At 58.7% G+C, this 57,671-nt stretch carries 53 protein-coding genes (1 of these 53 running past the window's edge); 40 read left to right on the top strand and 13 right to left on the bottom strand.

Annotation, left to right across the window (positions count from 1 at the left end; translation table 11 throughout):
• The 12 genes from IDH41_RS04390 to IDH41_RS04340 form a co-directional block, all read left to right on the top strand.
• Window positions 1-9 carry the final stretch of a carbohydrate ABC transporter permease gene (locus tag IDH41_RS04390; RefSeq protein ID WP_190858635.1) on the top strand. It extends 969 nt beyond the left edge of the window, so the window shows 9 of its 978 coding nt (coding positions 970-978); its start codon lies beyond the left edge, outside the window; its stop codon occupies window positions 7-9.
• A gap of 5 nt (window positions 10-14) precedes the next feature.
• Window positions 15-878: a carbohydrate ABC transporter permease gene (locus IDH41_RS04385; protein WP_190858633.1), complete on the top strand. Its 864-nt coding sequence runs from the start codon at window positions 15-17 to the stop codon at window positions 876-878.
• 12 nt (window positions 879-890) lie between these two features.
• Complete coding sequence (locus tag IDH41_RS04380) at window positions 891-2,372, top strand: hypothetical protein (protein ID WP_190858632.1); 1,482 nt, start codon at window positions 891-893, stop codon at window positions 2,370-2,372.
• A complete protein-coding gene (locus IDH41_RS04375; protein ID WP_190858631.1) occupies window positions 2,369-2,983 on the top strand; it encodes a YIP1 family protein in 615 nt (204 codons plus the stop codon). Before IDH41_RS04380 ends, IDH41_RS04375 begins: the two co-directional genes overlap by 4 nt.
• Window positions 2,984-2,998: 15 nt before the next feature.
• Window positions 2,999-5,404, top strand: coding sequence for a DUF5696 domain-containing protein (locus tag IDH41_RS04370; RefSeq protein ID WP_190858630.1), 2,406 nt, complete (start codon window positions 2,999-3,001; stop codon window positions 5,402-5,404).
• Window positions 5,401-6,252, top strand: coding sequence for a carbohydrate ABC transporter permease (locus IDH41_RS04365; RefSeq protein ID WP_190858629.1), 852 nt, complete (start codon window positions 5,401-5,403; stop codon window positions 6,250-6,252). The genes IDH41_RS04370 and IDH41_RS04365 overlap by 4 nt, the downstream gene beginning before the upstream one ends.
• Before the next feature lie 21 nt (window positions 6,253-6,273).
• Window positions 6,274-7,254, top strand: a complete 981-nt coding sequence (locus IDH41_RS04360; RefSeq protein ID WP_223829445.1) for a carbohydrate ABC transporter permease — start codon at window positions 6,274-6,276, stop codon at window positions 7,252-7,254.
• Between the two features lie 188 nt (window positions 7,255-7,442).
• A complete protein-coding gene (locus IDH41_RS04355; RefSeq protein WP_190858624.1) occupies window positions 7,443-8,891 on the top strand; it encodes an extracellular solute-binding protein in 1,449 nt (482 codons plus the stop codon).
• A 121-nt stretch (window positions 8,892-9,012) separates the two neighbouring features.
• Window positions 9,013-9,138: a hypothetical protein gene (locus IDH41_RS31735; RefSeq protein WP_263364555.1), complete on the top strand. Its 126-nt coding sequence runs from the start codon at window positions 9,013-9,015 to the stop codon at window positions 9,136-9,138.
• A gap of 67 nt (window positions 9,139-9,205) precedes the next feature.
• Window positions 9,206-9,982 carry a Cof-type HAD-IIB family hydrolase gene (locus tag IDH41_RS04350; protein WP_190858623.1) on the top strand — a complete coding sequence of 259 codons (777 nt, stop codon included), beginning with the start codon at window positions 9,206-9,208 and terminating at the stop codon, window positions 9,980-9,982.
• A gap of 1,215 nt (window positions 9,983-11,197) precedes the next feature.
• Complete coding sequence (locus tag IDH41_RS04345; protein ID WP_223829441.1) at window positions 11,198-12,436, top strand: asparaginase; 1,239 nt, start codon at window positions 11,198-11,200, stop codon at window positions 12,434-12,436.
• A 19-nt stretch (window positions 12,437-12,455) separates the two neighbouring features.
• Window positions 12,456-14,186 carry an asparaginase domain-containing protein gene (locus IDH41_RS04340; protein ID WP_190858619.1) on the top strand — a complete coding sequence of 577 codons (1,731 nt, stop codon included), beginning with the start codon at window positions 12,456-12,458 and terminating at the stop codon, window positions 14,184-14,186.
• A gap of 173 nt (window positions 14,187-14,359) precedes the next feature.
• On the opposite strand, the gene IDH41_RS04335 is transcribed toward IDH41_RS04340, so the two are convergent.
• A complete protein-coding gene (locus IDH41_RS04335; RefSeq protein WP_190858617.1) occupies window positions 14,360-14,575 on the bottom strand; it encodes a hypothetical protein in 216 nt (71 codons plus the stop codon).
• Between the two features lie 181 nt (window positions 14,576-14,756).
• On the opposite strand from IDH41_RS04335, the gene IDH41_RS04330 reads away from it, so the two are divergent.
• Complete coding sequence (locus IDH41_RS04330) at window positions 14,757-15,641, top strand: sugar phosphate isomerase/epimerase family protein (protein WP_190858615.1); 885 nt, start codon at window positions 14,757-14,759, stop codon at window positions 15,639-15,641.
• Window positions 15,642-15,723: 82 nt separating this feature from the next.
• On the opposite strand, the gene IDH41_RS04325 is transcribed toward IDH41_RS04330, so the two are convergent.
• Window positions 15,724-16,665 (bottom strand): hypothetical protein, encoded by a 942-nt coding sequence (locus tag IDH41_RS04325; protein WP_190858613.1) that lies wholly within the window; start codon window positions 16,663-16,665, stop codon window positions 15,724-15,726.
• A gap of 165 nt (window positions 16,666-16,830) precedes the next feature.
• Between IDH41_RS04325 and yunB the strand changes: the two genes are divergently transcribed.
• On the top strand, window positions 16,831-17,988 hold the full coding sequence (gene yunB, locus IDH41_RS04320) for a sporulation protein YunB (RefSeq protein ID WP_223829440.1): 1,158 nt from the start codon (window positions 16,831-16,833) through the stop codon (window positions 17,986-17,988).
• Between the two features lie 142 nt (window positions 17,989-18,130).
• Here the strand turns inward: yunB and IDH41_RS04315 are convergent, their stop codons facing one another.
• Window positions 18,131-23,983 (bottom strand): S-layer homology domain-containing protein, encoded by a 5,853-nt coding sequence (locus tag IDH41_RS04315; protein ID WP_190858612.1) that lies wholly within the window; start codon window positions 23,981-23,983, stop codon window positions 18,131-18,133.
• Between the two features lie 193 nt (window positions 23,984-24,176).
• Window positions 24,177-25,229 (bottom strand): M23 family metallopeptidase, encoded by a 1,053-nt coding sequence (locus IDH41_RS04310; protein WP_190858732.1) that lies wholly within the window; start codon window positions 25,227-25,229, stop codon window positions 24,177-24,179.
• Window positions 25,230-25,405: 176 nt separating this feature from the next.
• Between IDH41_RS04310 and lipA the strand changes: the two genes are divergently transcribed.
• Both lipA and IDH41_RS31180 read left to right on the top strand, forming a co-directional pair.
• On the top strand, window positions 25,406-26,335 hold the full coding sequence (gene lipA, locus IDH41_RS04305) for a lipoyl synthase (RefSeq protein WP_190858610.1): 930 nt from the start codon (window positions 25,406-25,408) through the stop codon (window positions 26,333-26,335).
• Window positions 26,336-26,362: 27 nt separating this feature from the next.
• Window positions 26,363-27,085: a YutD family protein gene (locus tag IDH41_RS31180; protein ID WP_223829439.1), complete on the top strand. Its 723-nt coding sequence runs from the start codon at window positions 26,363-26,365 to the stop codon at window positions 27,083-27,085.
• Between the two features lie 23 nt (window positions 27,086-27,108).
• Here the strand turns inward: IDH41_RS31180 and IDH41_RS04295 are convergent, their stop codons facing one another.
• Both IDH41_RS04295 and ylbJ read right to left on the bottom strand, forming a co-directional pair.
• Window positions 27,109-27,906: an NAD kinase gene (locus IDH41_RS04295; protein WP_190858609.1), complete on the bottom strand. Its 798-nt coding sequence runs from the start codon at window positions 27,904-27,906 to the stop codon at window positions 27,109-27,111.
• A 97-nt stretch (window positions 27,907-28,003) separates the two neighbouring features.
• Complete coding sequence (gene ylbJ, locus IDH41_RS04290; protein WP_397327454.1) at window positions 28,004-29,017, bottom strand: sporulation integral membrane protein YlbJ; 1,014 nt, start codon at window positions 29,015-29,017, stop codon at window positions 28,004-28,006.
• Between the two features lie 496 nt (window positions 29,018-29,513).
• Between ylbJ and IDH41_RS04285 the strand changes: the two genes are divergently transcribed.
• Entirely contained in the window at window positions 29,514-29,903 is a 390-nt protein-coding gene (locus tag IDH41_RS04285) for a globin domain-containing protein (RefSeq protein WP_190858605.1), read from the top strand.
• 5 nt (window positions 29,904-29,908) lie between these two features.
• Entirely contained in the window at window positions 29,909-30,646 is a 738-nt protein-coding gene (locus IDH41_RS04280) for a DUF2225 domain-containing protein (protein WP_190858603.1), read from the top strand.
• Here IDH41_RS04280 and IDH41_RS04275 read toward each other — a convergent pair.
• Entirely contained in the window at window positions 30,643-30,885 is a 243-nt protein-coding gene (locus IDH41_RS04275) for a hypothetical protein (protein ID WP_190858602.1), read from the bottom strand. The genes IDH41_RS04280 and IDH41_RS04275 overlap by 4 nt on opposite strands.
• A complete protein-coding gene (locus tag IDH41_RS04270; protein ID WP_190858601.1) occupies window positions 30,882-31,052 on the bottom strand; it encodes a YycC family protein in 171 nt (56 codons plus the stop codon). The genes IDH41_RS04275 and IDH41_RS04270 overlap by 4 nt, the downstream gene beginning before the upstream one ends.
• A 128-nt stretch (window positions 31,053-31,180) precedes the next feature.
• Here IDH41_RS04270 and IDH41_RS04265 point away from each other — a divergent pair, with 128 nt between their 5' ends.
• From IDH41_RS04265 to IDH41_RS04200, 14 genes are all read left to right on the top strand, one after another.
• Window positions 31,181-32,965: a M3 family oligoendopeptidase gene (locus IDH41_RS04265; RefSeq protein ID WP_190858600.1), complete on the top strand. Its 1,785-nt coding sequence runs from the start codon at window positions 31,181-31,183 to the stop codon at window positions 32,963-32,965.
• 259 nt (window positions 32,966-33,224) lie between these two features.
• Complete coding sequence (locus tag IDH41_RS04260) at window positions 33,225-33,893, top strand: CBS domain-containing protein (RefSeq protein ID WP_190858599.1); 669 nt, start codon at window positions 33,225-33,227, stop codon at window positions 33,891-33,893.
• Window positions 33,890-34,690, top strand: coding sequence for a pyruvate, water dikinase regulatory protein (locus IDH41_RS04255; protein WP_190858598.1), 801 nt, complete (start codon window positions 33,890-33,892; stop codon window positions 34,688-34,690). Before IDH41_RS04260 ends, IDH41_RS04255 begins: the two co-directional genes overlap by 4 nt.
• Before the next feature lie 33 nt (window positions 34,691-34,723).
• A complete protein-coding gene (gene ndk, locus IDH41_RS04250; RefSeq protein ID WP_190858597.1) occupies window positions 34,724-35,122 on the top strand; it encodes a nucleoside-diphosphate kinase in 399 nt (132 codons plus the stop codon).
• Window positions 35,123-35,308: 186 nt separating this feature from the next.
• On the top strand, window positions 35,309-36,496 hold the full coding sequence (locus IDH41_RS04245) for a P-loop NTPase family protein (RefSeq protein WP_190858596.1): 1,188 nt from the start codon (window positions 35,309-35,311) through the stop codon (window positions 36,494-36,496).
• Complete coding sequence (locus IDH41_RS04240) at window positions 36,459-37,697, top strand: CpaF family protein (protein WP_190858594.1); 1,239 nt, start codon at window positions 36,459-36,461, stop codon at window positions 37,695-37,697. Before IDH41_RS04245 ends, IDH41_RS04240 begins: the two co-directional genes overlap by 38 nt.
• A 14-nt stretch (window positions 37,698-37,711) precedes the next feature.
• Complete coding sequence (locus IDH41_RS04235; protein ID WP_223829438.1) at window positions 37,712-38,560, top strand: type II secretion system F family protein; 849 nt, start codon at window positions 37,712-37,714, stop codon at window positions 38,558-38,560.
• Between the two features lie 13 nt (window positions 38,561-38,573).
• Complete coding sequence (locus IDH41_RS04230) at window positions 38,574-39,443, top strand: type II secretion system F family protein (protein WP_190858593.1); 870 nt, start codon at window positions 38,574-38,576, stop codon at window positions 39,441-39,443.
• Between the two features lie 27 nt (window positions 39,444-39,470).
• Entirely contained in the window at window positions 39,471-39,656 is a 186-nt protein-coding gene (locus IDH41_RS04225; protein WP_190858591.1) for a Flp1 family type IVb pilin, read from the top strand.
• A 13-nt stretch (window positions 39,657-39,669) separates the two neighbouring features.
• Complete coding sequence (locus IDH41_RS04220) at window positions 39,670-40,401, top strand: TadE/TadG family type IV pilus assembly protein (protein WP_190858590.1); 732 nt, start codon at window positions 39,670-39,672, stop codon at window positions 40,399-40,401.
• 93 nt (window positions 40,402-40,494) lie between these two features.
• On the top strand, window positions 40,495-42,705 hold the full coding sequence (locus tag IDH41_RS04215; RefSeq protein WP_190858588.1) for a hypothetical protein: 2,211 nt from the start codon (window positions 40,495-40,497) through the stop codon (window positions 42,703-42,705).
• Window positions 42,671-43,657 carry a TadE/TadG family type IV pilus assembly protein gene (locus IDH41_RS04210; protein ID WP_190858586.1) on the top strand — a complete coding sequence of 329 codons (987 nt, stop codon included), beginning with the start codon at window positions 42,671-42,673 and terminating at the stop codon, window positions 43,655-43,657. Before IDH41_RS04215 ends, IDH41_RS04210 begins: the two co-directional genes overlap by 35 nt.
• Window positions 43,658-43,690: 33 nt before the next feature.
• Window positions 43,691-44,203: an A24 family peptidase gene (locus IDH41_RS04205; RefSeq protein WP_190858585.1), complete on the top strand. Its 513-nt coding sequence runs from the start codon at window positions 43,691-43,693 to the stop codon at window positions 44,201-44,203.
• A 29-nt stretch (window positions 44,204-44,232) separates the two neighbouring features.
• Window positions 44,233-45,843 carry a DUF6382 domain-containing protein gene (locus IDH41_RS04200; protein ID WP_190858583.1) on the top strand — a complete coding sequence of 537 codons (1,611 nt, stop codon included), beginning with the start codon at window positions 44,233-44,235 and terminating at the stop codon, window positions 45,841-45,843.
• 9 nt (window positions 45,844-45,852) lie between these two features.
• Here IDH41_RS04200 and IDH41_RS04195 read toward each other — a convergent pair whose 3' ends face one another.
• The 3 genes from IDH41_RS04195 to IDH41_RS04185 all read right to left on the bottom strand — a co-directional run bounded on the left by IDH41_RS04195 (window position 45,853) and on the right by IDH41_RS04185 (window position 47,868).
• Window positions 45,853-46,776 carry a TIGR01777 family oxidoreductase gene (locus tag IDH41_RS04195; protein ID WP_190858581.1) on the bottom strand — a complete coding sequence of 308 codons (924 nt, stop codon included), beginning with the start codon at window positions 46,774-46,776 and terminating at the stop codon, window positions 45,853-45,855.
• Between the two features lie 25 nt (window positions 46,777-46,801).
• Window positions 46,802-47,293: a hypothetical protein gene (locus IDH41_RS04190; RefSeq protein WP_190858580.1), complete on the bottom strand. Its 492-nt coding sequence runs from the start codon at window positions 47,291-47,293 to the stop codon at window positions 46,802-46,804.
• 137 nt (window positions 47,294-47,430) lie between these two features.
• The gene (locus IDH41_RS04185) at window positions 47,431-47,868 is read right to left on the bottom strand and encodes a DUF2621 domain-containing protein (protein WP_190858579.1); all 438 of its coding nucleotides are present in this window, start codon (window positions 47,866-47,868) and stop codon (window positions 47,431-47,433) included.
• A 101-nt stretch (window positions 47,869-47,969) separates the two neighbouring features.
• Here IDH41_RS04185 and IDH41_RS04180 point away from each other — a divergent pair, with 101 nt between their 5' ends.
• From IDH41_RS04180 to IDH41_RS04160, 5 genes are all read left to right on the top strand, one after another.
• On the top strand, window positions 47,970-49,100 hold the full coding sequence (locus tag IDH41_RS04180) for a deoxyribonuclease IV (protein WP_190858577.1): 1,131 nt from the start codon (window positions 47,970-47,972) through the stop codon (window positions 49,098-49,100).
• A 62-nt stretch (window positions 49,101-49,162) separates the two neighbouring features.
• Window positions 49,163-50,065, top strand: coding sequence for a formyltetrahydrofolate deformylase (purU, locus tag IDH41_RS04175; protein ID WP_190858576.1), 903 nt, complete (start codon window positions 49,163-49,165; stop codon window positions 50,063-50,065).
• Between the two features lie 123 nt (window positions 50,066-50,188).
• Window positions 50,189-52,207, top strand: coding sequence for a transketolase (gene tkt / locus IDH41_RS04170; protein WP_190858575.1), 2,019 nt, complete (start codon window positions 50,189-50,191; stop codon window positions 52,205-52,207).
• A 51-nt stretch (window positions 52,208-52,258) separates the two neighbouring features.
• Window positions 52,259-52,576, top strand: coding sequence for a pyrimidine/purine nucleoside phosphorylase (ppnP, locus tag IDH41_RS04165; RefSeq protein WP_190858574.1), 318 nt, complete (start codon window positions 52,259-52,261; stop codon window positions 52,574-52,576).
• Window positions 52,577-52,753: 177 nt separating this feature from the next.
• On the top strand, window positions 52,754-53,275 hold the full coding sequence (locus IDH41_RS04160; protein WP_223829436.1) for a DUF420 domain-containing protein: 522 nt from the start codon (window positions 52,754-52,756) through the stop codon (window positions 53,273-53,275).
• A gap of 75 nt (window positions 53,276-53,350) precedes the next feature.
• On the opposite strand, the gene tatC is transcribed toward IDH41_RS04160, so the two are convergent.
• Both tatC and IDH41_RS04150 read right to left on the bottom strand, forming a co-directional pair.
• The gene (tatC, locus tag IDH41_RS04155; protein ID WP_190858570.1) at window positions 53,351-54,100 is read right to left on the bottom strand and encodes a twin-arginine translocase subunit TatC; all 750 of its coding nucleotides are present in this window, start codon (window positions 54,098-54,100) and stop codon (window positions 53,351-53,353) included.
• A gap of 23 nt (window positions 54,101-54,123) precedes the next feature.
• The gene (locus IDH41_RS04150; protein WP_190858569.1) at window positions 54,124-54,360 is read right to left on the bottom strand and encodes a MerR family transcriptional regulator; all 237 of its coding nucleotides are present in this window, start codon (window positions 54,358-54,360) and stop codon (window positions 54,124-54,126) included.
• Window positions 54,361-54,714: 354 nt separating this feature from the next.
• On the opposite strand from IDH41_RS04150, the gene IDH41_RS04145 reads away from it, so the two are divergent.
• From IDH41_RS04145 to IDH41_RS04135, 3 genes are read left to right on the top strand one after another with little or no spacing between them, the layout of a single operon-like run.
• Entirely contained in the window at window positions 54,715-56,319 is a 1,605-nt protein-coding gene (locus IDH41_RS04145; protein WP_190858567.1) for a flavin monoamine oxidase family protein, read from the top strand.
• A 40-nt stretch (window positions 56,320-56,359) separates the two neighbouring features.
• Window positions 56,360-56,917 carry a RidA family protein gene (locus IDH41_RS04140; RefSeq protein WP_190858565.1) on the top strand — a complete coding sequence of 186 codons (558 nt, stop codon included), beginning with the start codon at window positions 56,360-56,362 and terminating at the stop codon, window positions 56,915-56,917.
• Between the two features lie 16 nt (window positions 56,918-56,933).
• On the top strand, window positions 56,934-57,152 hold the full coding sequence (locus IDH41_RS04135; protein WP_190858563.1) for a twin-arginine translocase TatA/TatE family subunit: 219 nt from the start codon (window positions 56,934-56,936) through the stop codon (window positions 57,150-57,152).
• The last annotated feature ends 519 nt before the right edge of the window (window positions 57,153-57,671 follow it).

The raw sequence follows: 57,671 nt of genomic DNA, 5'->3' as shown, positions 1-57,671 counted from the left end.
AGGGATTGATAAGAATGAGAACCGGTGTGACCGGAAGAAGGATCGATTGGGGCGGGCTGCTTCTTTATCTGGTGCTGACGGTGCTGGGCCTGTTCATGCTCGCGCCGCTGGTGTACATGGCTTCCACGGCGGTTAAGCCGGTCAGCGAGCTGTTCCTGTTCCCGCCCCGATTTTTCCCGATCAATCCGACCTTGATCAATTACAGGGATCTGTTCTTTATTACGGGAACGACGTTCGTGCCGTTCTCGCGCTACATTTTCAACAGTGTGTTCATTACGTCGGCGATCGTGCTGCTGGGCATCGTCGTCTCGATGATGGCCTCGTACCCGCTGGCCAAACACCAAATGCCGTTCAAGAGCACCATTTTCAGCCTGATCGTGACCGCCCTTATGTTCTCGCCCGCCGTCCTGCAAATCCCTCAATATTTGATAATTAGCAAAACGGGATTGATGAACACGTATTGGGCGATGATTCTGCCGAGTCTCGCGGCGCCGGTCGGCATCTTCCTCATGATTCAATTTTTGAAGCAGCTGCCGGACTCGCTGCTGGAGTCGGCGAGGATCGAAGGGGCGTCCGAGTGGAAAATATTATGGGCGGTCGTCCTGCCGCTGCTGAAGCCGGCCATCTCTACGCTCGCGCTGTTCAGCTTCGTGCAGGCATGGAACGATCCTTACGCCTCGATCATGTATACGACGATGGAGCAGATGAAAACGCTTCCGTTCGCGATCACCTCGATCAGCGGAGGGGCCGGCGTCATCGCCCGCGTCGGCACGTTCGCGGCGGCCAGCTTCCTCATGATCGTTCCGACGATCGCCGTGTTCGTTCTGACGCAGCGGATGGTATTGCAAACGATGGCTCATTCAGGACTGAAGGAGTAAGAGGTGGATACGTTGATAACAAGATGTCGGAAGTGGCTGCTTGCGCCGGCGATCGTCTGCCTGTTCGTCATGCTGCCGCAGCAAGGCTACGCCAGTACGCCCTATGAAGGCTATATTTGGAACACGGAAGGCAGGGACGTCCGATCGATTAACGGGTACGTGCACGATCGTGCCATAGACGGCGCTTATTTGCCATCGGGCCCGTTCAATGGCGCCGAGGATCTGTTCATCGGCCCGGACGACACCGTCTACGTGACGGATACGGGCAATAATCGCATCGTTCATCTGAGCGCGGACGACGAGCTGATCAAGGTCATCGGCGATACGGAAGGTCCCGGCAAGCTGAACGGGCCCAAAGGCGTATTCGTCAAGGAGGACGGGTCCGTCTACGTGGCCGACACGAAGAACCAGCGGATCGCGCTGTTCGATCGGGAGGGAGCGTTCCTGAAGGAATTGACCGCTCCCGACAGTCCGCTGCTCGGCCCGGGCTTCTCCTATTCGCCTTCCAAGCTGGTCGTGGACAATCGCGATTATTTATACGTCGTAAGCGAAGGCAATACGAAGGGGCTGATGCAAATCGACGGCAACGGCGATTTCAAAGGCTTCTTCGGCTCGAACGACGTGCCGTTCAATCTGCGCGACTTTCTCGTCCGGCTGATCGCGACGGAGGAGCAGAAGGCGAAGCTGCCGACGGTGCAGGCGCTTGCGTTCTCCAATCTGGCGCAGGACGGCAAGGGCTTTATCTATACGACGACGCTCGGGACGGACGTGAATCAGATCAAGCGGCTGTCTCCCGTCGGGGTGGATACGCTCAACCGCGGCGCGAACAAATACGGAGATCTGATCAGCTACGGCGGCCCCTTCCAGGTCGCCTCCTTCGAGGATATTTCAATCAATCCCGACGGGCTGATCACCGCGCTCAACGTAACGACGAGCCGCGTGTACCAGTACGACAAGCTGGGCAACCTGCTCTTCGTCTTCGGCGGCAACGGGGATCAGGACGGCGTGTTCACGACCCCTTCCAGCCTGGCCGAGAACGCCGAGGGAACGATCTACGTGCTGGACAAAGCGAGGAACCGGATCGATCTGTTCAGGACGACGCCGTTCGCCGATCAGGTTCACGAAGCCTCGCGGCTGTACGTGAACGGCCGCTACGACGAGGCGAAAGCGATATGGGACGAGGTCATTCAGCTGAACGGCAATTACGATATCGCCTATCATGCGATCGGGAAGGCGCTTTATAAGGCGGAGCAATACAAGGACGCTATGGATTACTACAGGTCGGCCAATGCCAGGGGGGATTATTCCGAGGCGTTCCGCCAATACCGGATCGAATTCGTCCGGGAGCACTTCGCCTGGTTTTTCTCGGGAGCGATCGTGCTGTTTCTCGGCTTGCGCTATGGCTTGCCTTTCCTGTTCAGGCGAATCCGGAGAGCGAAAGCAATCGGCGGGCGGGAAGGAAACCCGCTGAAAGGGGAGGTGGAAGCGTCATGACTCTCGTCTACATGATCCGGCAAGTGCTGGCTCACCCGCTGGACTATTTCCAAGACATCCAACAGCCGAACCGGTTGAAATGGTCCTACGGCTTCCTGCTTGTTTTCATCGCGTTCCTTGCCCGGATGGGGTCGCTCCTCCTGCTCGGCTACCATTACGAAACGAGGGAAGCCTACGAAATTTCCTATGCGTACGAATTCGTTTGGATTCTCGTGCCGTGGCTGACGTGGAGCGCGGCCAACTGGAGCGTCAGCACGATACTCGAAGGAGAAGGGAAGTTCAAGGAAATATTGGTAGGCAGCGCGTTCTGCCTCGTTCCTTATATCGTGCTGATCATTCCCGTCACCCTGCTTACGAACGTGCTGTCGCTAAGCGAAGGCAATCTGTATTCGCTCATGACGACGCTCATCTTCGGCTGGGTCGCCCTGCTGCTGCTCATCAAGCTGAAGGTGCTGCACGATTTCGAGCTCGGGAAGCTCGTTTTCATTACGCTGCTGACGCTGCTGGCGATGGCCGTCATCTGGTTTATCGGCATTCTGCTGTACGGGCTGCTCAGCCAGTTTTTAAGCTTCTTCTTCGACGTGTTCAAAGAAATTCGATTCAGGCTGTAGGGGGGGTAGGACCTATTGATTCGCGAGCGGAAACAAAACCGAAGGCGGCGCGGAGCCGTCATTCTTCTGGGCATCGCGCTTGCCGTCAGCGCGCTTCCCTTCACGAATTACGCGGAGGAAGCGGAGGAGCAGACGGAGACGGCGGAGCGGGAAGTGCAGGTCGAGCCGGCGGGCGCCGGGGAGCAGGCGAATGCCGGGGATGCGGATCCGGCGGCCGCGGGCAAGCCGGACGATGCCGCGGCGGGAAGCGGAGCTTCGCCGCGGCTGCAGCCGCAGCGGCAGGCCGGGGAAGCTGCGGAAGTCGAGCTGCTTCCGGTCGCGGCGACGAAGAAGGCGGCGGAGAACGACGCCTTCGAGCTGTATATCGATGAAGCGTCGGGGAACGTCCGGGTCGTCGATAAACGGTCGGGCAACGAATGGCTCGGCTCGCCGCAGGCGGACAAATTGACGCTGCCGAACAACAAGAAGTTCATGGATTCGCCGCTCCACATTACGTATACCGACGGATCCAGCATTTCCGAGACGTATACGCTCAAGGACAAGGCGAACACGCTTGCGTTCGCTCCGATCGAGAACGGCGTGCGCGTCACGTTCGGCATCGAGGAGATCAAGCTGACGGTCGCCGTGGAGTATACGCTGACGGACGACGGCTTCGAGGCGCTCGTCCCCGACGATTCGATCAAGGAGGAAGGCGCCGTCAGGCTGACCAAGCTGGAGGTGCTGCCGTTCTTCCATGCCGCTCACGAGCGGCTCGACGAAGGAGCGGTCTTTCTCCCGGACGGCTCGGGCGCTTTAATGACGGTCAAGGCCAAGCATCCGCAATATTTCAACGGCTACTCCGAGCCCGTCTACGGTCCCGATCACGCGTTCAGGGACGAGCTCGGCGAAGTGCTGGCGGAAGGGCTTATCGTCGGCGACGCGCCGAAGGAGCGGATCGCGCTGCCGGTGTTCGGCATCTATCGGTCGGGCACCGGGTTTCTGGCCATATTGACGGAAGGCGAGGAGACCGCCTATATCAACGCGACGCCCGCGGGCGTCCGCAACATTCCCTTCTACCGGGCCGGCGCGGAGTTCGTGTACCGGAGCCAGGACGTGATTTTTATCGGATCCTCCGGCCAGATCCCGCTGTTCCAGGCGAAGAGAACGAATGCCGACCGCCGGGTGAAGTACGTCCTCCTGGAAGGGGAGAAGGCGCATTACGTCGGCATGGCCGAGGCGTACCGCCGTTATTTGCAGGATCATGCCGGCCTCGTCAGGCAGGAGGCAGCGGCCGTTCCGCTGCATATCCGGCTGATGGGCGGGATTATGCGGGACGAGATCGTCGGCTCGACCTTCATCGCGATGACGACGTTCGAGGAAGCAAGCGTGATCATCGACGATTATGCCGAGCGAGGCATTGAAGCCTTGAAAATCACGTTCGCCGGCTGGTCGGAGAACGGGCTGTACGGCCGTCAACCGGATCACTTCCCGGTCGAAGGGAAATTGGGCGGAAGGAAGGAGCTTGAAGAGCTGATCGCCCATGCGAAGGCCAAAGGCGTCGAGCTGTACCTGGACGTCAATTATGTCCGGCCGTTCCAAGGCAGCGGCGGTTCGTCTTCGCCGAAGGACGCGATCAAGGGGATCGACCGCGAGGCGATGGACAGTCCCAATTACCACGTGTCCAGCCGGCTCGGCGATCAGGAGCAGCTCTTCCATCTGCTGAAGCCCGGACGCGCGGCGCAATTCGCCGGGAACGAGCTCGACGATTTCAAAAAGCTGGGCGTCTCCGGCCTGCATGCGAGCCAAATGGGCGAGCTGCTCTACTCCGATCAGGACGCGAAGCATCCCGCCAGCCGCAAGCAGACCAAGGAAGCTTGGGTAAGCAGCCTCGACCGGCTTCGGGAGGCGGCCGGCCGCGTCTCCGTCGATTACGGCTACGCTTACGCGCTCGGGCACGTCGACTCCATCGTCCGCATGCCGATGGATTCCAGCCATTTCGTCTATTTGGACGAAACGGTGCCGTTCTACCAAATCGTCGTTCACGGGATGGTTCCTTATGCGGGAGCGCCCGCCAACCTGCGCAACGATGCCGGCGTCGAGCTGCTTCGCGCGATCGAATACGGGGCGTCGCCTAGCTTCGAGCTGACGTACGAACCGACCGAGCTCTTGAAGCGGACGATGGAGGACCGGCTGTTCAGCTCAAGCTACCGCTTCTGGTTCGAGCGGTCCATCGAGGAGTACGAACGGTTCCGGCAAGTGCAGCGGCATACGCTCGGGCAGCCGATCGTCGGCCATGAGCGGGTGCAGCCCAAGGTGTACCGGACGACCTACGGGAACGGAACGGAAGTGATCGTCAATTACGGCAGGAAGCCGGCAGTCGTGGACGGCACGAGGGTCGAAGGGCTCGGCTACGCCGTACGCGAAGGAGGGACAACACCGTGAAGCTGTCGATGAAAAAACGCCATATCGCGGAAGGCTACGCGTTCATTTCCATTTGGATCGTCGGCTTCTTCCTCTTCATGGCCGTTCCGCTCGGACGGTCGCTCTACTACACGTTCAACGAGCTGAAGCCGACGAAGGACGGACTGGCCGCCACGTTCGTCGGTCTGCGCAACTACCGGCAGGCGTTTACGACCGATATCCATTTCGTGCCGCTGCTCACCGACACGATGAAGGATCTGATCGTGAACGTGCCGCTCATTCTCATCTTCGCCATGTTCAGCGCGATATTGCTGAACCGCCAGTCGTTCGGCAAAACGTTTTTTAGAGGCGTGTTCTTCCTGCCCGTCATCATCGCCTCGGGCATCGCGCTGCGCAAGCTGCTGCAGCAAGGGGCGGCGAGGCTGCCGATTTTTAACGACTGGAACCTGTATCAGCAGCTAAGGGCGTTCATTCCCGGCGATTTGCTGGAGCCGCTGCTCGAATACGCGGATTCGCTCACGCTCGTCATGTGGGATTCAGGCGTGCAAATATTGATCTTCCTCGCCGCGCTCCAGACGATTTCGCCGGCTTTGTACGAAGCGGCCAAGATGGACGGCGCGACCGGGTGGGAAATTTTTTGGAAAATCACGTTTCCGATGCTCATTCCGATCGTTTTCGTCAACACGCTGTTCACGATCGTCAATTCGTTCACGAATCCGGACAACGGCATTATGAACCATCTGCTGCATACCGTGTTCGTTTCCAACAATTACGCATACGGCTCCACGATCGGGTGGCTGTATTTCATCTTTATTTTTATGGTGCTCGGCATCGTGTTCCTGGCGTTCCGCAGAAGAATGGCCTACTAGAGAGGGGGAAGCAAGGTGAATATGCCTGCCATGCGGTCCGTTCAAACCGCCGTGCAGAAGAAGCTGACGGTCGACAGAAGGTTTCTATACATGCGGCGGACCCGGTCCATCGCGGAAAATACGTTCTACTACTTGCTGCTGTTCACGCTGTCGTTCGTCTTTGTGTACCCGCTGCTGTACATGATCTCCCAGTCGCTCATGCGGCCGTCGGATATCGCCGACGCCACGATCAGGTGGATTCCCAAGTCGTTCGAGCTGAACAACTACGCGGAGGCGTTCAAGTCGATCAATTATTTCAACGGCTTGATCAACAGCGCGTGGATATCGCTCGGCAGCGCCGTGCTGCAAATTATTAGCTGCTCCTTTATCGGCTACGGGTTCGCCCGGTATCAATTCCCGGGCAAAGGGCTGTGGATGGCGCTGCTCATTTTCACGTTTCTCGTGCCGCCGACGACGATCGTGGTCCCGCTTTACATTTTTTACAGCGATTTGGGCTGGATAAATACGCTGTTTCCGTTCATTTTCCCGTCGGCGATGGGCTTCGGCTTGAAAGGGGCGCTGTTCGTGCTCATCTTCATCCAATTTTACCGGGGGCTGCCCAAGGTCATGGAGGAAGCGGCCAGAATCGACGGCGCCGGCGCGTTCCGCACGTACTGGACCATCATGTTCCCGCTGGCGAAGCCGGCCATGATCGTCGTCTTCCTGTTCTCGGTCGTCTGGCATTGGAACGACGTGTTCCAGCCGAATATGTACCTGCTCATTCCGGATTATTTCAACCTGGCGCAAAATTTGGCCACGTTCCACGGAAACGCGAATGCCGACAGCCTCCAGCAGCTCGGGCAGCAGGTGCAGCAGAGCGACATGCTCGGCAGCGCGCCGACGCTGATGAACCAAATTATGGCCGCGGTGATGCTGACGATTTTGCCGATCCTGATCCTGTATTTATTCGTGCAGCGCGCCTTCGTCCAAGGGATCGAGAGGTCGGGCATCGCCGGGGAATGACGGATAGCGGTCGCCTCCTCGTTTGGGGTTGACATAAATGGGAAGATGCTTGCAATGCCGCATTTTTGAAGGGGAAGTCTGCAATCGATTGCTTGTTAAGGGGGGATTCGAGAAAGCGCTTGGATCGGCATAAGGCAATACGCGCAAGACGTCTTGTTCCATATTCCCAATAAAAGGAGAGCTGCAATTTGAAAAAGAAAAAGAGTCTGATCCTTGCCTTCGTCGTCCTCGTCCTTCTGGTGACCGCATGTTCAAGCGGCACGCCCGTCTCGACGGGCGGCGAGACCGAGCCTTCGAATAACGCCGCCGAACCGCCTTCCGGCAATAATGCCGAGCCAACCGAGAGCACGGGCAATTCCGGCGATAATTCGGCTGCCGGGGGAGACGGCGGGGAGCAGGCGCCCGCGGAGAAGATCGCCTACAAGTACGACCCGGCCACGACCGGCGAAATTACGTTCTGGACATGGGACGCGATGTTCAAGGAGGTTATCGGGGAATTCAAGAAAGTGTACCCGAATATTAAAGTAAACATGGTCCAAATCGAAATCGGGCAGCTGCACGACCGGCTGCAGACGACGATCGCGGCGGGCAAAGGCGCTCCGGACGTCTCGCACGTGCTGGGGGTCGACCGCTACGGCGCGCCGGGCCTGCTCGAGGATTTGCTCGATCCGAAGTACGACATGGGCAGATACGAGGACAAGACGGCTCCTTACGTGTGGGAGCGCTGGAAATCGGTGGACGGCAAGCGGCTGCTCGCCCCGCCTTGGGATATCGGCCCGGCCGTGTTCTATTACCGGGAAGATATTTACGAGCAGATGGGTCTTCCAAGCGATCCCGAGGAGCTCGGCGAGTTTCTGCAGAACGAGGACAACGTATTCCTGGCGGCGCAGACGCTCGCGGCCAACGGCATTTACATGTACGAATGGCGAGACTCGCCGGCCATTCAGTTCGGGGACGCGTCCGGTTATTTCGACAGCGAAATGAATTATTTGCGCAATAACGAGCGGATGGTCGAGCTGCTCGACCTGGTCAAGCGGGGCGTGCAGATCGGCTGGGCGCCGCAAAAGTCCGTCCTGTTCAGCGACGAGGGCAAGGAGCTGCTCAAGCAGGGCAAGGTGGCATCGTTCCCGGCGGCCTCGAACGGTTCGCGGCATTTGGCGAACGTCGTGCCGGAGCAGAAGGGCAAGTGGAGAGCGACCAAGGTGCCGCTCGGCGTCAACGCGAGCCTGGTCGGCTCCTCGTTCGTCATCCCGTCCCAGAGCAAGAACAAGGAAGCGGCATTCGCGTTCCTCGAGTTTATCGCGGTCGACGAGGCGGCATGGAAAATTTACGTGAAGAACGCGGTGCAGTCCGGATGGAAGCACATTACGAGCCTGCCTTGGTACCAGGATTACGAGAACGAGTTTCTGGGCGGGCAGAAGGAGTTCGCGTTCTACGACACGCTCGTCGATTCGATTCCGGTGCGCCGCTATACGCCGCTTGACGGCCAGGCGTGGCCGATCTACATCGATCTGATCAACCAGTCGATCGATAAGAACATCGACTCCAAAACGACGCTGCAGCAGATCGAGACGAACACGCTGCGGCAGCTCGGTCCCGAGATCGAGAAGCTGAAAAAGGAACAGGGCATCGAGTAATTTCGCGACTTTTGCAATACGCTGACGGCAGGGCTGTCCCGGGAGGTCATGAGCGACCTCATCGGGATAGCCCTGTTTGCCGTTATATTCCGCGGCAATGCTGCTCGCGAGTCCGGGTTTCATGTCAGCTTTCTGTTGCACGAAATGCAGCCGGCTTGACGATGAACACTTCAAGAAGGGCCGCGGCGTTACGGATTGCTGGACCGGATACGGCGGGCAGCTCGGCAAAAGCAGCCATGCGCCTTAAGAAGGAAAAGCGGGGAACGAGTCAGAAATGGTTAGGACTATACTTGCGAAGAGGGGCTGCAGAAGGTATGAACATTTCGGTTATCGCGCTTGATCTGGACGGAACGCTGCTGAACGCGAGGAAAGAAGTGTCGGAGAGGAACCTCGCTGCCGTCATGAACTGCAGCCGGAACGGGAAGAAAATCGTGATCGCGACGGCGAGGCCGCCAAGGTCGGTGCGGGACATGCTGCCGCAAGAGCTGCTCGATATCGCGGCTTTCGTCTACTATAACGGCGCCGTCGTACGCGACGCGGACGCCGGAATCGACGAGCATTACCCGATCGCGGCGGACCTGGCAACGGAGCTACTCGAATACTGCACCGAGATGATGCCGGAGTGCGCGATAAGCGTGGAAGCGAATGACCTATGGTTCGCGAACCGGGAAATCGTCGACCGCGACTTCTGCCATCCGCGTTTTCGCCCGGAGATCGTGACGCCCCGGGAGCTTAAGCGGCTGGAAGCGACCAAAATTTTGCTGACTTCGTTTACGGGTGCCGAGCCGCTCGTGCAGCGGTTCGGCGGCCGCCTCCATGTCGTTCTTACGGATCAGGGAAAGCTGCTGCAAGCGATGAACCGGACCGTCTCGAAGAGTGCGGGCCTGCTGCGCTTATGCGGGTATTACGGGGTGCCGGCATCGGACCTGATCGCCTTCGGCGACGATTATAACGATATGGACATGCTCCGGATGGCCGGCTATGCGGTCGCCATGGGGAACGCCGTTCCGGAGCTGAAGGCGGCGGCCCATTCCGTGACGGCCTCGAACGACGAGGACGGCGTGGCGGAAATGCTGGAGCGGCTCCTTTGAACGGGGGCAGCCTTGGACTTGCTTTGCGGTTGGCTCCTCGATCACTCCGCAAAGCTCATGCAGGAGGAGTTTTGCGATTCGATCAAAGTCGAATAGTATGGAAACGGCCCGGTACCCCAGTTGGGGAGCCGGGCTTTTCGTAATCTAAGAAAGTATAAGATTCTCTTTAAACTCCGCTTATATTTCTCCGCGAAACGAGCTTTCCCGTCCAAGTACGGCGAAGCCGTTTACGCTTGCTTGCGCGGGCATAGAATGCGTCATTGGCTGGCAGGCTGGCTGGGAGGCTGGCTGGCAGGCCGGAAATTCGCCGACTATGTTGCGGGACGAACAAGCGCCGCCAAGTCGGGTTGAATGGATTTCATCCATTCAAATCGCCCGGAAGTGACGGATCTGATGTGTTTGAGTGGAGAAAATCCAGTCAAATACGAGCACGGTAGGGCCGATGGGCTTCCGAAGGGGCGTTAGAGTGGACAAACTCCAATCAAACGTCCCGTAAGAGGCGGATTTAGTGTGTTAGAGTGGAGAAAATCCAGTCAAATACGAGCACGGTAGGGCCGATGGGCCTCCGAAGGGGCGTTAGAGTGGACAAACTCCAATCAAACGTCACGTAAGAGGCGGATTTAGTGTGTTAGAGTGGAGAAAATCCAGTCAAAATTGAGCGGCCCCCTCGATTTCCTTCCCTGTTCTTCTTCGAACTCCTCGCTTACGATTCGATGGATGCGGTCTTCCTCATTGTCCCGGATCGTCCTCTGAAGCACAAGGCGCGGGCGCGATCGAAAGGCGCCCGCGATGGCGTAATAGCCTTGCACGGAAAGCTGAAGCTGCTGCTTCAGTGTATAGATGCCGACGAATTCGAAGCCGCAGACGATCAGGAAAGCGGCCCTGCCGCAAAACTGTACGCAGGGGTGTTGCAGCGGTAAAAGTTGGGCGGCTGGCGACAGTTGATCATTCTTGAGGTACCAGGTCCCATATATATGTATGCAGTCAAAAATGTCATTTTTATGTTATATATACTAACATTTATATCACTTTCATTTAGTAAGAAACTTAAACAGTATGCGAGATAATTTAAGATAAATAGATATGTTACCGCTTTTTTCGTTGTTTTTGAGTTTGTTAACATATATAACGCGAAATATAATATAAACGTGTGATAGAGTCACAAATATAGAATAAGGAGATGTTAATATGACGGTTGTTGTGAGGAATATGTTAATGAAACGAATGCTTATCCCACTGTTAGTCTTATCCCTCATTGCGGTAACGATCGGCGTGCTGGCCGCAAGCAACCTGGCAGGCGCGGCGGAAGCCGCTCCTCTCCCGAAATTCGATATTCCGGCCGTCTCGGCCGCGCATAAGTCGTCTCCGCTTCCTAACGTTATCGTTGTCGCAACTGGGGGGACGCTTGCGGGCGCTGCAAGGGATGGCGATAAAACAAACTTTCAAAATTATGCGGCCGGTACATATGAAATGAAAGACTTAGTCGCTCAGCTGCCAGTGCATAAAACGGCGGATGTATCCACCTATCAATTCGGCAATAAAGGATCGGGCGGCTATACGATCAAAGAATTGTATGACCTATCCCTTGCCGTCGATGCGGCACTTGCGATTTATGACGGCGCGGTCGTCACGACGGGTACGGACACGATGGAAGAAATCGCATACTTCCTTGATCTGACGGTACGCAGCGAGAAACCGGTCGTCGTTACCGGCGCGATGAGGCCGTGGGACGTCATCGGCACGGACGGGCCCGCCAATCTGTATCAGGCGATCAAAGTCGCGGGCAGCAATAAGACCAAATGGTTCGGCACGGTCGTCATGCTGAACGACGTTATTTTTGCGGCGCGCGAAGTAACGAAGACGAACTCCCACCGGATGGATACGTTCGACGCTCCGATGTTCGGCGCGCTCGGTTACGTGGACGACCCGGCTGTACGGATCTACCGCGCGCCGGCGAGAGCGGCGAAGGCGGGGACGCCGGAATGGAAATCGCCGTTCGACCTGAAGACGATTTCCAAAGACAGCTTGCCGATTGTTGAAATAGCCTACAACTACCAAGAAGCTGGCGGCGGCGCGATTCGCGGCTTCGTGGAGGACGGCGCGAAGGGCATCGTCACGGCCGGAACGGGCGCGGGAGGCATCTCCTCCAAAATGAGCGCCGCGCGCAAGGATGCGATCGACAATCATGGCGTCGTATTCGTATCGACGACCCGCACCGGCTCCGGTACCATCTATGATAGCGGCAGCGGCAATACGATCGGCGGCGATAACCTGAATGCAGCGCATGCCCGCATGATGCTTCTTCTGTCGCTTGCGTTCACGAACGACGTTCATACGATACGCGACTGGTTCACGACCTATGGCACGCAGGACGTTGAAGTTTCCGTCGATTCCGAAACCGTGCTGACGACCTCCGACGAAGCGGTGACCAAAGAACTCGTGACTACGCGATAATGACGGGAGGTTGGCGGATATGATCGTACTATTTCACTTGAATGGCAGGCGAAAGCTTCTTGCTCCGCTCCTTGCCTTAGCGCTTCTTGGCGCCTTATTGCCCGGCTACGACGCTTCCGTCCGCGCGGAGCAGGCGGCGCAGGCGCTGCCGACGTTCGCTATACCGCCGGTATCGGAAGCCCATAACGCCTCGCCGCTGCCGAACGTCATCGTCGTCGCAACGGGCGGTACGATTGCGGGGGCCGCTAGAGACGGGGATAAGACGAATTTCCAAAATTACGCGGCAGGCACTTATCCAATGGCGGATATGGTTGCGCAACTGCCGACGCATGAGACGGCGGACGTCTCGACGTTCCAATTCGGAAATAAAGGTTCGGGCGGATATGCAATAAAGGAACTGTACGATCTATCCCTTGCCGTCGACGCAGCGCTTGCGATTTACGACAGTGCCGTCGTAACGACCGGAACGGATACGATGGAGGAAATCGCTTATTTCCTCGATCTGACCGTCCGCAGCGAGAAGCCCGTCGTCGTGACGGGAGCGATGCGGCCTTGGGATGTCATAGGGTCGGACGGCCCCGCCAACCTTTATCAAGCGATTAAAGTAGCGGGCAGCAATAAGACCAAATGGTTCGGCACCGTGGTCATGCTGAACGACGTCATTCACGCGGCGCGCGAAGTGACCAAGTCGAACGCCCACCGTATGGATACGTTCGAGACGCCGATGTTCGGCGCGCTCGGGTACGTCGACGATCCGGCTGTGCGCATTTACCGGATGAACGCGCGCGCGCTCAAGGCGGGACAACCGGATTGGGCGACGCCGTTCGATTTGAGGACAATATCGAAGGATGAGCTCCCGATGGTGGAGATCGTTTATAACTATCAAGAAGCGGGCGGCGGAGCGATTCGCGCGTTGGTCGAAGACGGAGCCAAAGGTATCGTCACGGCCGGAACCGGCGCAGGAGGCATCTCCTCCAAGATGAGCGCCGCGCGTACGGAAGCGATCAAACAGGGCGTTACGTTCGTGTCGACGACGCGGACGGGCTCGGGTTCAATTGACGGCGGCGGCAACGGCATCATCGCCGGCGACAACCTGAATCCCCAGCATGCCCGCATGATGCTGATGCTGTCGCTCGCCTTTTCGGACGATTTCGATACGGTTAAACAATGGTTCGAAACGATCGGCACGCAGGATATAGCCGCCGAAGATGCGTTCTTCGGCGACACCGCAAGCCACTGGGCGGAGGCTGCTATAGAAGCGGCGGTTGCCGCGGGAATCGTTAAGGGGTATCCGGACGGCATGTTCAAGCCGAACCTTACGGTAACGCGCTCGGAATTCGCGGTTATGCTCATGAATGCGCTGGATGCCGAAGGCGAAGGAGCCTCCTTAACCTTCACGGATGCGGGGAAGATCGGGGCTTGGGCGAAGGAAGCGGTCTCGAGAGCGGTTACGGCCGAGATCGTTAGCGGGTATCCGGACGGCAGCTTCCGGCCGGGGGCGAGCATAACGCGGACCGAGATGGTGTCCATGCTCGCCAAGGCGATGATGCTTGAACCGGAAGCCGGCGCGGTTACGGGCTTTGCGGATGACCGGTCGATTCCGGTCTGGGCGAAGAGCGCGGTGAAAGCGGTCAGCGCCAAAGGCATCGTGCAGGGGCGCGTGAACAACAAGTTCGCGCCGAACGATACGGCGACGAGAGCGGAAGCCGTAACGGCGATCATGAACATGCTCGAAGCAAGCAAGCCATAACAATAAAGGCCAGCCAATAATCTCAGGTTGACTTAATTATACGAAGGGGCTGTCTCCGATGATCATGAAATGATCGGTGAGACAGCCCTGATTTTATCGTTTACATTACTTTTGAGCCGGTTATCCGAAGAGAAAACCCGCTTGCGGGACAGCCGGCTTGATGCGCCGCCTTCCTAGCGCTTCTTCAGCTCGAAAAATTCGCAGTCCCGCCGATTGTGGTAGGCGATATCGCTTACCCCGGACTGCGTGACGACGACGCTGTCGTCGAACCGGACGACGACAGCGCCGGCGTCCACGATTTGGTTGTCCCGGAAGACGCGGATGCGCCGCTGCGTCTCGATAACCTCCTCGAAATCGTTGTCGGTGTTGAGGCGACGGTTAATGGCCATGCGAAATCTCCTTCAATGAAATCGTTCCTTTTCTTTCAAGTCTATCGGAATGCAAGGGAGGAAGCAATAACAACTACAGTCAAGTGCGGGGCGAGATTAGGCAAAGCTGATCGAAGAGCGGACCGGCCGGATATGCTACGATAAGGGAGCATTCAAAACTTATCCCATGACGAGGTGGCGTATGAAATTTTCCGTATTCACCGTTATGCTTCCTGATTGTTCGTTAGAGACGACCGCGGACCTCCTCCGCAAATATGGCTATCAAGGCGTCGAATGGCGGTTTACGAGAGTCGATCCGGCCAAACGCGGCGACAAGCCTTCTTTCTGGGGCAACAACCTCTCGACCGTGGACGCGTCGTCCTCCGAGGAGGAGCTGCTTTCGATCAAACGGTTGACAGACGAGACCGGGCTGGCCGTGCCGAATTTGGCCGCCTATATTCAAGCCGGAGACCTCGACGCCACGGAAAAAGCGATGAAAGCGGCCAAGCTTCTCGGCGCGCCGTCGATCCGGGTAGGCGTGCCCGGGTACGACCGGAGCCGCAGCTATGCCGATTTGCTCAAGGAGGGACGCGCTTACTTGAACGGCGTTCAGGAGCTGGGCAAGGCTTACGGGGTAAAAGGGCTGATCGAGGTTCATTTCGGCAATATCGCGCCAAGCGCATCCGCCGCCCGCAGGCTCGTGGACGGGTTTGACCCGGACCTTATCGGCGTTATCTACGACCCGGGAAATATGGTGTACGAGGGCTTCGAGCAGTACAAGCTCGGACTCGAGGCGCTGGGCGAATATTTGGGGCATGTCCACATCAAAAACGCGGCCTGGGTTCGAACCGATGCGCCTCAGCCGGCCGCAGGCGAGGAAAGCGCGCCGCACGGTCCGTTATGGAAGGCGTCGTGGTCGCCGGTCGCCGAAGGCGTCGTTCACTGGCCGCAGGTCATCGCCGACTTGAAGGCCATCGGCTACGACGGCTGGCTCAGCTTCGAGGATTTCAGCGGCTCCGCTCCGTCCGAAGCGCTTCTGCGGGACAATATCGCCTATATTCGTTCGCTTCTGCAGGCTGCGAGATAGGCGATGTTTCGGAAGAAAAGAAGAAGAGAACGAGGGCGGCCCAAGGGCGGCCCCCGTTCTCTTTATTGTTTTTCGAGCAAGGCTAGCCCATATACGACAAAAGCCGATCCAGTCCGATCGCGCTGATGAGCATCCTCTCCTTCCGGTTCCCTAACAGACGCTGCGGCCAGTCGACGAATCCGCCGTCGCCGATCGGAAAGCTCTCTCCCCGGTTGTTGACTTTGATCGTGAACTGGAGACCGTCATAATAGCGGTTATCCGCATTCGGCTCCGCTACGCTAATGGCGACCGGTTCCTCATCCTCTTCGCCGCGCCTCGCGATTCGCTCGATCAGCCCGGCCGCGTCCTTGTAGCCGCCTCTCTCGCTCAGGCTTATCTCGATGTCCGATTCGAGCAGCGAGCGGAAGATGTCCCGGTATACGGCGACATGCTCCCGGAATGCATGGATTTCGAAGCCGTACGAGCCTTTGTCGATGCCGGAGGTCACCATGCAGAACACGTGGAAATGCGGGAGCATCCCCGGCGCGTCTCCGAAATATTGGGACCGCACGTGCCTGTGCGTCGCGCATAGTCGGATAAACTCGTCTTTGTTGCTTCTTTGGCCCGTTCGAATCAGCTCGCAGGCGTGCAGCGCCAACACGTTCGAAGCGTCCGAGACGACCTCGGTTCCCCGCAGCGCGGATATCGTCTTGTTCTGGTCGGCCGGCGCCACCACGGACGAGCAGCCGAGCGGTGCGACGGGCGAGAGCTGAAGCGCTTCGGCGCCGTGGCGGGAAGCGATGTCGAGCAGGTCGAGCTCCAGCCGCTTGAGCCGCCGCGGGTCGGCGTGCGCGGGCTGCACGAACCGGTTGTCGCCGAATCGGCGCAGCAAATCGCCGGGCGTGGACGTCCTCGTCTTCTCCTGGAACACCTTCAGCAGAAGCGTGTTCAATTCGCTGCCCGATATCCGGTCGCTGAGCCGTTCGACGATATCGTCCGTTCCGAGCTTTCGGTTGATTTTTTCCATATCCGGCTGCCCCGTCATCGCGTCTCCTCCTTTTTACCCTAATGAATGTTAATGGGAATTATACCCGTGCTGCGTATCCGCTGCAATAGGGGGGCTCCCTTCGCGCGGCGATCTTCTTTTTTGGCCAAGTTGCGCATAAGAATGGGTAGGGGAAGCGGACAGGATATGCGGGAGGGGATGGATTTGGCAAAATGGGGCAGGAAGGGCTGGCGGTTTCGTCCGTTTGGCGGTATTCGGACGCAGCTATGGTCAGGCCGTCCTTTTTCCAGAACAAGAACGGTCAGCTGGGGAAGCCGCGGAAGCTCCCCGTCGTCCGGCTCGCCGCCTAAAAAATGGGGAAGCCCGCCCTCGTTTTCGCTGCGGTGGATGAGCCGTCCTGGCTCCGGCGGCAAGCGCAGGGCCAGACGGGCCGTCGCAGCTCCGGCAAGCCGCGCGGCCGGCGGCAGCGGCGGAGCGGGCGGCGCTTGGGGAGCGAGACCGGGAAGGCCGCGCATGAGGCGGCGGACTTTTCTTCTCGTCATCGTCATTGCGGGCATGATCTTTTCGATCCAATCCTTTGTTTACGTGGAGCGGAATTTGCGGCCGCCCATGATGAATATCGCGAAGATCCGGGTGAAGCAGGTGGCGACGCAGGCGATCAACAAGGCGATTACCGAGCAGGTCGCGCAGCGCTCCAACTCCGAGAAGCTGATCGATTGGAAAATGAACGGCAACGGCAAAATATCGGGCTTCATGCTGAACTACGCCGAACATATGAGCATCACCTCGCAGACGATCAACACCGTTCAGAATACGCTGAACGAAATGAAGGGCATTCCCGAGCATATTCCGATCGGCCACGCGCTGAACAGCGCGATCATTTCCTCGTTCGGACCGAAGGTGCCGGTCAAGTTCGAGCCGGTCGGGGCGGTGAAGGTGGACCTCAGCACCCGCCAGAAGGACGCGGGGATCAACATGATTCTCGTCGAGGTGTATATCCGGATCGTGGCGGAGGTAACGATCATCATTCCGTTCGATACCGAGCCGGAGCTGGTGGAGACGGATATTCCGATCTCGTACCTGCTCGTCGTCGGAGACGTGCCGATGTATTATTACGACGGCACCGGCAGGCCGGTCGGCGAATCGGCGGCCGAAGCGCCGAACATATCGGTTCCGCTCGGCCAAGGAACGGGGGAAGGCGTCACGACGAGCCCGGGAAGCGGCGGAAATGCCGGCTCCGGCCCGTCTAACGAAGATTTGGATCACTCGGGCCCGGCAACGGAAGTACCGGCGGAAGGGTCGGGTAACTCGGCTGATCCGGAAATCCCGCCGGGCGAAACGGGCAATTCGGCCGGCGAGTAAGCCGAACTGACGGAGAATCCGATCCAATCGAAACCGTAAACGAAAGCAAGGGCTGCCCTCGAGTAGAACGTTCTACCGAGGGCGGCCCTTGCTTGTTTGCCGATATTTCTAAAGACTCTGTTTCTCTGCTTGTTCGATCCCGTTAACGGCTCGCCAAGTAATTGTATAACGTCTGAGCCGCCATCGCCCGGGTTGTGACCGCCATGGCCTCGAGCTTGTCGCCGCTGCCTTGGACAAGGCCCGATTGAAGCATCGCCGTTACGGCTTGGGTCGCATAGCCTGAGACGGCTTCTCCGTCGGAATAGCTGCCCAGGCCGACTTGCTTCACGACGGAAATGTCAATGCCTGACGCGTTGAACGCGCGATACAGCATGACCATCATATCCTGGCGGCTGATGGACTGCTCGGGTGCGAACCGATTGCCTTCCAGGCCGTTAACGATACCCAGCCGTTTGGCCGTTGCCAGATAAGGCGAGTAATATTTGTCGCCCGCGTCGAGGAACGTGTCGGATTCGCCGGCTTCGGCTTCGATGCCGAGCGCGTTCATCGTCATCATGAGAAAGTCGGCACGGGTAACGTTCGCATTCGGCGCGAATCGCCCGTCTCCCATTCCGTTGACCAGTTCCCTGGAGGAAAGGTAATTGACGGCTTTATGATACCAGGCGCTTATGCCGACATCGCCGAACGCCAGCTGCTTGTAGGCGACCGCGTATGTGCTGAAATGCTCCGTTTCGAAGGTGACGGCACCGGCGGCCGCATCGTATTTGCCGCTGATCACCGTCTCGATCCCGCCGTTGCCGTCGAGATACCAGACGACCAGATTGTCCGCGTTCTCCCCGGCGGCCGGCGCATACGGAACGGACACGCTTACCCGCGTCGCTTCGTTCGTCCACTCGACCGGCTGTCCGTTCAATCGAAGGCCGATGTCGATCGCGGGCCGTCCGCCGACGCCTTCCTTGGCGCCGTCCGTCAGCCCGGAACGGTCGACCGCCTCGATCGTCAGCTCCGCATTTTTGCCTGCTACGGAGGCATCATTGCCCAGCATGTCGGATGGCAGCGTCACTTCTCCGAGCGGCGTCGCGATTCGGATCTGCCGGACGGCGTCCGTCAAGGTCAAATAATCGCTCGGCAAGACGACGGAGATGGCATCCGCGCCGTCAAGCGATGCCGCGGACGCCTCGATCGCGATCGTGACCACGCCGGCGCCGTCCGGCGCCGCTTGCCCGAAGGCTTCCGCAAGCGCGCTGTCCGAAACGGTCAGCACCGCTTTTCCGCCGCTCAATTGCGGCTCGACCCGAATGACGCCGGCCCCGCTGCCGTCCGTCCCGCCAGCCGCTCCGCCGTTATTGCCGCCCGGGTTTTCTCCCGGATTTCCTCCCGGTCCTCCGGTCCTCTCCGTTGCGAAGCGGTAAATGGAGCTTCGCCGTTCGGCGCCGAATTCATCGGCGATGTTCATGTACCAGTAGTAGGTTTGCCCCGGAAGCAAGCCGTTCCACATGACCGAAGCGGCGGAGCCTGAATTGACGTCGGCCCGGCTGCCGAGCTTCTCCTCCGTATACAGGTTGACCGCGAAGTAGTCCGTGGACACGCGTTTGTCAATATCGCGCAGGTCGAAGCTTTCCGTGAAGCTGTCAACGTCGTCCTCGAAGAAATTGTAGTCGTCCAGAACGGGCGAATACGTTCGGACATCGACGGTTTCCGCAACCGGATCGAAATGCAGATAACGAAGGTATCCGTCGCCGCCGTTCGGTCCGCCCTGATAATCGGCGAGAATTTCGAGCACCTGGCGTTCCGTCCCGTCCTCGTGCTTGACGGTTTTGACGACGCGCTTCGCGGCGTGATAATGGCCGCTTAGCACCATCTGCACATTTTTGTTCGGCGCGATGATCTCGTCGTATACTTGCTGCGCCATGTTGGACAATGTACCGTTCGGTTCCAGGTAGGCGTGCAGCCCGACGATCGCGTTGCGGTCCGCATGCTTCTTCAACGCCTCGTTCGCCCAGGCTACCGTCTCCTCGGTATTTTCAAGTCCGAAGCCGATGTACAAAATGATAAAGTCATGGCCGCCGACCGAAATCAGGTCGTAGTGATTCTGGTTGTCGTTCATTTGCCCGCCGTACCAAGGCTTGTCTTCATATCGGTGAGCGCCGACATATTTGCCGAAATAGGTGTAATTGACGCCGTCCAGGATCACGTCGTGGTTGCCGGCAAGAAGGCCGTACGGCACGTTCGCGTCGTCCAGCTTCTTCAAATTGCGGTCTGCGACGGCCCATTGGGCTTCGTCGTTCGCGACGTTGACGACGTCGCCGGTATGAATGGCGTAACTGAAGCTGCCTTTCTCATACTCTTCGGGAATCCAGTCGCCCAGCTTATCGAAAATATCCGGGTACGATTCCGCATAATATTGCGTATCCGTGAACCATAGAAGCGTAAACGGATCGTTCGCTGACTTCACCTCGTCCTGAACCATTGCCTCAATGACGCCGTCCCTTACGTAACGGTCAGGCTGAACCTCCGCGGCAAGCACGATGTCCTCGTTCTCCGACACGCCGGTTTGCCGCTTAAGCGCAACCCACTTGCTATCCGCGTAATCCCATGCATACAGCGTAACGATCCGGCCCGGAAGCGTCCGGCCTTTCCAGTACAGCTCCGCTGCCGTATTGCCGGCAATATCCCCGACCTCGATTTCGAACCGATGATAGGGGAACCCGCTTTGCGAATCGGTGACGAGGTAGTCGCCGTCCGGCGCCTTCACTTTCGCAGACTCGGCCGCGTCCATCCCGTTCTCCCCAGCAGGCGCGATCGCAAGCGGAGGCTCGCGGTCCGCCACGTGGACGAATCCTTTCATCCCGCCCGTGCGGGCAAAGTCGAATTTATCGCCCTTGAAGAAATCCACTTTCATCTTATCGCCCGTCGGATCGGCAAACGTCGCTTCCAGCTTGGCGTTCAGCGGCACGTTGCTTGCAAAATCGGCCGGTTTGACGTCTGTCGGCTCAAGCGGCCGCTCGTCCTCGACGACGAACGAATAAGCCGATTCGATCACATTCCCCGCGCCATCGGCAGCCTTCACCAGGAGCGTATGATTGCCCGGCGCAAGCGCGACCGAGGACGTCTCATAAGGGAGAACGATGCTTTGTCCGTCCAGCGAGGCTTCGACCGAAGCGATGCCGGTCAGGTTGTCCGACACCTCCGCTTCCAGCCGGACGGTTCCTTTCAGCTTCATGCCGTCCGTCAGCCATTGCCCATCCCCGATTCGGATGCCTTGCAAGACGGGCGCCGTGTTGTCGACCGTCACCTGTACCGTTTCGATCGGATTTTGCCCGATCTTCATCGCGACCGGATAGCTGCCGTCGGCATAGCCCGTCGTATCGATTTCCGCATATTTGGACGTGTATTTACCGTCCGGAATCGGGAAATGGAATTCGCTGATGAGCGCCTTCTGGGCGTTGCCGTCCCCGATCGCGAAGTACGCATTTTCAAGATAAGGAGACTGGGTTGCGTTGCGCTCGCCGGAATAGTTCACCATGAAATCCGGTTTGACCAGCGTTCCGTCCGGGAGTGCCAGATGGATGTTTTTAACGTCAAAATCATCGTGATTGTTAATGCCGTAGAACTTGTCGTGCGACTCCACGTCGTACGGCGCGTTCTCGTTGCCCGCGTGAACGGACACGATATTGTCGGCTACGAAATAGGACGGATCCATCTCTTCCAGCGTCCAGGCGCCTTCGACATACTTCGGAAGCAGTCGCGCAAAATAGTTCATCTCGCCGTCAGGCTTGATCGCGCTCAGGGAAGACTGGTAAATTTGGTCGATCCCCTTGCCCTGCAGCCCGAATTGAACGGAGCCGGGCAGCGCGCGCCTCAGGGAAAGCGGCGTACCGCCGAACGCAACCTCGACCTCCGCTCCGGCATCGCCGGCATGCGCATACAGGCTCGCGGTGCCGCGAACCATCGCCCCTTCCTCGACGGAGAGCCCGATTTCGGGCAGTACGGCTTGGCGAACGGAATCGTTAACCGTAAGCGGGGCGCCAAGCGAATTGTACGGCAGACGCGTCGAATGCCCGCTTTCGTCCTCCGCCTCGATCATGTACCTGTAGTTGCCGGTCTCGGCTATGGTTAACGCGCCTTCATACACATAGGAATCTCCTTGTTCGGACACCAGCCGCAAGGACGCGCTATCGGCGAATGCGCCCTCGCCGCTGTCGATCCGTCCGTAGACGATCTTCGATTTGCTTGCGTTCAGCGGCTCGTCGCTCGTCACCGTAACGGTATACGGCTCATTCTTGGCGATGTTGTAAGCCGGCTGATCGTGCGTCAGCGTCGGCGCAACCGCGTCAACTCCCGCTGCCGCGGGAACCTGGCCGGGATCGATGCTGCCCGGATTGGCATACAGCCGGGTGCCGATACGCTGCATCGTCCTGCCTTCCGCCGGAGTAGCGAAGCGGATGACCGTATTGCGAACCTCGGCCGCCATCCGGTCCGGGCTGCCCGGACTTGTGGAGTCGTACCAGGCTTCCACGATCAGATCGTTCGGCTGCCCGGCGCTCGACAGGCCGAGTCCGCGATGCGTCGCGTTCGGCAGATTGAAGTCGCTGGAAGCCGCATTGTTATAGAAAACGATATCTTCGTCCGTCAGTGACGTGTTGAAGTGGGTATTGAAATCCGCGGTTGTCGTGAAGCCGGCCGTGACCGCTTCCTTGGCGAACCAGATAACGGCCGCCGAATAAGGCTCGATCGCCGTATCCTGCGGTATTTTCCACTTCTTCGGCGTACCTCCGCCCGGATACAAGTACCATAAGGTGTAATCTTTAAGATTGAGCGTTTCATCGGAATTGTTGTACAGCTCCGCGAATTCGTACTGGTTGCCTCCGCCTGTCCGGTAATCGGCAAACGGATGGGGCAGAAGCTCCGTGATGAGAATGCGCGGCGCCTGCGCGGCCGGCCGGCCGCTCACGATCGTTTCGTATTCCGCGGATACCGTCTGATGCACGCCGTCGCCCGCCGCGATCCGGTAGTAAACTTTGCTGCCGGTAATGGCATCGGACGGAATGGCGTAAGCGTAGACGCTGCCGGCAACCGTCATAGGCGCCTGGCTGTAATTGCCGCCAGCTTCCGCCTTGTATTGCAGAACGACATTCAGCGGGTCGCCGTCCGGATCCGTCACGCTCGCGGAGATCGCGAGATCCTCTCCAACGTTCACCGAAGGGACGGGGGTGTGGTCGATGACCGGGGCTCCCCCGACGTCCGCTGCCGGTACTTGACCGGGGTCGATGACGCCCGGATTCGGATAGGGGCGCGTATCGAGGCGCCGCATCGTATTGCCGTCCTCCGGATAGGAATAACGGACGACCGAGTTGCGGACATCGTTTACGGCCCTGTCGGGGCTGCTCGCCGTTTTGGAATCGTACCAGGCTTGCACGATCATGGCATCCGGCTGTTCGGGGCTCGATAGTCCGAGTCCGCGGTTCTCGGCGTTCGGCAAGTTGAAATCGGTCGTGTTTCTATTATCGTATTGGATGATATCGCTCTCTGGCAGCACCGTGCCGAAAAACTGGTTAAAGTCGCTGGCGGTGCCGTAACCGTCCGCGATCGCTTCCTTGGCAAACCAAAGGATCGCCGCGCTTCTCGGCTCGATTTGCGTATGTACCGGGATGACCCATTTCTTCGGGGCGGTCGCGTTCGGATACAAATACCACAACGTATAGCCGAACAAATCGAGCATGTCGTCCGAATGATTGTACAGCTCCAAAAATTCGTACTGATTTCCGCTGCCTTTGCGGGGATCGCCATTCGGATGGGGTAAAAGCTCCGTTATGAGAATCCGGGGCGCATGCGCGGCCTCACCTCCTCCTTCGCCCGCTATGGACGCTCCGGCCGATACCGTTTCCAAGCTTCCTGACGGCTCTCCGGATTGCAGCTCTTCCGCGACGGCCGCTACGCCTGATATCGGGGAAAAAAGCATACAAAACAACAACAGACCAACAATCATTTTCATCCTGCTTCGCACTTCCGCTTGCCTCCCGTTTTCGAATTAGCGTTAACCAACAGCGAGATCGGTTAACACGTTCAAAATAAATTACCAAAATTGTGTACGATCCCGGTAAACTGCACGATAAAATATTGTAAAGGAACAAAAAAAACGACTTTACCGGATCCGCGAAAGCGGGCGGTAAAGTCGTTTTGTTTGGTTATTTTTTGGCACGGAGCCGCTTTCGCTCCTCCTGCTCCCATCGCTTCAGCATCGGGAAAGGGTCGAAGGACCATTCGATCAGCCCGCGGTCGCTGTAGACGCCATAATGCAGATGGGGAGGGAACTTCCCCTGCGTCCCCGGCTTGCCGTAGCCGGAGCTGCCGACCCAGCCGACGACTTGACCGGGCTTCACGACGTCGCCGATACCGACCGTCTTATCGTAACCGGACATGTGGGCGTAATAGTGGTAGAAGTTATTCAAATCGCGAATGCCGATCCGCCAGCCTCCGTACGGATTCCAGCCCTTCACTTCGACGATGCCGTAGCAGGTGCTCCGGACGGGAACGCCGTGGCCCGCGAAAATATCCGTCCCTTCGTGGATGCGGCGGCCGCCCCAGCTGCGCCCCGTTCCCCAAGTGCTGCGGTAAGCGTAATTCGCGGATAGCGGCACGGGGAATGCATGCTCGAACAGGTCGAGCTCGCCGAATGCGGCGTAGATGCGGGAAAATTGCTGAATGCGCTGAACCGCCCGGCTGTTCTGGTAGTATTCCCAAAGCCCGATCGAGAAATCGTCGTCCGATACGCCATAGGACGCGATGCGGCTTACAAGCGAGTAGAGCAGGTCGAAATCGTTCGTGCGCTCCGCCTGTCCGTTGCCGTCCCCGTCGCGTCCGATGCCGTTGAACCAGCGGATCGAAGCGGGCATGCTGTCCTCCGCGTCTGGATTAAGCGGGCCCGCCCATTTCTCTTGATCGATGAACACGCCGACGGTGCTGCCGAGCGCTGGCCTGGCCTTCGGCTTCGCCCTGGACATCGAGCGCTCGTATTGATCGATCGCCGCGATCCAGTGCCACGGAATATCCGTTACGGCGCTCAGCTTGTCGTACAGTTTTTTTTGCTCCGCGAGCGGATTCGGCTTCGCGGCCGCCGGCCCGGCTGCCGCTTCCGTCTTCGGCGCGCGGCTGCTCGCAAGCGCGGTGCCGGCGGGAGAGGCGAGAAGCAGGGAGGCCGCGGCAATCGTCGCCGCAATAGTCGTCAGTTTCAATCGCATCACCCTTTCAAAAGCCATGGCGGTTATAGCGATAGGTTTTGCAAATCATTGGTTTTTATCCGAAACGGGCGATTGGAATCGTATTCCTAAGAAAGTGCTATTTCCAGCCGAAACATGTTATAATAAGCCCAGGAGTGGCAAGATTCATAAATGAACGTGAAAGCAGGTAATGCCTCATGAAGCAGCAGGAAAAGCTAAAAAAGCCGGATTGGCTTCGCATAAAATTGACAACGGACGGCAACTATGCCGAGATCAAAGAAATGATGCGCACGAAGACGCTGCACACCGTCTGCGAGGAAGCGCGCTGCCCGAACATTTACGAATGCTGGGCGAACCGCACCGCCACGTTCATGATTTTGGGCGATATTTGCACGCGGGCATGCCGGTTCTGCGCCGTCAAGACGGGCATGCCGACCGAGCTGGACTTGGAAGAGCCGGAACGCGTGGCGGAAGCCGCCGAGCAGATGGGGCTTCAGCACTGCGTCGTCACTTCCGTGGCGCGCGACGATTTGAAGGACGGAGGCGCTTCGATCTTCGCGGCGACCATCCGCGCGATCCGCAAGCGGCTGCCGTTCTGCCGCGTCGAGGTGCTCATTCCGGATTTCCTCGGCAACGAGGAAGCGCTGCAGACCGTTATGGACGCGAATCCGGACATCCTGAACCATAATATCGAGACGGTCGAGCGTCTATCGAATCGCGTCCGCGCAAGGGCGAAATACAAGCGCTCGATCGAGCTTCTGGCGCGCGCCAAAGCGATGAAGCCGAAAATTCCGACGAAATCGAGCATTATGCTCGGCGTCGGCGAGGAATACGACGAAATTTTGCAGGCGATGGACGATTTGCGGGCGGTAGACGTGAACATTTTGACGCTCGGCCAATATTTGCAGCCGACGCCGAACCATTTGCCGATCGTGAGGTACGTACATCCCGACGAATTCGCGAAACTGAAGGAAGAAGGACTGAAGCGGGGCTTCCGGCACGTTGAATCCGGCCCGCTGGTCCGCAGCTCTTACCACGCGCACGAGCAGACCGATTCGGCGCACGCGGCCATCGCAGCGGAAGCCGGAGGCGCGGTATCCGCCGGCGCCTGCTCGAGCGGCATGTAACCGACGCACTAGGATGAGGTGTAGAACATGGGTTTGATTCATATCGGCGGCAAAAGTTACGAGCTGCTGCACGAGAACCGGAACGGCTGGAACGCCGAGGCGTTCCGCGACCGTTACAGCGAGGTGCTGGAGCGGTACGATTTCATCGTCGGCGATTGGGGTTATAACCAGCTGAGGCTGAAGGGCTTCTTCCGGGATAACCACCAGAAGGCGACGAAGGACAGCAGCTTCTCGTACATGCCGGATTATATTAACGAATATTGCAACTTCGGCTGCGCCTACTTCGTGTTGGAGAAATCGCAGAACGCGAGGAAGGAGCCGGAGGATTACGATCTGGACGAAGGAGACGGCCGGCCGAAGCCGGAGGCGACCGATCTGCTCGCGGCGGCTGAAGGCAGCCTGACCGCTGCGGCCGAAGCGGAAGAAGTTGCCGAGGCGGAATCGGCCGTCGCAAGAGAGCAAGCGCCATCGCCTTCGCATAGCAGGCATCATCGCGGCCATCGCGGCGAGCATCGCCACGGCGGATCGAACCGCGGCGGCGGCGAACCGCGCGGGGGCGACCATGCCGGCGACGGAGAAGGCCGTTCGAACAATGAGCACCGAAGCGGAAGGCGCGATTCCCATCAGCGCAAACCTTACCGGGGGAACGACCACCGCGGCAAGAAGCCGTTTCGGATCGCGGCCAGCGAGACCGCGGCGGCGTCCGCGGACCCTGCCCGCCCGAATAAGAAAGACGCCGAGCGATCCTGACGGATCGTTCGGCGTCTTTTGCCTTATTTGGCGTCGTAGCCGAGAAACGCTTCCCGTACCCGGTTCCAGAAGGTGAACGGGCGATAGCGGGCGAAGCTGACCTTGCGGCTCGATACGCTGCAGCGTATCGATTGAATGTCGGTGCGCATTATGCTGACATGGTCGATCGTCAGCTGAATCCGCTGCTCCTTCTTCGAAAGAATGTCGCAGTGGTGATGCTGGGGAAGCAGCACCGAGGAGCCGAGGGTGCGATATACCCGGTTGTTGATCGAAGCGATCTCCGCGATCTGCAGGCAGTCGATCGAAGGGTGAACGACGGCGCCGCCCAAGCTTTTGTTGTATGCGGTGCTTCCCGAAGGGGTCGAAATGACGATGCCGTCGCCGCGGAACATTTCGAACATCTCGTCGTTAATGTTGATTTGGGCGACGAGCGTGCCGTCGACTCCTTTTATCGTGAATTCGTTCAGGGACAAGTAATGGCGGGACTCCGCCGGCGTCTCCAGCTCGATCTCCGCCAGCGGATATCTGACGATTCGCGGCGATTCCTTGGTCATCACGGCTACGAGCTCCTCCAGCTCGTCGGCCTGCCAGTCCGCGTAGAAGCCGAGATGGCCCGTATGGATGCCGACGAAGGCGACATCCGTTATTTGGTCGACATACGTGTGGAAAGCTTGCAGCAGCGTGCCGTCTCCGCCGATGGAGATGACCATCTCCGGCGCTTCTTCGTTACGTTTGAAGTCATGCTCTGCAACTAAGGCGTGAAATTTCTCCGCCAACGATTTGGATAACGGATCGCCCCGGTCGATTACCGCGTATTTCAAAGATAAATCTCCTTCCGAACGGTTAATACCTAAGATATTAAAGGAAATTGTCCTTGAATTCAATGAGCCGCGGCGCAGGTCTGCTTCTTTGGTCCTCTTAGCGAGGTCCCAGCCATCCCCAAAGCAGGTAGACCAAGGCGACGGCGACGAATCCGTGAACCATTCTGGCGAGGATGAAAGGCCGGTAGCGCAAGTCGGTCCGGCTGAGAAGGCTCGCTACCTGCGCGTGCACCGACAGGCCGCCCCAGGAAAGCACCCAGGCGGCGATACCGGCTTGGTGCATAAGGCCCGTGCCTGCCGTGCCCGCCGCTCGCGAACCGAGCGTAACCTCGAATAAGCCGTAGACGCCTGCGTCCGCGAGCTGCCACGGCAGGCCGACGAGACCGAATATCGCCCGCACCGCTTCGGCGAGCAGCTCGACGACGCCCGCATGGGTCAGCATCTCCATGACGACCGAGAAGAAAACGACGAGACCGCCGACGACGATCATCAGCTTAAGCGCCGACTGCACGGAGTCCTGCACCAGCTTGCCCAGATCGCGGCCGTCGAGGAGTCTGGCCTCATGCATCGCCTTAAGCGCTTCGGCGATGCGGGAAGGGCGGCGCATTCTCGCCCTGCCGTCTTGCGCTTGGCCTCTCTCTCGCGACGAACCGGCGGCCCGCCGGTCATGGAACCGCATGAGGAAGCCGATAAGCAGCCCGCCGCCGTAATGGGCGGCGGCAAGCAGCGGGGCGAGGGCGGCATTTTGAAAGAACCCGACGGATACGGCGCCGATCAGGAAGATCGGATCGGAAGTCGTCGTGAAGGCGACAAGCCGCTCGCCCTCGGTCCTGGTTACAAGCCGCTGCTCCCACAGCTGGGCGGTAAGCCTCGCCCCGACCGGATAGCCGGATATGTAGCCCATCGTCACGACGAAGCCGCCGATGCCGGGAAGACCGAACAGCGGCCGCATCAGCGGGTCGAGCAGCTTGCCGAAGAAATGCACGATGCCGAAGCCGAGAAGCAGCTCCGAAATAACGAAGAAGGGGAACAGGGCGGGGAACAGCACCTCCCACCAGATCGAAAGCCCCCGCAGCGAGGAGCTGAGCGTCTCTGCCGGATAGACGGCCATTAACAGCACGACGGCGAATGCGCCGAACGCGGTAAGGGCTAACGGATGAACGAACGCGCGCAGCAGAACGACCGCCTCCTTTGGCATATTGGACCTGCGAACGACGTAAATAATCGGGGCGGCGTACAACCCCTCCTACACTTATATGACGGCGCGCGGGCATCCATCCCTAAGCTTGGCAAAAATAGATGGACAAGTTTAAAGAAAACGCTTGCAAAAACACTGGATTCCTGCATTTTTTATGGTACAATAGAATTACCTTTGAACGGTTGGAGTGATGAGCATGAGTATTATTGCCGGCATTCTGGTCTGTGCGTTTGTCTATGTCATTCGAGAATCTCTTGCGGCACCTGGTGAAGAAGACTACGAAGGTTAAGGAGCAGTACCCGCGAAGCAATGAGGCCCGCACGTCAAGCTGCGGGCTTTTTTTTGTCACTTGGGCGATCTTTTTTGTGATATAATTCTAAATACCTACAAAACGGAGATGACTTTGACGATGAATAGGAATATAAGCCTTTATGAAGCAATCGGAGGACATGAGACTTTAAGACTAATCGTAGACGCTTTTTATCCGAAGGTACAAGCTCATCCGCTTCTGGGGCCGCTATTTCCGGAAGACATAGACCCGGTCAAAGAGAAGCAGTATTTGTTTTTGACCCAATTTTTCGGCGGTCCCATGCTTTATTCCGACCGGTACGGGCATCCCATGATGCGGGCGAGGCATTTGCCTTTTCCGATTACGCCGGAGCGTGCGGAGGCTTGGCTCGATTGCATGCGGAGGGCGCTGCGGGAAGTCGGAATCGACGAGCGGCTGCAAGAGATTGTCATCGACCGGTTATCCGGACCCGCCCACCACTTTGTTAACACGACCGAAGAGGAGACGTGATCGATATGGAACCGCTCTACCAATCGAAGATGACATGCATTTGCTGCGAAACCCGGTATGCGACTTCGCGGGTCAGGCCGAGCTTCAAGCGGGCGACGAAGACGGATACCGACTTTTGCGGCTATTACAAGGCGGAGGTCAATCCCGACTTCTACGTCGTCCGGGTTTGCCCGAATTGCGGCTATGCATCGACCGAGAACGGTCTGGAGCGGTTGAACGACACGCAGAAGAAGCAGTACCTCGATCGCATCGGTTCCAGGTGGGAGACGCAGGATTACACCGGCGAGCGGAGCGCGCAGTCGGCGATGGCCTGCTACAAGCTGGCGCTGCTCTCGGCGCAGGCGGTGGGGGAGAAGGACCGCGTACTCGCCGGCATTTTGCATCATATCGCGTGGCTGTACCGGTACGAGTCGAACGAGCAGGAGGAACAAAGGTTTTTGCGATTTGCGCTGCAAGCTTACATACGCGTCTACGAAGCGGAAGGCGTCGAGCTCAACAACGCGAAGCTCATGTACTTGATCGGGGAGCTGTACCGGAGAGTCGGGGAGCCGAGCGAAGCGGTTCGCTGGTTCTCGCGCATCGTGAACGACAAGAAAATCGTCGACGCCGCGATGATCCGCGCCAGCCGCGAGCAATGGCAGCTGATCCGCGAGGAAATGGAAGCCGGACGGCAAAGCCCGTCCGGCGGCGCGGAGGCTGAGCTCGGTCCGCAGGACAACGCGGCGACCGCTACGTCCGCTTAGCGGGATCCCCGGCGAAGGACGCGGTCTGTCAGCAGATAGTCCCGGTCCGCGTCCACGATCGTCACCTTGTTGCGGCAGCACGGGAAGACGAGCAGGCGCTTCATACCGTCCCGGATGTCCGGCAGCTCGTCCGGCCGGACGGGCAGCAGCACGTTGTCCGCGCCGCAGAACGGACAGGCCGGCACGTACAGGTCGCCCATGACGACGTCGTACGGCCATGCTTTTTCGAACGGAATCATGATTTCTCTTCGCTTTCCGGCGAAGCGGGGCCGTCGTTTTTGGCCAGCTCCGCAAGCTTCTGCAGCAGGATGTGGCGGGGCATATGCATCAAATGCTCAATCGGCACCCCGAGCTGCTCGGCGAGCTTCACAGCCGTTTCGGCCGATATTTGCAACGGTTTCGACATGGTGAAATTCCTCCAATCCGGATATAATTATGTTATACACCGCCAAGAAGGTTTGCGCAAATATTAACGCGGCCGCTTCTTGGCTTTTTCAAGTTCAGTCGTTATTCGAGAGAAGGGACGGGAAGCAGATGGGCAACGGTTATCCGCAAACCTGGAATTTGGAAGTTTTCTATAAGGGAGGCGCCGGCTCGGCCGAATTCGCCGCCGAGCTGAAAGGGATCGGAGAGGATATCGCAAGGCTCGACGCCGCATTCGCGGGCGGGGCAAGCCCCGGGACGGCAGAGCTCGGCGGGCTGACGGAGCTGCTGCAGAGCGTGCTGATCCGGCTGCGCCAATCGGAGTCGTACGTATCGTGCTTGCTGGCCGAGAACGTGAAGGATACGGCGGCCATCGCGCTTAACGACCGCGTGAAGACGCTCGCGGCGAAGTTTCTCGGCATGCAGACGCGGTTCGATAATACGCTGCGCGCCATGGACGACAAGGAGTGGGAGACGCTGCTTCGCCAAGACCCGCTCGCGGAAGTCGCATTCAATCTGGGAGAGAGGCGGGAGCTTGCCAAGCGGAAGATGGCGCCCGAGCTGGAGTCGCTTGCCGGCGATCTCGCGGTGGACGGCTACCACGGCTGGGGCGATTATTACAATGTCATCGTGTCCCGCGCGAAGTTCGCGGACGTTGGCAAGGACGGGGAGGCGAAAATATTGTCGGCAGGCCAGATGCATAACCGGCTGTCGGACGGCGACCGGGACGTTAGGGTCCGAGCGTTCGCGGAGTGGGAGCGGGAATGGTCGGAGCAGGCCGAACTATGCGCGGAGACGCTGAACCGGCTCGCCGGCTTCCGCTTGAAGCTGTACGAGAAGCGCGGCTGGAACTCGGTGCTGCGGGAGCCGCTTCAGATGAACCGCATGAGCGAGGCGACGCTTGCGGCGATGTGGGCGGCGATCGAAGAGAGCAAGCACGTGCTCGTCCGCTATTTGGAGCGCAAGGCGAAGCTGCTTGGCGTACCGAAGCTCGACTGGCACGACGTCGAAGCGCCGATCGGTTCGTCCGCGCGGACGATTCCGTACGACGAGGCGGCCGCCTTCATCATCGAGCAGTTCCGCTCGTTCAGTCCCGACTTGGCCGATTTCTCCGACATGGCGTTCAAGGACGCCTGGATCGAGGCGGAGGACCGCGCCGGCAAGCGACCGGGCGGCTTCTGCACCTCGTTCCCGAAGAGCGGGCAGACGCGCATATTCATGACGTACTCGGGCACGGCTTCGAATATTTCGACGCTTGCGCACGAGCTCGGCCACGCCTACCATCAGCATGTCATGAACGATTTGCCGGGCCTCGCGCAGGAATACGCGATGAACGTGGCGGAGACGGCGTCGACGTTCGCCGAGATGATCGTGTCGGACAGCGCGCTGAAGGTCGCAGCGGACGATGAGGAGAAGCTGGGACTCCTCGAAGATAAAATTCAGCGCTCGGTCGCCTTCTTCATGAACATCCATGCTCGGTTTTTGTTCGAGACCAGGTTCTACGAGCGACGGAGAGAAGGACTCGTATCGGCGAGCGAGCTGAACGCGCTGATGGAGGAGGCGCAGCGGGAAGCGTATTGCGGCGTTCTCGGCGAGGTTCACCCCCATTTCTGGGCGTCCAAGCTGCATTTTTATTTGACGGACGTGCCGTTCTACAACTTCCCGTATACGTTCGGCTTTCTGTTCAGCGCGGGCATCTACGCGAGGGCGCTTAAGGAAGGAGCGGACTTCAAGGATCGGTACGTCGCGCTGCTTCGCGATACGGGCCGCATGACGGTCGAGCAGTTGGCCAAGGAGCATCTCGGCGTCAACGTCGAGGAGATCGGCTTCTGGCGCGACGCGGTCGCGCTGACGGCGGAAGACGTGGAGCAGTTCCTCGCGATGACCGAAGAATAGAAGGGATAGAGGCCGTCCGGCCCGCGGCAATGTCTGCGGCCGGGCTTTTTTTCGTTTTAGGACGACAATGGGAATGAGGGTTAACTGGCGGCCTCGTTCGCTCGCGCCTATGTCGGGCTGAGAGGACGAAGGGATGCAGGCACCCATACAAAATAAATTCGGATGAATACCGCGAGGGCATATTGTACAAGCTTGACAATTGTGATACTTTATTTAGAGATTAAGTGTGTTATATATTTGATTATGACTCATATTTGAGATGGAGGCGAGTACGATTCAGTTATCCACGCGGCAATTGGAGCTTCTTGAGCTCGTGAAGAAGCATGCGCCGGTTACCGGCGAACAATTGGCGGAATATTTGGGCGTCAGCAGGCCGACGCTGCGCTCGGATCTGTCGCTTCTCGTTATGCTCGGTTTGCTTGACGCGAAGCCGAAGGTCGGTTATTTTCTCGGCAACGCCTATCGCTCCGTCAACGAACCGATCGAGCGGCTCGGCGCGCTCAAGGTGCGGGAAGTGCAGGGCGTCCCCGTCAACGTGCCGGATTCCTTGTCGGTGCACGACGCCGTCATCACGCTGTTCACCGAGAACGCGGACACGCTGCTCGTCGTTAACGAGCGGAAGCGGTTCGCCGGTATCGTCACCCCGAAGGACTTGCTTAAGATTACGCTGGGCAATCCTTCTTCGGCGGCCGTCCCCGTCAGCATGGTCATGACCCGCTATCCGAACGTCGTGACGCTGACGCCCGAAGATTCCGTAATGGACGCCATCCGCAAAATGTCTCATCATCAGGTGGATTGCTTGCCCGTCATCGTCCCCTGCGGGGAGCAGGCGGAACCGGAAGTGGCCGGCTGGGTATCGAAGTCGAACATCATACGCCTTATTGCGGACATCGCGACGGTCGGGAAATTGGAGGAGCCGGAATTATGACGCAGCAAACGATTTACGTATGCTCCGACGCTGTCGGGGAAACGGCGGAGGCGGTCGCGAAGGCGACGCTGCGCCAATTCTCGTCCGACCACGTCAAAATCAAGCGGTTCGGGCACGTTAAAACCGAGGAAGAGATCACGCGCATCGTGGCCGAAGCGGAGCGGAGCGGAGGGTTCATCAGCTACACGCTTGTTCAGCCGGAGCTGCGCGAGCTGATGAAGGAGGAAGCGTTGAAGGCCGGCGTGCGGGCGGTCGACGTCATGGGTCCGATGATGCAGGCGTACGTGGACACGTTCGGCAGCTATCCGAAGCGGGAGCCGGGCTTGCTGCATTCGATCGACGACGCGTACCACCGGCGGATGGACGCGATCGAGTTCGCCGTCAAATACGACGACGGCAAGGACGCGCGTGGCTTCGTACAGGCGCAGGTCGTGCTGATCGGCGTGTCGAGGACGTCGAAGACGCCGCTTAGCATCTTTTTGTCCCACAAGGGGATTAAGACGGCCAACCTGCCGCTTATGCCCGAGGTCAACCCGCCGGAGGAGCTGAAGCCGGCTCCCGGACGCTTGATCGTCGGCTTGACGATGCAGCCGGAGCATCTGCTCGAAATCCGGTCGGAGCGCTTGAAGGCGCTGGGGCTGCCGGCTTCGGCGCAATACGCCTCGGCAGAGCGCATCCAGGAGGAGCTGGCTTACGCGGAGACGGTCATGAAATCGCTCGACTGCCCGATCATCGACGTGACCAACCGGGCGATCGAGGAGACGGCGGGCATTATTATTGAATGGCTTAACAAATAAATGGCTATACCGATAGTGACAGGAGGGAACTAGATGGATAGAACGTTTGTAATGGTTAAGCCCGACGGATTCGCTCGCGGATTGGTCGGCCGGATCGTGGCGAGGTTCGAGGAGAAAGGATTCAAGCTCGTGGATGCGAAGGTTATACAGCTGACGAGGCAGCATGCCGAGCATCATTACGAGCATTTGCGGCAAAAGGCGTTCTTCGGCGAGCTGGTCGATTTCATCGTATCGGGACCGGTATTCGCCATGATCTGGGAGGGCAAGGACGCCGTCAAAAACGCGAGGGCCCTTATCGGCGCGACCAACCCGTCGGAGGCGCTCTCGGGAACGATTCGCGGCGATTTCGCGACCGATGTCGCGAGCAACATTATCCACGGCTCGGATTCGGACGAAAGCGCGGAGCGGGAGATCAAGCTGTTCTTCCGATAAGGCAGGCGGATCTCCGCTACGGGCGGAGCAATCCGGGCCGATTACGCGGTTGACGTATCGAAACATGTATGGTAAATTTTATAAAAACGAACATTCAAACACGGAAGCACCGTATCAGGCAGCGATTTATTGCGCCTTTTCGGTGCTTTTTTTGCGTTGTCCGGAGCTGAGGGAGGGGATTATCGGATGAGGAAGTATACGCTCGCGGTGGCAGTTAAGGAAACGGAATATTTGAGGCGCCTGGCCGATTACGTTCGCGACAGCCCGCTTGCCGAGCAGTGGCAGGTAACCGGGTTCACGAATGCGGAAGCATGCAAGCAATATGCGATGCAAGGCTACAAGATCGATTTATTGGCGGCCCAGCCGGAGCTGCTCGGCGAATTGCGAGAGCTGAGGGAGCGGTGGCCGGCGATTCCGGCGGTCGCGCTGGTGATGGGGCTCGGGGATAGCGGGGAGGAGCACGAGCTGCATCAATACCAGCCGCTGCCGCTGCTGCTTCAACGGCTGGAAGAGGTTCACGCCAGGCTTGCCGGCCAACCGCCGCGGCTTGTGCCGGGCGGCGACGAGCCGGACGGCGTGCGGATATTGACGGTCTATTCCGCCTCGGGCTCAACCGGCAAGACGGCCTTGGCGCTCCATCTTGCGCATGCCGCCAGCTCGCATGGCCGCCGCGCGTTTTATTTGAACCTCGAGCGCTGGAACACGGCGGATGCCTGGCTTGGCGTTCCGCGGAGCGCTGCGGCGGCAAGCGGCGGAGAGGGGCTGTCCGAGCTGCTGTACGGCCTCAAGGCGCAGCCCGGGCAGGCGGCGGAGTGGCTGCTCGAGCATCGGATCCGCCATCCGCTGCTCAAAGCGGATTATTTGGCGGCGTGCACCAATGTCGAAGACAGGCTGACGCTTGGCCCGGAAGATGCCGCAGGAATACTGGACGCGATCGCCCGCAGCGGCCAATACGATCTGATCGTCGTCGATCTGGACGACGGCTTGGACGAGCTGCACGCCTCCGTTTTCGACCGCTCGGACCGGGTGCTCTGGCTGACGAGCGGAAATCTCTCCGTCTTAGGCAAGCAGCGGATGGCGCTTCATTACGGCGAGCGGAAGTGGGGGGAGCGGTTCGCCTCCGCGATGAGCAAAGCCTTGTTCGTCCATAACCGCGCGGTTAACGCCGCCGGTCTAACGCCAGACGAGACGCACGCTCTGCCCTACGCGCCCGTTCAATTGCCGGAGGTGCCCGAATGGCGCGATCCGGGGGCGGCGACGCTGCTGTCCTCGCCCTCGTTCCGCGCGGCGTCGGACAAGCTGTACAAGCATTTGTTCCATGAAGGAGGGGAAAGCGATGCTAACGGATTCGGACGTGCTCGAGCTGCGGAATAAAGTGCGTGCCAAGATCGATTTCGGCGGCGCGCTGCCCGACGAGCGCCTCATGCGGATAACGGAGGAGACCGTATTCGAATGGTGCGAGCGGAACCCGCTGACGGCAACCGAGAAGGTGAAGCTTGTTCGAAGGCTGTTTCATTCGTTCCGGGGGCTCGATATTTTGCAGCCGCTCATGGAAGATGCTTCCGTCACGGAAATCATGATCAACCACCATGCCGAAATATTCGTCGAGCGGGGCGGGAGGATGACGCTGCTTCCGGTGTCGTTCGAGAGCAGGGAACGGCTGGAGGATTTGATTCAGACCGTCGTCGCCAGCGTCAACCGCGTCGTGAACGAGTCGTCCCCGATCGTGGACGCCAGGCTTCGGGACGGCTCAAGGGTGCATGTCGTGCTGCCGCCTGTCGCGCTTCGCGGGCCCTGCATGACGATCCGGAAATTTCCCGAGCGGCCGATGACGATGGAGCAGCTTGTCGCCGGCGGATCGCTTACTTCGGAGGCCGCCGCCTTTTTGAAGGAGCTGATCGTCGCGAAATACAACATTTTCATAAGCGGGGGGACGGGAACGGGAAAAACGACGTTTCTGAACGCGTTGTCGCAGTTCATACCCTCCGACGAACGCATCGTGACGATCGAGGATTCGGCGGAGCTTCAGCTGCGCACGATTCCCAATCTGGTCGCCATGGAAACAAGAAACGCGAATACCGAAGGCAAGGGGGAAATAACGGTGCGCGATCTGATCCGGGCTTCGCTGCGAATGCGGCCGAACCGGATCATCGTCGGCGAGGTTCGCGGCGGCGAGGCGCTCGATATGCTTCAGGCGCTTAACACCGGGCATGCCGGATCGATGTCCACGGGCCACAGCAACGGCGCCAAGGACATGATGGCCCGCCTGGAGACGATGGTTCTCTCCGCCGCGGAGCTGCCCGTACCGGTCATCCGGCAGCAGATCGCCTCCGCGATCGATATCGTCATCCATCTGTCCCGGTTTCGCGACCGTTCGCGGAAAGTGCTGGAGATTTGCGAGATTGCCGGAATGGAAGCGGGGGAGGTGCGGCTAAATCCGCTGTTCGTTTTCGAGGAAGAAGGGGATTCCGGCGGGTTGGTGCTCGGCAAGCTGAAGCGTTCGGATCATCCGCTCCTCCATACGGATAAGCTGACCATGGCGGGAAGAACGCTCGAATTGTCTGGAACGGGATAAGGGAGGGGATGCGAATGGAGAGGAAATTGGCGATGAGGCGGGAAGCCGGCTTGGTCCATCGGCTTCTAGCGTGGTGCGGATGGGAGAGCGACGTCGTTATTTCAAAAGCCAGGTCCGGCCGGCTGACGGATTACGGGGAGTATCCGCTGAGCCGGAAGGAGTTTTTCGTTGCCGCGGCCGTCGCGGGCGCCGCGCTCTTCGCGGGCGTGTACTTGTTCTACCATTCGGCCGTGATCGCCGGCCTGGCCGCCGCGGCCGGAATCGCCGCTCCGCGCTTCAGGCGCAGAGCGCTGTTGATGAAACGGCAGGAGAGACTGAAGCTGCAGTTCAAGGAGGCGCTGTTCTCGCTGACGTCGTCGCTGGCGGCCGGGCGATCGCTCGAAAACGCGTTTTTGTCCACGCTGGACGATTTGAAGCTCCTGTATCCGGATCCGAGGACCGAGCTGTTGCTGGAATTCCAAATCGTCCGTTTCCGGCTGGACAACGCCGAGCCGATCGAGTACGCGCTGCGAAACTTCGCCGACCGGGCCCATATCGAGGAAATCGACCAATTCGTCGACGCGCTTGCCGCCTGCAAGCGATCGGGAGGCGATTTGCTTGAGGTGATGAAGCGAACCGCCGCCATTATCGGCGAGAAGCTGGAAATCGAGCAGGAGATCGCCGTCATGGTCGCCCAGAAAAGGTTCGAAGGAAAAATCATGATGGCGGTTCCGTTCGTCTTTCTCGCTTTCCTCGGCATAGCCGCCCCGGATTATATGGCTCCGCTTTATGCGGGAGCAGGCTATTTGCTGCTGACGGGGGCGCTGCTCGCGCTGCTTCTCTGCTTCCGGATCATGGGCAAAATTATGGACATCCGAATGTGAGGAGGGAGCGCGTATGGCCGCTGCCGCTGCCGCCGTCGCGTTGACGGCGATCTGGCTGTATATCGTCGGCGTTTCGGCTTTGGAATCGGCATGGTTGCAGCTTAAGAAGGGGAGAAAGCAAGGCGGGGAGCTTGCGCGGCTCGTCATGGCCGAGCCGTTCACGCGCCTGCTCGAACGGTTGCGGGTCTTCGATGCGCTCCAGCTAACGCTAAGCGGCTACCACGTGAAGCTGCTCATTCTGAACGATGGCGGTTGGACCATCGAACGGACGAAGGAGGAAGCGGGGGCTTCGCTCGGCAAAGGTTACGCCGCTTTGACGGCCTGCGCGTGGCTAAGTCTGCTCGGAGGGGAGCCTCTCCTTCTAGCGATGGGCCTCCTGTTCGGGGTATTGCTGGCCGTTCGGCCGGTCGTGGAAGCGGGACGCCGCGTGGAGCGGCGGAAGCGGCAGCTCATCACCGAGCTGCCGGAAATGCTGAGCAAGCTGATGCTGCTCGTCGGCGCAGGAGAGACGGTTCAGCAGGCGCTGGCCAGATGCCTCGAAGGCAAGGACGCGAAGCATCCGCTCTATAAGGAATGGGGCGATGCCGTGTCGTCTCTCCGCAACGGGCAGTCGTTCAGCGAGGCGATGGAAAGATTCAATCGGCGCTGCGCCGTGCAGGAAGTATCGATTTTTACGACGGTGCTGCTCCTTAATTATCGCCGGGGAGGCGAGCATTTCGCGCTTGCGCTGCGGGAGCTTTCCTACACGTTGTGGGAGAAGCGGAAGGCGATCGCGAGATCGCGGGGCGAGGAGGCTTCCTCGAAGCTCGTTTTCCCGCTGGTCGGCATATTGCTCGTGTTGATGGTGCTGGTTGCCGCGCCGGCCGTTTTACTGATGACTTAAACGAATAACGGAGAGGAAGAGGTAGCGATGAAAAAACTGGGTCAAGCGGTGAAGGCATTTTGGAAAAAGGAAGACGGTCTTGGGACGCTCGAGATTATATTGATTATCGCCGTCGTGATCATCATTGCGCTGCTGTTCAAGGATTGGATCGTGGAGCTGATCGAGCGGCTTATGGGCAAAGCGGATGACGAGGCGGACAAAATATTCAGCTGACGGAGGGCGTAAGGTGTATTGGCGGAAGGTGATCGGAAAGCTGCTGCGCCTGGCCAGGAAGGAGCAAGGCAGCTTTACGCTGGAGTCGACGTTTGTGTTTCCCGTCCTGCTCGGTTTTATTCTGCTTTTTATTTTATTCGGCATGTACATGTATCAGAAGGTCGTGCTGTATTATGCCGCCTCCTCGACCGCCGAACGCGCCGCCTTCGCGTGGGATAACAGCAACCGCGACCCGAGGAGCGGCATGCTTCCTGCCCCAAGCTACGATCCGCTGTACAGAAGACTTGGGGAGGACGGGATGCTGGGCAGCTTGTTCGGACTGGCAAGCGATTCGCGGGAAGCCGCCGTCGTTCTCCCGCTCGCGGACGATGGCGATGAAGAGGAGAAGAGGTTGGCCTTGAGCAAAATGGAGCGTGCCGCCCAGTGGCTTGAACAAGCGGGGTTATCCTACGAAGGGCGGATCGGCTATTCGAACGGCGTGTTGAAACGCACGGTCGACGTGAGGCTGGAGCAGCCCTTATCCGCAGAAACGGCGGAGACGGGCTGGCTGAAGCGGGAGCCGAAGACGGCTGCGTCCGCTTCGATCGTCGATCCGGCCGAATTTATCCGCAGCGTCGATCTCGTCCGTTACTATACGGCCAAGTTTGCGGCTAGGGGAGCCGGCGCGGGACAGGCGCAGGCGCAGGCGCAGGCCGGTCAAGTTCTTGCCCCGTACGCGGGAGCTTCGGGAACGCAGCCGCCCTGACGGCTGCAGCCGTGAACATACGTAAAGGAGGGAATTGCCCTGAGCGTCGGAAAAGACGGAAGCCGTTCGTTCGCGATCCGGTGCAAAAGGTTATTGCTGCGGGATGACGGGGCGGTAACCGTATTCGCGGTCATCGTGCTGTCCTCGCTGCTGCTCTTTTTTTCATTGCTGATCGACTACGCCCGGATTGCGGCTGTGCACAAGCTGTCGGAGGACGCCGTCCGCTCCGGCGTTCGCTCCGTCCTCTCCGCCTATGACGCCGTCCTCTATGAGAGATATGGCTTGTTCGGCCGCGGAGGGACGGACGGGCAGAGCTTGTTCACGCAAACGCTGGAGGCGAACGCGAGCAACGAGCCGTCCTTGTCCGGGGACGGATTCAAGCTGGCCGGCATGAAGGTGGAAGGATCTTCGCTGCATGCGGCGGAATATCTTGGCAGCCACGACGTATTCGCCAGGCAGGTGCTGGAAGAAATGAAATACAAGGCTCCGGTCGACTTCACGCTTGAACTGGCCGCCCGATTCGCTCCGATAGCGGGCGCGATGAAGGAAGCTGCCGCGACGATCGGCCTGCTCGAGCAGATGCGGAAGCTGTACGAGAAGCGGGAAGCGCATTTGGCGCAGGCGTTCCGGCTGCAACGGGAAGCGGCGGCGAATGTCGGCGGCAGCGGCATGGACGCCTTGATTCCTTCGGGGACCTCGGCGGTAACGGCAGGGGGCGAGACGGTTCTGGCGGTGGCGAGCGAATACAAAGCTTATGCCGAGCAGGTGATGCACGATCAGTCGCTTCCGGAGGGGGCGTCCCCTAAATTCACGCAAGAGATAGCGGCCTACGAAGAGAAAGCCAGGAGCGTTACGCTCGCTTTGCGCAGGGCTGGCGCCGATATGCTTAAGCGGCACTCGAATCTAATGGGGGACGCGGTAAGGGAGCTGGAGGCGGCAAGACAGCTCAACGAGGAGATGCAGCGGCTTGCCGCGCAGGCGAATCAGGCGGCGCCCGGCGGCGGATATGATACGGTGGCAAGAAGCCGGGTGCCGGGCGCGGATCAGGATCAGGTGCCGGCCGGCGCGGCGTCGGAACTCGGGCAGCTGAAGCAATCCGCCGATGAGCTCGTGCTGCCGGATAGCTGGCTTGCGGCGTATAAGCAGGAGATGGAGACGCAAGGAGCGGACGCCGCCGCCGTCGACGCGGAAGCGGGCAGCTTCCAGTCGAACAGCACCGCTTCGATGGCGAGGCCGATTACCGACCCGGTTTCGGAAACTTTGCTGGAAGGCGCGGCGAACTTGCGGCTCGCTTACGGTGCCTACGAAGAGAAGTACATCCGTCCGGCCACGGTCCTCGCCCGCCGGCAACAGCTGCTGGAAGGCGGCGAGGTCAAAGCGAAACTGAAGCAGCAGGAGGAGCAGGCCGCCGCCTTGTGGACGAAGGCGCGCGGGATGCTGCAAGGACTGACGTCCGTTCCTCAAATGGAGGAGCATACCCGGCTGTTCATGCAGGTGAAGAAACGTTATGACGGCAATATGCTGTTCAATCAGCGCTCCGCCGAAGCCGCTTCGGATGAGGCAGGCATAGGACTTGCTCCTTCAGCCCATGACGCGGCCGAACAATCTTCCGCATGGATGGGAGGGCTGTTTACGGGAATGGCGGACATGCTGGAGCGGACGAGGGATACGGTTTATTTCGGCGAGTACGTCGTGCACCGCTTTGCCTCCTTCGCTCCTCAGAACCTGCGGGGCATGATTGGCGGAGGAAATCCCGCGGAGCTGTCGCACGCGATTTCCTTCAATAATCAGGAAGCGGAATACGTCATTTACGGATTCCACGATTCAATCGGGAACATCGCCGCCGCTTACGGGGAACTGTTCGGGGTGCGACTGGCGGTGCGCACGATGGAGGGGCTCATCGAGAGCAGGTCGCTCGGCCATCCGCTTCTTATATTGTCGGCGGCGATCCTATACGGCTTGGAGAAGGCGATGGAGGATATGATCGCTTTCACGGAGCGGGGGTCGGCTCCTTTATCCAAATTCGTGAGGGCGGAGCTGACGTATACGGACTATTTGCGGTTGTTTATGCTTATTCGCGGCTCGAGTCCCGCAAGGATGGCCCGGATGATCGCCGTAATCGAGCAGAATAGTGGCACCGCGCTTTCGGCTACGCCAAGCGGCGTGACGGGGGAAGCCGAGGTGTCGACGGAGCTGTGGTTTATTCCGGGGCTCATGGGCGCGTTGGGACGGCTCGGACTATTGGAAGGGAAGGTCGTCGGCAATCGATATGAAACAAGCCAAACCATCGGCTGGTCCTACTGAGGACCGCCGCCGGACGAGAGAACAAGGCTCCATCGTCGTCGAGGCGGCGTTAGTCATGCCGCTCCTCCTTATCGTTCTCCTCGTATTCGTCACGCTCGTCCGGCTGTGCGCCGTGCAGATGGCGCTTCACTCGGCGGCATCGCAGACCGTAAGGCAAATCGCCGCACATATCCATCCGGCCGATCTGGCTTGGCAGCAAGCCGTTGCGGCCAATCCGCTGCCGTCTATGCCGCTCCCGCTCCCCGGCTCCGAGCTGTCCTCATGGGGCGACATTGCCGCGGAAGCCGCGGAGTGGCTGCCTTCGCCGGCGGGTGAGATCGCGGCGTCCGCGCTGCGGGGCGACTTCCGTCCGCTGCAAAACGCGGCCGCGACGGAAGTGGGGCGAGCGGTCGTCGAACCACTGCTGCAGGATTTCGCGGACAAGGCCATTGTCGAGCCCGAGCGTTTGAAGCTGGCATGGCTTTCGCTTCCCGATCTGGAAAAGAACGAGGAGCCATTTTTGAAATTGATCGTGGAATACGAATTTCCGTTAAAGCTGCCGTTCTACGCCAAGCCGCTCGTATTGAAGGAGCAGGCCGCCGAGCGCGTATGGATTAGCGATGCAGCGCCGGCCAGGTACGGCGCGGAGGAAGGCGATTCGGCGGCTCTGCCGATTCAGATCGTGGCGATCGAGCCTGCGCCGCTTCGTCCCGGGAGGAAGGCGACCGTCGTCGTGAAGACGGCGCCCGGAGCGGCCGTTTCGCTTGGCGTGCGCTACAAGAGCGGATCGAGCAAAGCGAAGCATTTGGGAGAAGCGGTTGCCGACGCGAGCGGCTACGTCCAGTGGACGTGGCATGTGTCGGGCAATACGACGCCGGGCATTTGGGAGCTCGCCGTCGCGGAGGCCGCCGATCCGGATAATCGGGTCGCGAAGCATTTCATCGTGGAGAAAAGCGGCGGCACGCAAAAGTAGCGGTCGAAAGACCGGAGACGGGAGGAGAACGAAATGGTGCTCGTTCAAACGGCGGCAACGGCAATGTTGCTGCTCATCGCTTTTATTACGGACATTCGAACGCAGCTGATTCCGAACCGGCTGACGGCAAGCTTCTTCGCCCTCGCGTTCGTCTATCACTTCGCCGTCAGCGGCTTCGAGGGATTATTGGCGGCGGCGGCGGGCGCGGCGGCCGGCTTCGCGCCGCTCCTTCTCCTTCACTTGGCGAAAGGAATCGGAGCCGGCGACGTCAAGCTGTTCGGAGCGATCGGCGCGTGGACGGGCGCCTGGATCGTGCTGCAGCTGATGCTTTATTCGATCTTGTACGCGGGCGCGATCGGCATTTGCCTCCTGATCGCCGTTCGGCCGCTCCGCAAGAAGGTTGCGGCCGAAATCGGCTCGTTTGCCGCTCCCGCATCGGGCTGGAGGAGAAGCCAGTGGCTGCGGTGGGCGGAGTCCGGCAAAAAGTTTCCGTTCATGCTGGCGGTGGCGCCAGCCGCCGTAACGGTATGGTCGATGATCCATTAAATGATTGATTCGGAAAGGAGCCCGTCAGCATGCAAAGCTATCGCATAGATTTTGCCATGAATCGGGGGCACGAGATGACGCTTGACCGCGAGCATGGCATCGAGCGGAGCGAATTGGACGATATTGAGCTTCGGATGCTCCAAAGCGGGCGCATCCCCTTTTTGCTGCCGGTCGACTGGCATGAGTTAAACGGGGAGGTTACGTTCCGTTACGCGTTGTCGGGGGTGAAGATGCTGCTGCACCGCCTGCAGCAGCAGCCGCTGTCGATGGAGCAGTATTACGAGCTCATCCTAGGCGTTACGGATGCGCTCGGGGAATGCAGGCATTACATGCTTCGGCCCGAGGGGTGCCTTCTCGACGAGCAGTTCATCTTCATCGGAGAGCGGCTGCATGATATCAGGCTGGCCTACGTGCCTATGAAAGAAGGAGGGAGCCCGGCGGCGGCCGGGGATTTGATGTCGCTGGTCGTCCGCTTCACTTCTTACGTCGAGCGGATCGACGGGGAAGGTCTGAAGCGGGTATTGCAAAGCTTGAACGGAAAAAAATGGCCGCTCGAGCAATTGCGCGCGACGCTGCTTGACTTAATAAACGGGGCCCGGTCGCAGGGCGTACAAGCTTCGCAGGTGCGGACGCAGCCCGAACGGCCGAAGCCGGACGCAATCGGGCAGTCTTCGGCGCGGCGAGAAGCTTCGCGCGCCGAAATGCCCCGGAACGAAATGCGATTGTCCGAAAACCGACAGCAAGAAACGTTGCAAGCGGTAATGCCGCAACCGGCAGAATTGCAACCGGCAGAACCGCAGCCGCAGCGCCGCATCGATGAGGCGCATCCGTGGAATAGGTCCGGCAACCATCGCAAGAGCGAATACGAGCCTTTGCCGTATATCGATGATGAGGATGAGCAAAGCGGGAGTGATGCCAAGAAAAAATGGCTCTATTCCGCGGGAGCGGCCGTCGCAATAGGTTGCGTGTGGCGCTTCGTCTATATGGCTTCGCCGGCGAGGCAAAGCTTGCTGATCAGCGCCGGGCTGACGTTGCTGCTCTTGGCGCTGCTCTTGTTCGTATGGAGGAGGGGCTCGCTAATGCCGGCGTCGTCGCTCGATGCCGAGTTCGAGACGAAGCCAGCAGGGGACGAATCCGGACCGTTAATCAAGCTGGCAAGGTGGCAGGCGGAGCAGGAAGACAGCGATTCGGCGGCGCCCCAGACGCCTCAAGAGGAATTCGCGGCCGCCCGGTCCAATCCATATCCGGACATACCGCCGCTCCCGGCCGTCCCTCTCGCGGAACCGACTGCGCTGCTGCGCCGGGAGACCGGACAGGAACATGCGGACGGAGCGGTCACTTGGCTCTGCAGAAGCTGGGAAGAGCAGGAGACGAGGATCGAGCTGATGGAGCCGTGTCTCAAAATCGGCAGATCGGGCGATCAACTCGGCTATGAAGATCATGCGAACGGCATTTCGCGCATGCATCTTGAGATCGAAAGCGCGGATGGCGCTTACTACGCAAAGGATCTTGGTTCCCGCAACGGGAGCTTGTTGAACGGAAAAACAATGGTGCCGTATAAAGCCTACAGGTTCGAACCCGGAGACGTGATTCATTTGGCGGACATGAAGGGACCGGCTTACGAGCTGAGGAAGGGGTGATCCCGCTGCTTACTTGCGGCCGACTAAATCGAGCATGGCTCTTTCGACGTCGGGATAGAGGAAGCGGAACCCGCCTTTCAGCGCTTTGCGCGGGAGCGCCCTTTGGCTGTCCAGCAGCAAGGCGGACATTTCGCCAAGCAGCACCCGCATGGCGAAGGAGGGAACGGGCAAGTAGTGAGGCCTGCCCATCGCCTTGCCGATCGCCCGGCCGAACTCGTCGTTCATGGCGGGCTCGGGCGCGCAGGCGTTGACGGGGCCCCTGATCCGCTGGTGATCGAGGCAGAAGAGAATGAGCCTGACCATGTCTTTGATATGAATCCACGATACCCACTGCTTGCCGCTGCCGATTCTGCCGCCGCCGTACAAGCGGTAGGGCAGAGCCATCAGCGGGAAGGCGCCTTTCTTAGGGTCAAGCACGACGCCCGTCCGCAGCAAGACATGCCTCCCGGCCGGAACCGAATCCGCGGCTTGCTCCCATCTGCGCACGACATTCGATAAGAAATCGTTATCCGCCATCGCGCCGGACTCATCAAAAACAGCATCCGGAGAGCTGCCGTAAGCAGCTATGCCGGATGCTTGAATGAGAAGCGAAGGCTTATGTTCCAGCGCATGCGCCAGCTTCGCGATGCGGGCCGATGACGAAAGCCTCGAATCGAGAATGCGTTTCTTCGCGCCGGCGGTCCAGCGCTGATTAATCGATTCGCCCGCGAGGTTGACGATGGCATCCATTCCTTCCAGTAAGGAGGGCTCATCTTCCAGCATGGACCAGGTTACGTTATGTAGCCGGGCATCCGGCTTCCGATTGTCTGCAACCGGCCCCCGAGCGCCCGCATCCCGGCGCGAAATAATCCATACCTCGTCGCTGCGCTTCAGCAGCGCTTCCTTCAGCGCGCTTCCGATAAATCCCGTTCCGCCGGCAATGGCAATTCGCATCTCTCTATCGCTCCTTTATCGGCCGCTATTTGACTTCCTCGATTTTGACGAGCCAATTTTGCTTCAAGCCGGCATCGCCTTCAACCGCTTTTTCCGTATATTCGAACTTTACTTTCGCGTCTGCGGGAATGCTGTCGATCGTCGTCGACAGCTCTTCCGGTATTTGAAGGGCGATCGCGCCGTCCGCGGTCTCGATCTCGATGGAATGCGAATCCATCATGCCGCTGTACGTGCCTTCGCCGGATATGACCGGTTCGTTCGCCGGTTCCTCGGTCGCTTCACCGCTATTGTCCGGGCTCTCGGTCGGCTCGGCTCCCGAAACGTCCGGCTCGATGACGCCGCTTTGTTCCGGCAGGTCGACGACGGGGCCTTCGTTCGTGCTGTCCGGCTGTTCGTTTACGTTATTTGCCGCGCCGTTGCCGTTGCCGCTGCAAGCCGACGCGGCAAGCATGACGGCCAGAAGAAGGGCTCCTGCTGCTGCTGTTTTTTTGCTTCTTCTTCGTTTCGATGTGTTCATCAAAAGAACCACCTCCTAATGTCTATTAACGAAAAGGGTACGCGTAAGGTTACAATTTTCTTTAAACGCCCAACCGGTCCTTTAAACAGGCGGACGCGAAAAAGAAATGAGCTTAAGCCGCGCGCCGCGGCCTAAACTCATTTGTTAAGCAGATGCTTATAGGGCGAATAGTCGATGCCTTGGCGGTCGAGAAAGGAGACGAGGCTGCGGTAGTCGCGCTTCGGCGTCGCTCTTATATAGCCTTCGATGCAGTGCTCGCGCGTCACCGAATCGGCGCCGTGCTCGATGGCCACCTGGCCGATCTTGGCGGCGATGGAATGTTTGGCTATATCGCGAAACGGGGTCGGAACCGGGGACACCAGCTGATCGAGCAGCGTCTTGGATTCGTCGCTCCACATGCTGCGGCTGCGCTCCACCCAGTAGTTCTGCCAATCGAGCTTGGACTTGCCGTCCCGCATCGGAAGCACCTTGAGAAATTTCCGGAACATGAAAAATCCGCCGATCGACATGGCGACAACCATTACGATCGCCCAAAAAACGATAAAATACATAAACCAATTAGGCGCAACATTCATCGTTAACCTTCACCTCAATAATGAATTATAGCGTATTCCTAGATTTATTTCGACATTCCTTGTAAAATAAGGTTTGACCAACCGAAAGGGGCGAAAATTAGATGTTGAAAATAGGTTCCCATGTATCATTTTCGGACAAAGGGCTGCAAACGGCCGCTCAGGAAGCCACTTCATACGGTTCGAGCACGTTCATGATTTATACCGGCGCGCCGCAGAATACGCGGAGGAAGCCGATCGATACGCTATACATCGAAGAAGGCAAGGCGCTTATGGAGCAGGCCGGCATCAACGAAATCGTCGTGCACGCTCCTTATATTATCAATTTGGGCTCGTACAAGGAAGATACGTTCGAGCTCGCCGTATCGTTCCTGCAGGAGGAAATCCGCCGGACGAATCAAATCGGCGTCCGCAATATCGTTCTGCACCCCGGCGCGTATACGGACAAGGACGCGGAGTACGGCATCAACCGCATCGCGGAAGGGCTGAACGAGGTTCTCTCCGGAACGAAGGAAACGAATGTCAATATCGCGCTCGAGACGATGGCGGGCAAAGGAACGGAAATCGGCCGCAGCTTCGAGGAGATCGCGGCGATCATCGACAAGGTCCAGGACAACCACCGGCTTACGGTGTGCATGGACACCTGCCACATGCATGACGCCGGCTACGATCTCGTGAGCGATCTGGACGGCGTGCTGACGGAGTTCGACCGCGTGGTCGGGCTGGACCGCGTGGCCGTCGTGCACGTCAACGACAGCAAAAATCCGCGCGGCGCCGCGAAGGACCGCCATGCCCCGATAGGAGCGGGCTGGCTCGGGCACGAGGCGATTCAGAACGTCGTGAACCATGAATTGCTGAAAGGCCGGCCGTTCATTCTCGAGACGCCTTGGATCGGCAAGGAAGACAAAAAGGAACGTCCGATGTACGAGGCGGAAATCGCGCTGCTCAGCGGCAACGCGTACGACCGGTTCGGCGATCCGTTCTTCGAGGATTTGGAGCGGCTCCATCATTTCTTCGGGAAGCAGGAGATCGATCCGAGAACATTTGTGCTCTCGACGTGGGATCTGCTCAAAAACGACGCGAAAGCGAAAAAAGCGGATCCGCGCGAGCCGATGGAGCGTCTTTACGATCTCGTCGTCGAAGGCAATCCTTTCCCGTCCCTGCTGACGGAAGAGCAAATCAACCAGCGTATCACGGCTTGGTTCGCCGGCAAGCAGCTGCTCGCGAACGCCTAGCGCTTGGCGCAGACTAAGAAGAAGCATTCATTTATATAGTCGCGAAAGGAAGTCTGAAGGAAATGTCATCCCAATTTAGCCCGCTGGACCAAGAGAAGCCGTCCGGCGGAAACGGCGGCCGCGCCCGCATGCTGATCTCTTGCCCGGACCGTCCGGGCATCGTGGCGGCCGTATCGCATTTTCTATACGAGCACGGCGCGAACATCGTGCAGTCGGATCAATATTCGATGGATCCGGAGGGCGGCATGTTTTTTATCCGCTTTGAGTTCGACTTGAACGATTTGGACAAGGAGCTGCCGGTGCTGGTCGAGGATTTCGCCAGAGTCGCGGATCGCTTCGACATGAAATGGCATACGTTCCGCGCAAGCCGGAAGAAGCGTCTTGCCGTTTTCGTATCCAAAGAAGACCATTGCCTGCTGGAGCTGCTGTGGCAGTGGAAGGCCGGCGACCTCAACGCGGATATCGCGATGGTCGTCAGCAATCATCCCGACATGCGCGAGCTGGTCGAGTCGTTCGGCATCCCGTATCATCACGTTCCGGTTACGGCAAGCACGAAGGCGGAAGCCGAGCGCAAGCAAATGGAGATCGTCGCGGACAAAGCCGACCTGATCGTGCTCGCCCGCTATATGCAGATCATCTCGCCGAAGTTCATCGAGCAGTTCCCGAACCGCATCATTAACATCCACCACTCCTTCCTTCCGGCATTCGTCGGCGGCAAGCCGTATGCGCAGGCTTACACGCGCGGGGTGAAAATTATCGGAGCGACGGCCCACTACGTAACGGAGGAGCTGGACGGCGGTCCGATCATCGAGCAGGACGTGCAGCGCGTCAGCCATCGCGACAACGTCGACGACTTGAAGCGGATCGGGCGGACGATCGAGCGGGTCGTGCTCGCACGCGCCGTGAAATGGCATATCGAGGATCGGATCATCGTGCATCATAACAAAACGGTTGTATTCAACTAACTGCATATTTATTCGTTTTCCGGTTGATTAAAGATGGAAAACGATTATGCGTAGTGATACAATATTCAGAGCCATTGCGTTACGAGAAACCATATAACGAGAAGACCATAGGAGGAAATTGGAATGACTGTCACACAAAAATCGATTGAACAGCTTTCGATCGACACGATCCGCACCTTGGCCATCGACGCGATCGAGAAGGCGAAATCCGGTCATCCGGGCATGCCGATGGGCGCCGCGCCGATGGGTTATCAGCTTTTCGCCAAAAACATGAAGCACAACCCGTCGAACCCGTCATGGGTGAACCGGGACCGCTTCGTGCTGTCCGCGGGACACGGCTCCATGCTGCTGTACAGCCTGCTGCACCTTGCCGGCTACGATCTTCCGCTCGCGGAGCTGCAAAATTTCCGTCAGTGGGGCTCCCTGACGCCGGGACACCCGGAATTCGGCCATACGGCCGGCGTAGACGCGACGACCGGTCCGCTCGGACAAGGCATCGCGATGGCGGTCGGCATGGCGCTGGCGGAAGCGCAGCTCGCGGCTACCTATAACAAAGAAGGCCATGACGTGATCAACCACTTCACGTACTCGATTTGCGGCGACGGCGACCTGATGGAGGGCATCTCCCACGAGGCGGCATCCTTCGCGGGCCACCTTGGCCTCGGCAAATTGGTCGTGCTATACGATTCGAACGACATTTCCCTTGACGGCGAGCTGAGCCTGTCGTATTCCGAAAGCGTCCAGAAGCGTTTCGAAGGCTACGGCTGGCAAGTGCTGCGCGTCGAGGACGGCAACGACCTTGCGGCATTGTCCAAAGCCATCGCCGAAGCGCAAGCGGAGCAAGCGAAACCGACCTTGATCGAAGTGAAGACGATCATCGGCTACGGAAGCCCGAACAAAGGCGGCAAAGGCGGACATGCCGGTCCGCACGGATCCCCGCTCGGCGCCGAAGAAACGAAATTGACGAAGCAAGCGTACGGCTGGAGCGAAGAGCATCAATTCCACGTGCCGGACGAGGTTCGCGCTCATTTCGCGGAAGTGAAAAGCAGCGGCGAGCAAGCGAACGCGGCGTGGGATGCAAGCTTCGCGGCCTACAAGCAAGCTTACCCTGAGCTGGCGGCTCAATTCGAGCTCGCGATCTCCGGCGCGCTTCCGGAAGGCTGGGACGCCGATCTTCCTGCCTACACGGCGGAAGACAAGCCTCTTTCGACCCGCGTAGCATCGGGCAACGCGCTGAACGGCCTGGCTAAGAACGTGCCGAACCTGGTCGGCGGCTCCGCTGACCTTGAAAGCTCGACCATGACGCATTTGAAGGGCCTCGCCCAATTCAAGCCGGGCAGCTACGACGGCCGCAACATCTACTTCGGCGTTCGCGAATTCGGCATGGCCGCGGCGATGAACGGTATCGCCCTGCACACCGGATTGAAAGTGTTCGGCGGCACGTTCTTCGTATTCACGGACTACCTGCGACCGGCCGTGCGCCTCGCGGCACTTATGAAGCTGCCGGTCGTATACGTATTGACGCACGACAGCATCGCGGTCGGCGAAGACGGCCCGACGCACGAGCCGATCGAGCAGCTGGCTTCGATCCGCATTATCCCGGATTTGACGGTTATCCGTCCGGCTGACGCGAACGAAACTTCGGCCGCATGGGCTTATGCGGTCGAGAACACGGGCAGCCCGGTTGCGCTCGTGCTGACGCGCCAAAACTTGCCGATCCTCGAAGGCACCGTAACGGGCGCGAGAGAAAACGTTCGACGCGGCGCTTACGTCGTATCCGATGCCGCAAGCGGCAAGCCGCAGGCGCAAATTCTCGCGACGGGCTCCGAGGTTCAATTGGCCGTTGCCGCCCAGAAGGCGCTGGCGGAAGAAGGCATTGCGGTTCACGTAATCAGCATGCCTAGCTGGGATTTGTTCGAGAAGCAATCGAAGGAATACAAAAATTCCGTCCTGCTTCCGGACGTGAAGGCCCGCCTCGCGATCGAAATGGCGCATCCGTTCGGCTGGGAACGCTACACGGGCGATCAAGGCGACATTCTGGCGATCGACCGCTTCGGCGCTTCCGCTCCCGGCGACCGCGTCATCAAGGAATACGGCTTCACGGTCGAAAACGTAGTTAGCAGAGTGAAGGCGCTGCTGTAATCGCATCGCCCCGGCATCTGCATTCGATAGAAAAAGGAGATTACGGAACCTATGTCTCAATTCGATAACGTATCGGTCGTCAAGAAAGCGAATGTTTACTTCGACGGCAAAGTAACGAGCCGCGCCGTGCTGTTCGCGGACGGAACGAAAAAAACGCTCGGCATCATGCTGCCAGGCGACTATGAGTTCGGAACGGACTGCGTCGAAATCATGGAGATTTTGGCCGGCGATTTGAAGGTATTGCTGCCAGGGGAAACCGAATGGAAGTCTATTAAAGGCGAAGGGGAATTCACGGTGCCCGCGAACGCGAAGTTCAAGCTTCAGGTAACTGAAGTGACGGACTACTGCTGCTCGTACATCTACGAATAAGCATTCTAATGAAGGAAGACCGCATCGACAGCGACAGCGATGCGGTCTTTTTTTGCGCGCGGACTTCAGAAATTTCGGTATTTCGTGACAAAGTGCGGGCAAATCGAATTGTTTTGGCGGCGGCAATCGGATAGAGTTAAAGAGAGCTTGGAGCATTTTCGAAACGGGGGCTTACGATTGAAGGAAAAAAACTATACGCCGCTCATCGCGGTCTTGACGGTTGTGCTCGTAGGGATTATCGCCGTACTGTTTTTCTTGCCGGCCTACGAAGGCGAGGTTCACTTCGATGTGACGATCCTGCCATTGTTGAACGCGATTTTTAACTGCTTTACGTTTCTCGCGCTGTGCATTGCGCTTGCCGCCATCCTGAAGAAAAACGTGCGCATGCACCGCGCGTTCATCGGGGCGGCCTTCACGTCGACGACGCTGTTCCTCGTCTCGTACGTAACGTACCACTACTTGACGGAGTCGACCAAATACGGCGGGGAAGGCATTCTGCGTCCCATCTATTTCTTCGTGCTGCTGACTCATATCGTGCTGGCGATTGTCGTCGTGCCGCTTGCGCTGATGTCCGTCGTGCGCGGCTTGCAGATGAAGGTCGAGAAGCACCGCAAAATCGCGAGGTGGACGATGCCGATCTGGCTTTATGTCAGCTTTACCGGCGTCGTTGTCTACTTGATGATATCGCCGTACTATTAATCGGAGCCGCAAACCGGACAAGCCATTCCTGCCGAAGGAATGGCTTGTTTTGGCGTTTCTAGGCGAAGGCGGGACTCACGCCGCCGCTTCCGCTCCGGTCTCGGGCTCCGGCCGCTTGCGATCCGCGAGGCGGGAGAGGAACAAGCTGATTTCAAAGAGCGCGGCGAGCGGGACGAGAATGATGAACGCGGATACAAAATCCGGCGGCGACAGCAGGTTGGCGACGATGACCAGAACGGGGTACGTATAACGGCGCGACTTGCGAAGCCGCTCGGGTGTCAATAATCCGATTCGGGTCAGAAACATGACGACGATCGGAAGCTCGAAGGAGGCCGCGATCGGCAGGATGAGATTGAGCATGAAACTGAAGTACTGGGCAATGCCGTACGTTTCGACAAGGTTCATTTTCTCCGAAATAGACGTAACGAAGGAGAAGCTCATCGGCAGTACGACGTAATAGCCGAACGCGATCCCAAGCAGCAGGCAAAGCGCGCTGTAGGGAATATACCGAAGAGCCGCTTGCCGCTCGTGCAGATGAAGGCCCTTCTTCACGAAGCTCCATAATAGAAAAAGCGCAGCCGGCAAGGAAACCGTAAAGGCGAACGCGCACGCGACGGTCATGTACATGCGGATGCCGTCGAACGGCGAGAATACGTTCCACTCCATACGGGAAGCGGGCGGCGTATGTTTGATGTAATCGATGATAAGCGGCGAGACGGCAATCCCGATCGCCATGGAAACGGCGAATACGCCAAGTATCGCGATGATCAGCTTGCGCAGTTCAATGATATGCTCCATCAGCGGCATTATGGTTCGTCTGTTCATCGCGCCTCGCTTCCTTTCCGCGCCTACGTGCGCGATTGATGACCGGCGATGGATTTGCGCAGCTCGAACGTATGGAAGCCGTCTTTCATCTTCATATGGATTTCCTTCAGCCGCTCTACGTCCTCGAACGAAAATTTCCGTGCGCCTCCGGGGCTTCTCTCGGGGAATACGAGCTCTCTGTCCTCGTAATAACGAATTTGCCTTTCCGTCAATCCCGTCAAATCCCTTACCGTTCCGATGCTCATTACTTTTTGGCTCATCGAATCGCCTCCTGGAACAATCGAATAGTGGGTATTGATTTGATCCTTTGGTGAAAAGCGACATGTCGAGTTAATTAACCTGACGCAAAAACGTCTTTGGCAGTGATTTTAGCAAGCGTCCTTCAAAAAGACAATGGTCTTCGTGCACTACAAAAAAGGTTCCGTCCATCGTAATCATCGCAAATCTACATAGGCTATCAAGCCTATATTCATGAAGTTTATCGGGATATAGAAATATCCAAAAAAACATTTATGTTAGAAAATCTTACATAAAAATAGAACATCCGATTTACTCCGTGTTATCTTGTCGGTGGGTTACCTAATGAAGCTGACGAATGGGAGTGAGCGAGCGGGATGGAGACCACAAAGACGGCGAAAGAAATGTCGCGACGGCAGTTTTTGACCACGGTCGGCAAGCTAGGAGGCGGGGCGGCGGTGTTTAGCGTAATGGGGACGCTCGGGCTGCTGTCGCCCGAAACGTTGAAGGCCGCGGATTTTGTCCCGCCGGATATGAACGAGCTGTCGATGAGCAAGCGCGGCGGTAAGAAGATCATTATTCTCGGCGCGGGCATCGCGGGGCTGACCGCCGCTTACGAGCTCGGGCAAGCCGGCTACGATTGCACCATTCTCGAGGCCCGCGCCCGTTCGGGAGGACGCATCTGGTCGGTGCGCCGCGGCACGACGGTGGCGGAAATCGGCGCCTCGAAGCAGGTCGCGCGGTTCGACGACGGCCTTTACTTGAACGCCGGGCCGATGCGTATCCCCCAGTTCCACGTCACAATGGAATATATCCGGAAATTCGGGATCCCGATCGAGCCTTTCAACAACGTGAACGACCACGCCTATTACTATAACGAGGACGTTGGCGAGCTGTCCGGCCAAAAGATTAGAAAACGCGAGGCGAAAGCGGACGTAAGGGGCTATGTCAGCGAGCTGATGGCCAAGGCAGTGAGCCAGCAGGCGCTCGACTTGCCGCTCACGGCGGAGGAGAAGGAGAAGCTCGTCGCCTATCTCCGCACGGAAGGCGGCCTGGACGCGGATTTGTTTTACAAAGGCACGTCGCGCGGCGGCTACAAGGACGAACCCGGTGCGAGGCTAGACGCCGGCGTCGTCCGCGATCCGTTCAGCATGAAGGCCATCATCAACTCGGGCTTCGGCAACTATTTGAGCAGCGAGTACGGCTACGACCAGCAGATGATGATGTTCCATCCGGTCGGAGGAATCGACGCGATTCCGAACGCGTTCGAGAAGCGGCTGAAGGGCAAAATCCAATACCATGCCGAGGTCGTGGAAATCAAGCAGAGCGACAGCGGCGTCACCGTCTTCTTCAAGCATCTGGGGACCGGCGAGACGCGCAAAATCGAGGGCGAATACTGCATTTGCACGATCCCGCTGCCCGTCCTGAAATCGATCAAGGCCGACTTCTCCCCGGGGATGAAACAGGCGATCGACAGCATCGGCTACGCGTCGGCCGGCAAAATCGGCCTGCAGTTCAAGCGCCGCTTCTGGGAAGAGGACGAGCAAATTTACGGAGGCAATACGCTGACGAATATGGATATATCCTCCATTTATTATCCGCCTACGGGCTACATGCAGAAGAAGGGCGTGCTGCTCGGCTATTACGCCTTCGGGGCGAACGCGGATAAGCTTGGCGCGATGACGTTCCGGGAGCGCGAGGCTCACGCGGTGAACCAAGGGGCGAAAATCCATCCGCAGTACCATAAGGAGTTCGAAGCATCGTTCTCCGTGGATTGGAAGAGAATCAAATACAACCTTGGCGGATGGGTTTCCTATTCCGGCGACCAGCGCCAGACGGTCTACCCCACGCTATGCAAGCCGGACCGGAGAGTGTATTTGGCTGGGGAGCATATCAGCTACATTACGGCCTGGATGGCGGGAGGCATCGAGTCGGCCCGCGCGGTCGTGACCGACATCCATCAGCGTGTCATGAAAGAGTAGTATGCGGCAGCGATCATGATTAATGGGAGGAATGCGGACAATGACAACGAAACGAAGCGTAAAACTGATTGCCGGAGCGGCAATCGTATCCTGCTTTCTCGGAGCGACCGTCTACGCCAGCGCGCTGACGCCGAACAAGCTTCCGCTCACCCCGATCCACGAGCCGGAATTTTACGGCAGCGCCAGCTCGTCCATCTCCAGCGCCGTCGCCGTTCCCGCGGGAACCGCGACCTTCTCGACGAGCGGCACCGTACCTCCGCTGCTCAACAAGGACGGCAAGACAGTGTACGAGCGCTACGGGAATACCGAGAAGCAGGGAGAGGGCATCCTGCTTAACATTGAGAAGCAGCTGAAGGAGCAAGGGCTGTCGATGAGGGACGTCGTTTATTTAAGGGTATACGTGACGCCCGATACGGCGCTGAAGGGGGCCTTCGATTACCAGGGCTGGTTCAACGCGTACGCGAAGTTTTTCAATACGAAGGAAAATCCGGTCAAGCCCGCCCGGTCGACGGTCGGGGTAGCCGGCCTCGTCAACGCCGATTGGCTGATCGAAATCGAGGCCGTGGCCGTCTATCCGAAAGGGCATAATCAAGATTAGAAGGAGTTGAAGCGGTATGCTGCAAAACATAGGGTTTCCCGGACTGTTGATGATTCTGGTCGTCGTGCTTATTATTTTCGGTCCTTCCAAGCTGCCGGAGCTCGGCCGGGCGGTCGGCCGTACGCTCCATGAATTCAAATCGTCCGCGAAGGAGCTCGTATCCGATACGAAGGACGACGTCATCGAAGGCGAGAAGGTCGAAGCAAAGAGTACGCAGGCTCAAGCAAAGGCGTAAGCGGATGAAGTAGTCGTGCAGGACAAAAAACGAACCGGCCGGATGACAGGCCGGTTCGTTTTTTTATCGCGGCGTTCAGCCTCGGTTTCGTCCGTAGCTGCAACGGAATCAAACGCCGGAACAATAGCGCCAAACTTTTCCTTTATTTCGTTAAACGTGCCGGGATCGCGCCGAATATGACCACTAATTTCCCTTATTGCGCCCAAATGCGCCTGGGCAGCGGATCGGCAGCGCGAATAGCGCCAAACTTTTCCCTTATTTCGTTAAACGTGCCGGGAACTCGCCGAATAAGACCACTAATTTCCCTTATTGCGCTCAGGTGCGCCTGGGCAGCGGATCGGCAGCGCGAATAACGCCAAACTTTTCCCTTATTTCGTTAAACGTGCCGGGATCGCGCCGAATATGACCACTAATTTCCCTTATTGCGCCCAAATGCGCCTGGGCAGCGGATCGGCAGCGCGGATAGCGCCAAACTTTTCCCTTATTTCGTTAAACGTGCCGGGAACTCGCCGAATAGAG

Origin of the sequence: Paenibacillus arenilitoris, from assembly GCF_014705655.1 — a bacterium.
In the GTDB taxonomy this organism is placed as follows: Bacteria; Bacillota; Bacilli; order Paenibacillales; family Paenibacillaceae; genus Pristimantibacillus; species Pristimantibacillus arenilitoris.
Note: the sequence above shows the minus strand (reverse complement) of the source record. Positions and strands in the feature narration are given on the sequence as shown.

Excerpts from the sequence above, each read along its gene's own strand:
- IDH41_RS04385 (WP_190858633.1), top strand. The coding sequence starts at position 15 with ATGAGAACCGGTGTGACCGGAAGAAGGATCGATTGGGGCGGGCTGCTT.
- IDH41_RS04375 (WP_190858631.1), top strand. The coding sequence starts at position 2,369 with ATGACTCTCGTCTACATGATCCGGCAAGTGCTGGCTCACCCGCTGGAC.
- IDH41_RS04360 (WP_223829445.1), top strand. The coding sequence starts at position 6,274 with ATGCCTGCCATGCGGTCCGTTCAAACCGCCGTGCAGAAGAAGCTGACG.
- IDH41_RS31735 (WP_263364555.1), top strand. The coding sequence starts at position 9,013 with ATGTCAGCTTTCTGTTGCACGAAATGCAGCCGGCTTGACGATGAACAC.
- IDH41_RS04350 (WP_190858623.1), top strand. The coding sequence starts at position 9,206 with ATGAACATTTCGGTTATCGCGCTTGATCTGGACGGAACGCTGCTGAAC.
- IDH41_RS04345 (WP_223829441.1), top strand. The coding sequence starts at position 11,198 with ATGAAACGAATGCTTATCCCACTGTTAGTCTTATCCCTCATTGCGGTA.
- IDH41_RS04340 (WP_190858619.1), top strand. The coding sequence starts at position 12,456 with ATGATCGTACTATTTCACTTGAATGGCAGGCGAAAGCTTCTTGCTCCG.
- IDH41_RS04335 (WP_190858617.1), bottom strand. The coding sequence starts at position 14,575 with ATGGCCATTAACCGTCGCCTCAACACCGACAACGATTTCGAGGAGGTT.
- IDH41_RS04330 (WP_190858615.1), top strand. The coding sequence starts at position 14,757 with ATGAAATTTTCCGTATTCACCGTTATGCTTCCTGATTGTTCGTTAGAG.
- IDH41_RS04325 (WP_190858613.1), bottom strand. The coding sequence starts at position 16,665 with ATGACGGGGCAGCCGGATATGGAAAAAATCAACCGAAAGCTCGGAACG.
- IDH41_RS04315 (WP_190858612.1), bottom strand. The coding sequence starts at position 23,983 with ATGAAAATGATTGTTGGTCTGTTGTTGTTTTGTATGCTTTTTTCCCCG.
- IDH41_RS04310 (WP_190858732.1), bottom strand. The coding sequence starts at position 25,229 with ATGCGATTGAAACTGACGACTATTGCGGCGACGATTGCCGCGGCCTCC.
- lipA (WP_190858610.1), top strand. The coding sequence starts at position 25,406 with ATGAAGCAGCAGGAAAAGCTAAAAAAGCCGGATTGGCTTCGCATAAAA.
- IDH41_RS31180 (WP_223829439.1), top strand. The coding sequence starts at position 26,363 with ATGGGTTTGATTCATATCGGCGGCAAAAGTTACGAGCTGCTGCACGAG.
- ylbJ (WP_397327454.1), bottom strand. The coding sequence starts at position 29,017 with ATGGCCGTCTATCCGGCAGAGACGCTCAGCTCCTCGCTGCGGGGGCTT.
- IDH41_RS04285 (WP_190858605.1), top strand. The coding sequence starts at position 29,514 with ATGAATAGGAATATAAGCCTTTATGAAGCAATCGGAGGACATGAGACT.
- IDH41_RS04280 (WP_190858603.1), top strand. The coding sequence starts at position 29,909 with ATGGAACCGCTCTACCAATCGAAGATGACATGCATTTGCTGCGAAACC.
- IDH41_RS04275 (WP_190858602.1), bottom strand. The coding sequence starts at position 30,885 with ATGATTCCGTTCGAAAAAGCATGGCCGTACGACGTCGTCATGGGCGAC.
- IDH41_RS04270 (WP_190858601.1), bottom strand. The coding sequence starts at position 31,052 with ATGTCGAAACCGTTGCAAATATCGGCCGAAACGGCTGTGAAGCTCGCC.
- IDH41_RS04265 (WP_190858600.1), top strand. The coding sequence starts at position 31,181 with ATGGGCAACGGTTATCCGCAAACCTGGAATTTGGAAGTTTTCTATAAG.
- IDH41_RS04260 (WP_190858599.1), top strand. The coding sequence starts at position 33,225 with ATGGAGGCGAGTACGATTCAGTTATCCACGCGGCAATTGGAGCTTCTT.
- IDH41_RS04255 (WP_190858598.1), top strand. The coding sequence starts at position 33,890 with ATGACGCAGCAAACGATTTACGTATGCTCCGACGCTGTCGGGGAAACG.
- ndk (WP_190858597.1), top strand. The coding sequence starts at position 34,724 with ATGGATAGAACGTTTGTAATGGTTAAGCCCGACGGATTCGCTCGCGGA.
- IDH41_RS04245 (WP_190858596.1), top strand. The coding sequence starts at position 35,309 with ATGAGGAAGTATACGCTCGCGGTGGCAGTTAAGGAAACGGAATATTTG.
- IDH41_RS04240 (WP_190858594.1), top strand. The coding sequence starts at position 36,459 with ATGCTAACGGATTCGGACGTGCTCGAGCTGCGGAATAAAGTGCGTGCC.
- IDH41_RS04235 (WP_223829438.1), top strand. The coding sequence starts at position 37,712 with ATGGAGAGGAAATTGGCGATGAGGCGGGAAGCCGGCTTGGTCCATCGG.
- IDH41_RS04230 (WP_190858593.1), top strand. The coding sequence starts at position 38,574 with ATGGCCGCTGCCGCTGCCGCCGTCGCGTTGACGGCGATCTGGCTGTAT.
- IDH41_RS04225 (WP_190858591.1), top strand. The coding sequence starts at position 39,471 with ATGAAAAAACTGGGTCAAGCGGTGAAGGCATTTTGGAAAAAGGAAGAC.
- IDH41_RS04210 (WP_190858586.1), top strand. The coding sequence starts at position 42,671 with ATGAAACAAGCCAAACCATCGGCTGGTCCTACTGAGGACCGCCGCCGG.
- IDH41_RS04205 (WP_190858585.1), top strand. The coding sequence starts at position 43,691 with ATGGTGCTCGTTCAAACGGCGGCAACGGCAATGTTGCTGCTCATCGCT.
- IDH41_RS04200 (WP_190858583.1), top strand. The coding sequence starts at position 44,233 with ATGCAAAGCTATCGCATAGATTTTGCCATGAATCGGGGGCACGAGATG.
- IDH41_RS04195 (WP_190858581.1), bottom strand. The coding sequence starts at position 46,776 with ATGCGAATTGCCATTGCCGGCGGAACGGGATTTATCGGAAGCGCGCTG.
- IDH41_RS04190 (WP_190858580.1), bottom strand. The coding sequence starts at position 47,293 with ATGAACACATCGAAACGAAGAAGAAGCAAAAAAACAGCAGCAGCAGGA.
- IDH41_RS04185 (WP_190858579.1), bottom strand. The coding sequence starts at position 47,868 with ATGAATGTTGCGCCTAATTGGTTTATGTATTTTATCGTTTTTTGGGCG.
- IDH41_RS04180 (WP_190858577.1), top strand. The coding sequence starts at position 47,970 with ATGTTGAAAATAGGTTCCCATGTATCATTTTCGGACAAAGGGCTGCAA.
- purU (WP_190858576.1), top strand. The coding sequence starts at position 49,163 with ATGTCATCCCAATTTAGCCCGCTGGACCAAGAGAAGCCGTCCGGCGGA.
- tkt (WP_190858575.1), top strand. The coding sequence starts at position 50,189 with ATGACTGTCACACAAAAATCGATTGAACAGCTTTCGATCGACACGATC.
- ppnP (WP_190858574.1), top strand. The coding sequence starts at position 52,259 with ATGTCTCAATTCGATAACGTATCGGTCGTCAAGAAAGCGAATGTTTAC.
- tatC (WP_190858570.1), bottom strand. The coding sequence starts at position 54,100 with ATGAACAGACGAACCATAATGCCGCTGATGGAGCATATCATTGAACTG.
- IDH41_RS04150 (WP_190858569.1), bottom strand. The coding sequence starts at position 54,360 with ATGAGCCAAAAAGTAATGAGCATCGGAACGGTAAGGGATTTGACGGGA.
- IDH41_RS04145 (WP_190858567.1), top strand. The coding sequence starts at position 54,715 with ATGGAGACCACAAAGACGGCGAAAGAAATGTCGCGACGGCAGTTTTTG.
- IDH41_RS04140 (WP_190858565.1), top strand. The coding sequence starts at position 56,360 with ATGACAACGAAACGAAGCGTAAAACTGATTGCCGGAGCGGCAATCGTA.
- IDH41_RS04135 (WP_190858563.1), top strand. The coding sequence starts at position 56,934 with ATGCTGCAAAACATAGGGTTTCCCGGACTGTTGATGATTCTGGTCGTC.